General features: G+C 67.1%; 45 protein-coding genes and 2 pseudogenes (1 of these 47 running past the window's edge). 10 read left to right on the top strand and 37 right to left on the bottom strand.

Features of this window, described 5'->3' with window-relative positions:
- The 5 genes in view from ON04_RS08400 to ON04_RS08380 are tightly spaced (at most 11 nt apart) and all read right to left on the bottom strand, a layout consistent with a single transcriptional unit that may run on beyond the window.
- On the bottom strand, positions 1-827 hold the start of the coding sequence (locus ON04_RS08400; RefSeq protein WP_010541159.1) for an ATP-binding protein. It extends 1,213 nt beyond the left edge of the window; the window shows 827 of its 2,040 coding nt (coding positions 1-827); it begins with the start codon at positions 825-827; the stop codon falls past the left edge of the window.
- Positions 828-838: 11 nt separating this feature from the next.
- Entirely contained in the window at positions 839-2,437 is a 1,599-nt protein-coding gene (locus ON04_RS08395) for an acyl-CoA carboxylase subunit beta (RefSeq protein WP_010541158.1), read from the bottom strand.
- Complete coding sequence (locus ON04_RS08390; protein ID WP_010541157.1) at positions 2,434-3,612, bottom strand: acyl-CoA dehydrogenase family protein; 1,179 nt, start codon at positions 3,610-3,612, stop codon at positions 2,434-2,436. Before ON04_RS08390 ends, ON04_RS08395 begins: the two co-directional genes overlap by 4 nt.
- Positions 3,609-5,399, bottom strand: a complete 1,791-nt coding sequence (locus ON04_RS08385; RefSeq protein ID WP_010541156.1) for an acyclic terpene utilization AtuA family protein — start codon at positions 5,397-5,399, stop codon at positions 3,609-3,611. Before ON04_RS08385 ends, ON04_RS08390 begins: the two co-directional genes overlap by 4 nt.
- Complete coding sequence (locus ON04_RS08380) at positions 5,396-6,214, bottom strand: TIGR03084 family metal-binding protein (protein ID WP_010541155.1); 819 nt, start codon at positions 6,212-6,214, stop codon at positions 5,396-5,398. Before ON04_RS08380 ends, ON04_RS08385 begins: the two co-directional genes overlap by 4 nt.
- A 133-nt stretch (positions 6,215-6,347) precedes the next feature.
- Here ON04_RS08380 and ON04_RS08375 point away from each other — a divergent pair, with 133 nt between their 5' ends.
- The gene (locus ON04_RS08375) at positions 6,348-7,955 is read left to right on the top strand and encodes a class I adenylate-forming enzyme family protein (protein WP_010541154.1); all 1,608 of its coding nucleotides are present in this window, start codon (positions 6,348-6,350) and stop codon (positions 7,953-7,955) included.
- A 12-nt stretch (positions 7,956-7,967) separates the two neighbouring features.
- Here ON04_RS08375 and ON04_RS08370 read toward each other — a convergent pair whose 3' ends face one another.
- A complete protein-coding gene (locus ON04_RS08370) occupies positions 7,968-9,377 on the bottom strand; it encodes an acyclic terpene utilization AtuA family protein (protein WP_010541153.1) in 1,410 nt (469 codons plus the stop codon).
- A gap of 34 nt (positions 9,378-9,411) precedes the next feature.
- Positions 9,412-10,962 carry a succinate CoA transferase gene (locus ON04_RS08365; protein ID WP_029458070.1) on the bottom strand — a complete coding sequence of 517 codons (1,551 nt, stop codon included), beginning with the start codon at positions 10,960-10,962 and terminating at the stop codon, positions 9,412-9,414.
- 161 nt (positions 10,963-11,123) lie between these two features.
- Between ON04_RS08365 and ON04_RS08360 the strand changes: the two genes are divergently transcribed.
- Positions 11,124-11,630 carry a MarR family winged helix-turn-helix transcriptional regulator gene (locus tag ON04_RS08360; protein WP_010541151.1) on the top strand — a complete coding sequence of 169 codons (507 nt, stop codon included), beginning with the start codon at positions 11,124-11,126 and terminating at the stop codon, positions 11,628-11,630.
- 165 nt (positions 11,631-11,795) lie between these two features.
- Here ON04_RS08360 and ON04_RS08355 read toward each other — a convergent pair whose 3' ends face one another.
- From ON04_RS08355 to ON04_RS08335, 5 genes are all read right to left on the bottom strand, one after another.
- Positions 11,796-13,232 (bottom strand): MFS transporter, encoded by a 1,437-nt coding sequence (locus tag ON04_RS08355; RefSeq protein WP_010541150.1) that lies wholly within the window; start codon positions 13,230-13,232, stop codon positions 11,796-11,798.
- Positions 13,233-13,480: 248 nt separating this feature from the next.
- Positions 13,481-14,344, bottom strand: a complete 864-nt coding sequence (locus ON04_RS08350) for a LuxR C-terminal-related transcriptional regulator (RefSeq protein ID WP_010541149.1) — start codon at positions 14,342-14,344, stop codon at positions 13,481-13,483.
- Between the two features lie 22 nt (positions 14,345-14,366).
- Complete coding sequence (gene mmsB, locus ON04_RS08345) at positions 14,367-15,263, bottom strand: 3-hydroxyisobutyrate dehydrogenase (RefSeq protein WP_010541148.1); 897 nt, start codon at positions 15,261-15,263, stop codon at positions 14,367-14,369.
- Positions 15,264-15,266: 3 nt separating this feature from the next.
- A complete protein-coding gene (locus ON04_RS08340) occupies positions 15,267-16,430 on the bottom strand; it encodes an acyl-CoA dehydrogenase family protein (RefSeq protein WP_010541147.1) in 1,164 nt (387 codons plus the stop codon).
- A gap of 28 nt (positions 16,431-16,458) precedes the next feature.
- The gene (locus ON04_RS08335) at positions 16,459-17,985 is read right to left on the bottom strand and encodes a CoA-acylating methylmalonate-semialdehyde dehydrogenase (RefSeq protein WP_010541146.1); all 1,527 of its coding nucleotides are present in this window, start codon (positions 17,983-17,985) and stop codon (positions 16,459-16,461) included.
- Between the two features lie 207 nt (positions 17,986-18,192).
- Between ON04_RS08335 and ON04_RS08330 the strand changes: the two genes are divergently transcribed.
- The 4 genes and pseudogenes from ON04_RS08330 to ON04_RS08315 all read left to right on the top strand — a co-directional run bounded on the left by ON04_RS08330 (position 18,193) and on the right by ON04_RS08315 (position 21,541).
- Positions 18,193-19,920, top strand: coding sequence for an AMP-binding protein (locus ON04_RS08330; RefSeq protein ID WP_010541145.1), 1,728 nt, complete (start codon positions 18,193-18,195; stop codon positions 19,918-19,920).
- 56 nt (positions 19,921-19,976) lie between these two features.
- Positions 19,977-20,541 (top strand): annotated as a pseudogene (locus ON04_RS16200) (NAD-binding protein).
- Positions 20,538-20,857 (top strand): annotated as a pseudogene (locus ON04_RS15735) (carboxymuconolactone decarboxylase family protein). Before ON04_RS16200 ends, ON04_RS15735 begins: the two co-directional pseudogenes overlap by 4 nt.
- Before the next feature lie 24 nt (positions 20,858-20,881).
- Positions 20,882-21,541, top strand: coding sequence for a class I SAM-dependent methyltransferase (locus ON04_RS08315; RefSeq protein ID WP_010541143.1), 660 nt, complete (start codon positions 20,882-20,884; stop codon positions 21,539-21,541).
- 7 nt (positions 21,542-21,548) lie between these two features.
- On the opposite strand, the gene ON04_RS08310 is transcribed toward ON04_RS08315, so the two are convergent.
- Together ON04_RS08310 and ON04_RS08305 are read right to left on the bottom strand one after the other, a co-directional pair.
- Complete coding sequence (locus ON04_RS08310; RefSeq protein ID WP_010541142.1) at positions 21,549-23,567, bottom strand: vWA domain-containing protein; 2,019 nt, start codon at positions 23,565-23,567, stop codon at positions 21,549-21,551.
- Positions 23,568-23,609: 42 nt separating this feature from the next.
- On the bottom strand, positions 23,610-25,016 hold the full coding sequence (locus ON04_RS08305; RefSeq protein ID WP_033444180.1) for a sigma 54-interacting transcriptional regulator: 1,407 nt from the start codon (positions 25,014-25,016) through the stop codon (positions 23,610-23,612).
- Positions 25,017-25,062: 46 nt separating this feature from the next.
- Between ON04_RS08305 and ON04_RS08300 the strand changes: the two genes are divergently transcribed.
- Positions 25,063-25,485: a YccF domain-containing protein gene (locus ON04_RS08300; protein WP_010541140.1), complete on the top strand. Its 423-nt coding sequence runs from the start codon at positions 25,063-25,065 to the stop codon at positions 25,483-25,485.
- Here ON04_RS08300 and ON04_RS08295 read toward each other — a convergent pair.
- From ON04_RS08295 to rplJ, 23 genes are all read right to left on the bottom strand, one after another.
- Complete coding sequence (locus tag ON04_RS08295) at positions 25,476-25,931, bottom strand: carboxymuconolactone decarboxylase family protein (protein ID WP_010541139.1); 456 nt, start codon at positions 25,929-25,931, stop codon at positions 25,476-25,478. The genes ON04_RS08300 and ON04_RS08295 overlap by 10 nt on opposite strands.
- A gap of 1 nt (position 25,932) precedes the next feature.
- A complete protein-coding gene (locus ON04_RS08290) occupies positions 25,933-26,289 on the bottom strand; it encodes a GNAT family N-acetyltransferase (RefSeq protein WP_010541138.1) in 357 nt (118 codons plus the stop codon).
- Positions 26,289-27,326: a pirin family protein gene (locus ON04_RS08285; protein ID WP_010541137.1), complete on the bottom strand. Its 1,038-nt coding sequence runs from the start codon at positions 27,324-27,326 to the stop codon at positions 26,289-26,291. The genes ON04_RS08290 and ON04_RS08285 overlap by 1 nt, the downstream gene beginning before the upstream one ends.
- A gap of 13 nt (positions 27,327-27,339) precedes the next feature.
- Positions 27,340-28,245 carry an SDR family NAD(P)-dependent oxidoreductase gene (locus ON04_RS08280; RefSeq protein ID WP_010541136.1) on the bottom strand — a complete coding sequence of 302 codons (906 nt, stop codon included), beginning with the start codon at positions 28,243-28,245 and terminating at the stop codon, positions 27,340-27,342.
- Between the two features lie 66 nt (positions 28,246-28,311).
- Positions 28,312-29,169, bottom strand: a complete 858-nt coding sequence (locus tag ON04_RS08275) for an LLM class F420-dependent oxidoreductase (RefSeq protein WP_010541135.1) — start codon at positions 29,167-29,169, stop codon at positions 28,312-28,314.
- A gap of 76 nt (positions 29,170-29,245) precedes the next feature.
- Complete coding sequence (locus ON04_RS08270) at positions 29,246-30,370, bottom strand: hypothetical protein (protein WP_010541134.1); 1,125 nt, start codon at positions 30,368-30,370, stop codon at positions 29,246-29,248.
- Positions 30,371-30,382: 12 nt separating this feature from the next.
- Complete coding sequence (locus ON04_RS08265; RefSeq protein WP_010541133.1) at positions 30,383-31,102, bottom strand: class I SAM-dependent methyltransferase; 720 nt, start codon at positions 31,100-31,102, stop codon at positions 30,383-30,385.
- Entirely contained in the window at positions 31,096-32,472 is a 1,377-nt protein-coding gene (locus ON04_RS08260; protein WP_010541132.1) for a glycosyltransferase family 4 protein, read from the bottom strand. Before ON04_RS08260 ends, ON04_RS08265 begins: the two co-directional genes overlap by 7 nt.
- Positions 32,473-32,675: 203 nt before the next feature.
- On the bottom strand, positions 32,676-36,635 hold the full coding sequence (locus tag ON04_RS08255; RefSeq protein ID WP_010541131.1) for a DNA-directed RNA polymerase subunit beta': 3,960 nt from the start codon (positions 36,633-36,635) through the stop codon (positions 32,676-32,678).
- Between the two features lie 124 nt (positions 36,636-36,759).
- Complete coding sequence (rpoB, locus tag ON04_RS08250) at positions 36,760-40,266, bottom strand: DNA-directed RNA polymerase subunit beta (protein ID WP_029458067.1); 3,507 nt, start codon at positions 40,264-40,266, stop codon at positions 36,760-36,762.
- A gap of 416 nt (positions 40,267-40,682) precedes the next feature.
- On the bottom strand, positions 40,683-41,351 hold the full coding sequence (locus ON04_RS08245; protein ID WP_010541129.1) for a hypothetical protein: 669 nt from the start codon (positions 41,349-41,351) through the stop codon (positions 40,683-40,685).
- Positions 41,352-41,370: 19 nt separating this feature from the next.
- On the bottom strand, positions 41,371-42,081 hold the full coding sequence (locus ON04_RS08240) for a hypothetical protein (RefSeq protein WP_050815303.1): 711 nt from the start codon (positions 42,079-42,081) through the stop codon (positions 41,371-41,373).
- Between the two features lie 50 nt (positions 42,082-42,131).
- Positions 42,132-43,376, bottom strand: a complete 1,245-nt coding sequence (locus ON04_RS08235; protein WP_010541127.1) for an MCE family protein — start codon at positions 43,374-43,376, stop codon at positions 42,132-42,134.
- Positions 43,373-44,626, bottom strand: coding sequence for an MCE family protein (locus ON04_RS08230; RefSeq protein ID WP_010541126.1), 1,254 nt, complete (start codon positions 44,624-44,626; stop codon positions 43,373-43,375). Before ON04_RS08230 ends, ON04_RS08235 begins: the two co-directional genes overlap by 4 nt.
- The gene (locus tag ON04_RS08225) at positions 44,626-45,852 is read right to left on the bottom strand and encodes an MCE family protein (protein WP_010541125.1); all 1,227 of its coding nucleotides are present in this window, start codon (positions 45,850-45,852) and stop codon (positions 44,626-44,628) included. Before ON04_RS08225 ends, ON04_RS08230 begins: the two co-directional genes overlap by 1 nt.
- Positions 45,852-46,874 carry an MCE family protein gene (locus ON04_RS08220; protein WP_010541124.1) on the bottom strand — a complete coding sequence of 341 codons (1,023 nt, stop codon included), beginning with the start codon at positions 46,872-46,874 and terminating at the stop codon, positions 45,852-45,854. Before ON04_RS08220 ends, ON04_RS08225 begins: the two co-directional genes overlap by 1 nt.
- Positions 46,871-47,962: an MCE family protein gene (locus ON04_RS08215; protein ID WP_010541123.1), complete on the bottom strand. Its 1,092-nt coding sequence runs from the start codon at positions 47,960-47,962 to the stop codon at positions 46,871-46,873. The genes ON04_RS08220 and ON04_RS08215 overlap by 4 nt, the downstream gene beginning before the upstream one ends.
- The gene (locus ON04_RS08210; protein ID WP_010541122.1) at positions 47,959-49,395 is read right to left on the bottom strand and encodes an MCE family protein; all 1,437 of its coding nucleotides are present in this window, start codon (positions 49,393-49,395) and stop codon (positions 47,959-47,961) included. The genes ON04_RS08215 and ON04_RS08210 overlap by 4 nt, the downstream gene beginning before the upstream one ends.
- Positions 49,392-50,201, bottom strand: a complete 810-nt coding sequence (locus ON04_RS08205) for an MlaE family ABC transporter permease (RefSeq protein WP_420795337.1) — start codon at positions 50,199-50,201, stop codon at positions 49,392-49,394. The genes ON04_RS08210 and ON04_RS08205 overlap by 4 nt, the downstream gene beginning before the upstream one ends.
- 48 nt (positions 50,202-50,249) lie before the next feature.
- Positions 50,250-51,080 (bottom strand): MlaE family ABC transporter permease, encoded by an 831-nt coding sequence (locus ON04_RS08200; protein ID WP_010541120.1) that lies wholly within the window; start codon positions 51,078-51,080, stop codon positions 50,250-50,252.
- 28 nt (positions 51,081-51,108) lie between these two features.
- Positions 51,109-52,212 (bottom strand): ABC transporter ATP-binding protein, encoded by a 1,104-nt coding sequence (locus ON04_RS08195; protein WP_010541119.1) that lies wholly within the window; start codon positions 52,210-52,212, stop codon positions 51,109-51,111.
- Positions 52,213-52,403: 191 nt separating this feature from the next.
- Positions 52,404-52,790 carry a 50S ribosomal protein L7/L12 gene (gene rplL / locus ON04_RS08190; RefSeq protein ID WP_010541118.1) on the bottom strand — a complete coding sequence of 129 codons (387 nt, stop codon included), beginning with the start codon at positions 52,788-52,790 and terminating at the stop codon, positions 52,404-52,406.
- A gap of 60 nt (positions 52,791-52,850) precedes the next feature.
- Positions 52,851-53,363 (bottom strand): 50S ribosomal protein L10, encoded by a 513-nt coding sequence (rplJ, locus tag ON04_RS08185; RefSeq protein ID WP_010541117.1) that lies wholly within the window; start codon positions 53,361-53,363, stop codon positions 52,851-52,853.
- Between the two features lie 337 nt (positions 53,364-53,700).
- On the opposite strand from rplJ, the gene ON04_RS08180 reads away from it, so the two are divergent.
- The 3 genes from ON04_RS08180 (at position 53,701) to ON04_RS08170 (ending at position 57,543) form a co-directional block, all read left to right on the top strand.
- Positions 53,701-54,684, top strand: coding sequence for a diacylglycerol/lipid kinase family protein (locus ON04_RS08180; RefSeq protein WP_010541116.1), 984 nt, complete (start codon positions 53,701-53,703; stop codon positions 54,682-54,684).
- 249 nt (positions 54,685-54,933) lie between these two features.
- Positions 54,934-56,244, top strand: coding sequence for an oxygenase MpaB family protein (locus ON04_RS08175; protein WP_010541115.1), 1,311 nt, complete (start codon positions 54,934-54,936; stop codon positions 56,242-56,244).
- A gap of 120 nt (positions 56,245-56,364) precedes the next feature.
- Positions 56,365-57,543, top strand: a complete 1,179-nt coding sequence (locus ON04_RS08170) for a CaiB/BaiF CoA transferase family protein (RefSeq protein ID WP_010541114.1) — start codon at positions 56,365-56,367, stop codon at positions 57,541-57,543.
- The last annotated feature ends 128 nt before the right edge of the window (positions 57,544-57,671 follow it).

Here is a 57,671-nt window from a genome sequence, read left to right as displayed (position 1 = left end):
TCGGTCGCCAGGAATTCGACGGTGCCGGCGCCGGTGTACCCGATGGCGGCGGCGGCGTCGCGGGCCGCTGTGTAGAGCGCCTCCCGCATCCCCGGGGTCCGCTCGACGAGGGGGCTGGGCGCCTCCTCGATAACCTTCTGATGACGACGCTGGATGGAGCATTCGCGCTCCCCCACCGCCCACACGGTGCCGTACGAGTCCGCCATGATCTGGACCTCGATGTGCCGGCCCCGCTCGAGGTAGCGCTCGCAGAAGACCGCGTCGTCGCCGAAGGCCGACTTGGCCTCCCGCTTCGCCGCTGCGATCTCGTCCTGCAGCGAGTCCACCGTCCGGACCACCCGCATGCCGCGACCGCCGCCCCCGGCGGAGGCCTTGACCAGTACCGGGAGGATGTCCTCGGTGACGTCGGCGGGCTCGAGGTCGGTGAGCATCGGCACGCCCGCCGCGGCCATCATCTTCTTGGCCTCGATCTTCGAGCCCATGGCCTCGATCGCGGACACCGGTGGGCCGATCCACGTCAGGCCCGCGGCGATCACGTCGCGGGCGAACCCGGCGTTCTCGGACAGGAACCCGTATCCGGGGTGAATGGCGTCGGCGCCGGCGGCGCGGGCGGCCTCGATCACGAGGTCACCACGCAGGTAGGTCTCCGCCGGCGTGTTGCCGGGAAGACGCACGGCGGCATCGGCCTCGCGGACGTGCGGTGCGCTTGCGTCGGCGTCCGAGAAGACGGCGACCGTGGTCATCCCGAGCGAGCGGGCGGTGTGGTGGACACGCCGGGCGATCTCGCCACGGTTGGCCACCAGGATTGAAGTCAGTGGTGCGTTCATGGTTTCGTTCCTCACATCCGGAAGACGCCGAAGCGGTCGGTTCCGGCGACTTCTCCGGAGTGGATCGCGGACAGGCTGAGGCCCAGCACAGTCCGGGTGTCGCGGGGATCGATGACTCCGTCGTCGTAGAGCATTCCCGACAGGAACGCCGGCAGCGACTCCTTCTCTATCTGGTCGGCGATCGCGGTCTTGAGGCCGTCGATCGTCTCCTGGTCCATCTCCTGGCCGCGGGCTGCGGAGGCCGCGGAGGCGACGGAGGTCACCACGTCCGCGAGCTGCTGCGCGCCCATGACGGCGGACTTGGCACTGGGCCAGGTGTAGAGGAACCGCGGGTCGAACGCGCGACCACACATCCCGTAATGACCAGCGCCGTAGGAGGCTGCGGTGATGAGTGACAGGTGTGGGACCTCGGAGTTGGAGACGGCGTTGATCATCATCGCGCCGTGCTTGATGATGCCGCCGCGCTCGTACTCGGAGCCGACCATGTAACCGGTGGTGTTGTGCATGAACAGCAGTGGGGTGTCGTAGCGGTTGGCCAGTTCGATGAACTGGGTGGCCTTTTGTGCCTCCTCGCTGAAGAGCACGCCGCGGGCGTTGGCGATGATCCCCACGGGATAGCCGTGGATCTCGGCCCAGCCGGTGACCAGACTCCCACCGTAGAGGGGCTTGAACTCGTCGAAATCCGAGCCGTCGACGATCCGGGCGATGATCTCGCGCGGGTCGAAGGGGATCTTGAGGTCCTCCGGGACGATGCCGAGCAGGTCCTCGTCGTCGTAGAGCGGTTCGGGGACCTCGGCGCGGGGCGCGCGCCCCTTCTTGGACCAGTTGAGTCGGCGCACGATGCCTCGCGTGACGCGTGCGGCATCGGCCTCATCGACGGCGAGATGGTCCGCGAGACCGGAGACCCGTGCGTGCATGTCGGCGCCGCCGAGGGTCTCCTCGTCGGCGATCTCGCCGGTGGCGGCCTTGACCAGCGGCGGGCCGGCGAGGAATACCTTGGAGCGCTCCTCGATCATCACCACGTGGTCGCTCATGCCCGGGACGTAGGCGCCGCCGGCGGTCGAGTTGCCGTAGACCACCGCGATGGTCGGGATCCCAGCCTTGGACAGGCGGGTCAGGTCGCGGAAGAGCGCACCACCGGGGACGAAGACCTCTTTCTGCGTGGGCAGGTCCGCGCCGCCCGATTCCACGAGGCTGATCACCGGAAGCCGGTTCTTCATGGCGACGTCATTGAGGCGGAGGATCTTGCGCAGGGTCCACGGGTTGGAGGTGCCGCCCTTGACCGTGGGGTCGTTGGCGATGAGCAGGCATTCGACCCCCTCGACCACGCCTATCCCGGCCACCACGGAGGCGCCGGTCTGGAAGTCCGACCCCCATGCGGCGAGTGCGCACAGCTCGAGGAACGGGGACTCGCGGTCGAGGATCATGTCGATTCGTTCGCGGGCCGTGCCCTTACCGCGCTCGCGGTGGCGGGCGACCTTCCGCTCGCCGCCGCCGGCCAGCGCGGGTTCGAGGTCCGCGGCGAGCTGGTCGAGCTTGCCCTCCATGGCCTCTCTAGCGGCGCCGAAATCGGCGCCGGTGGTGTCCAGTGTGGAACGCAGGATGGTCATGCGGTGTACCCCAAACGTCGTCCGGCGAGGGTGGTCAGGATCTCGGTGGTGCCTCCGCCGATGCCGAGGAGTCGGACATCTCGGTACTGACGGCTTACTTCCGACTCGGCCATGAAGCCGAGTCCGCCGAAGAGTTGAACGGCCTGATTGGCAACCCATTCAGCGCATTCGACGGCGGTGTTTTTGGCAAAACAGACTTCGGCGATCGCGTCGTGTCCCGACACCGCCAGGTTCACACAGTGATGCGTGTAGGTGCGGGCGAGCTCGATGCGGCGGGCCATCTCGGTGACCGTGTTCTGCACCGCCTGCCGCGACAGCAGTGGTCGGCCGAAGGTCTCACGCTCACGCACCCAGTCGAGTGTGATGTCGAGGCAGCGCTGAGCATGGGAGTACCCCTGGCACGCCAGCGCCGCACGCTCGCTGACGAAGCCGATCGCGATCTGGGCGAATCCGTCGTTCTCCGCGCCGACGAGGTTCTCCACCGGCACGCGACAGTCTGTGAACGTGAGCTCGGCGGTGTCCGATGCGCGCCAGCCGAGTTTGTCGAGCGGGGCCGAGACGTGGAAACCGGGTGTGTCGGTCGGGATCACCAGGAGGCTGACCCCTGCGGCGCCCTTCAGGTCGTCTCCCCCGGTGCGCACCGCGGTGACGACGAAGTCGGCGCGGGTCGCGGAGGTGATGTACGTTTTGGCGCCGTTGACCACGAAGTGGTCCCCGTCGCGTCGGGCCGAGGTGGTCAGGTGCCCGACATCCGATCCCCCACCGGGCTCGGTGATGGCCAGCGAGCCGATCATCTCGCCGGCGAGGGTGGGCCTGACCCAGCGGTCGATCTGCTCCGGGGTGCCCGACTGGGCCAGGTGGGGGGTCGCGATTCCGCAGGTGAACAGCGACGCGAAGACACCGCCCGACACCCCGGCCTCGTGCAGTGCCTCGCACACCACCAGTGAGTCGATCGCGTTGCCGCCACCCCCACCGACCTCTTCGGGAAACGGAACCCCGAGCAGACCCAGCTCGCCTGCCTTGCGGTGCAGTTCACGCGGGATCGCGCCTGCGGCCTCCCACTCGTCCAGGTGGGGCAGGATTTCGCGCTCGGCAAAGCGGGCGGCGGTCTCACGCAGCGCGAGACGCTCGTCGGAGTACCAGGGGTCACCCGGTACATGGGGCGGAATCGTCACTGGTTCTCCTCGGGGGACGTCGCCGGTGCGGTGACGGGGGCTGAGAGGTGATCGGGTACATCGACGACGCGGGAACGAAGCCACTCGGCGAGCCCCTTGGCCTGTGGGTCCCAGCGGTAACCGTGAGCCACACCCTTACCGAGCAGGCCGTCGATGACGAAGTTCACCGCGCCCAGTTTCGGGAGTTCGTAGCGCTCGATAGGGAGTGCGGCCGTCTCGGGGAGCAGGCGGCGCAGTTCGTCCACGGTGAGGGTGCCGCGCATCCAGGAGTAGGCCTCCGCGTCTCCGGCCCACAGGCCGATATTGGCGGTCCCGCCTTTATCCCCCGAGCGGGCGCCGAGCACGTCGCCCAGGGGGCGACGGGTGGCGGGTCCGTCCACCGGGGTGAACTCCGGCAACGCTTCGCCGTTTGCGTCGAGACCGTCGGAGGCGTGCCCGTCGCCCATCTCCGCCATCGTGGCCGGGGGGTCGATGTCCACCCGGGTGCCGTCAGGCAGCACGGCGACGTGCGGCACGGTCTCCTGTGCGAGGTAGGCGGGAATGTAGACGCCGTAGGGAGCGCCGCGTCCGGGCGGGCCGCTGGGGGTGGCGCCCGGGTAACTGGAGAGGGTCATGGCCACTGCTGCATCCGAGAACGCGCGGCCCACGACGTCGGCGTCCGTGTCCCAGCCGACGATGGTGAGCATCGCGGTGGCGGCGGCCTGGGTGTCAGCGTCCGGGTGGTCGGTCCGCTGGAGACGGAACTGAAGCTCGGCTGGTTCGCGTTCCAGGCCGGCGCGGAACTGGCGCTCGACCAACGCGGCCTTGTCCTCGATGTCCAGGCCCGTGAGCAGGAAGGTGATCTCGTTTCGATAGCCACCGAGGCACGTGACGGACACCTTGGTGGTGGGCGGTGCGGTCTCGCCGCGGACGCCGTGGACCCGGACCCGGTCCGGCCCCTCCTGCTCGACGCGGGCGGTGTCGAGGCGCGTGACGACATCGGGTCCGCCATAGCGGGCGCCGGTGACTTCGTAGAGCAACTGAGAGGTGACGGTGCCGACCGTGACGGCGCCGCCGGTCCCGGGGTGTTTGGTGATGACCGAGGTGCCGTCGGAAAATATCTCCGCGATCGGAAAGCCCGGGGTGACGGGGTCGGGGATCTCTCCACGGTTGAAGAATGCGTAGTTGCCGCCGGTGGCCTGTGTCCCACATTCGATGATGTGCCCGGCAGCGGTGGCGCCGGCCAGTGCGTCGAGGTCGCCACGCCCCCAGCCGAAGTGACTGATGGCGGGCCCGACGATCACCGAGGCATCGGTGACCCGGCCGGTGACGACGACGTCAGCGCCCGCGTCCAGGCAGCGGGCGATGCCGAACGCCCCGAGATAGGCGTTGGCGGTCACAGGCAGTCCCGCATTAGCCGGGATATCGAGTTCGCCGACCCTGTCGATCAGGTCGTCTCCCTCGACGTGCGCGACCTTCGGCTCCAGCCCGTGCCGCGCGCCGAGCTCACGGATCGCGTCGGCCAGTCCGGCAGGGTTGAGACCACCGGCGTTGGCGACGATCTTGACCTTCTTCTCCAGCGCCAGGGCAAGGCAGTCCTCGAGCTGACGGAGGAACGTCTTGGCGTACCCGAGCTCGGGACTCTTCATCCGGTCGCGGCCGAGGATCAGCATGGTGAGCTCTGCCAGGTAGTCCCCGGTGAGGACGTCCAACTCGCCTCCCTCGAGCATCTCGCGCATGGCGGAGATCCGGTCACCGTAGAATCCGGACATATTTCCGACCCGCAGTGGGGTGCTGTTCACGGTCATGCTCGTGCTCCCTTCTCACGGCCGCCACCGGGGAGTCCGGCGAAGGCCTGGGCGATGCGTAGCCAGCCGAGCGCGTCGTCGCCGACCGCGTCGAGGGCGGTGTCGTCGAGGTGCACGCGCTGGGTGACCAGCAGGCAGAAGTCGAGGGCCGGGCCCGTGACGCGCTGGTCTGCGTCGGCCGGCCCGAACTCGATCAAGGTGCCGTCCGGGTGCGTGAGCGCGACCCGGACCTCGGACATGGGGGCCTCGAGCCCGTTCATCATGTAGGCGAACGCGCGGGTCTTCCACCCCAGGCGGGCGATGTGCGGGAGGGCTCCGACGAAGGCCGGGTCGGCGTCGACTGGCACGCCGAGTGCATCCGCGACGTCCACCCCGTGCGCCCAGGTCTCCATGATCCGGGCGGTGATCATGGACCCTGGCCGCATGGGAGGACCGAACCACGGGATCTTCTCCCCCGGATCGGCCTTTTTCAGTTCATCGCCGAGTTCGCCGCGGGCCAGGCGCCAGCGGGCCAGCACTTCCTCGCGACCGGTGGCGACGATCTCGGTGGCCCCCACGTCCACGAAGCCGGTGGGGTCCTCCATGGCCTTCTCGACGACAGCCTGGAATGCCCCGGCGTCGCGGATGGCCGTGAGGGACACCTCGTCTGTCCAGGCCAGGTGGGCGATCTGCATGGCGACGTCCCAGCCCTCGGCCGGTGTCTCGGTGTTCCAGCGATCGGCACCCGCGGTCTCGACGAGTTCGTCCACTCGGGCATTCAGCGCCACGAGGGCCGCGTGTGGGTCCTCCGTCGCGGAGGGCTGGGAGTTGGTCATGACGAGAACAATCCCACCCCGGCTCAAATAAAGCAAGCATGACTGCTTGCTTTATTTGGCCGCCCCTGGAAGTGTTAATGTCGGTGATCCCCGTCACTCCCGGCGTGGGACGCCCGACGCATCTGGAGACACCGTGCGACTAGATTTGACCGGGATCGATCCCGTCGACCACGCCCTGGCCCGCCGCTGCTCCGTGGGCGACATCCCCACCCGCGCGGCTGCCACCTTCTCGGGTCGGACCGCCGTCAGCGACGACACCGGATCGTGGACCTACGCCGAACTCGAGGCGGTCTCCAACCAGTTCGCCCACGGGCTGGTCGCGCACGGGATCGAGGAGGAGGAGCCGGTCGCGATCCTGTCGACGAACTGTCGCGAGTTCGTCGCCACCTACTTCGGGACGGCCAAGGCGGGAATGGTCTCACTGCCCATCAATCTCCTGGCCGGGCTGGACAACATCGCCCATGCCCTCACCGACTCCGGGACCCGCATCCTCGTGGTCCATAGCTCCCTCGCGGAATTGCTGATGGGGGCGGTCGCCGCCATTCCGGCGATCCGCACTGTCGTCGTCATCGGGGGCGTCCCCGACGGTCTCGAGGCCCCCGCCGACGGTCCCGCCGTGCTCGGCTGGGACGACCTGCTCGCCGGGGAGGATTCAAACCCGGACACGGTGATCGCCGACCGCCAGGTCGTTCAGTGCCTGTACTCCTCCGGCACCACGTCCCGCCCCAAGGGTGTGCTCACCTCCCACCTCGCGGTGACGATGGCCGGCCTTTCCAATGGCGCGGTCTTCGGCCTGGCGTGGGGGGCGCAGGCCTCGATCACAGTGCTCCCCCTCCCCCTGTTCCACACCGCCGCGCTTAACGGCGTTCTGGTCCCCGGGATCACCATGGGCGCCACAGTGCACCTGCTACCCGGGTTCGATCCGGTGACCTACGTCGACACCGTCGCGCGGGTACGCGCCACTCACCTGGTCGCACTGCCCCTGATGCTCGAGGCACTGGCCGAGGGGGCAGACCGGGGCCTCGACCTGTCCTCCGTCGAGGTCGCGCTCTACGCGATGGCACAGATGCCGGAGCAGGTGCGCCGTCGACTCGAGACCGCGATGCCCGACGCGAAGATCGTCCTGGGCTCCGGGATGAGCGAGTGCACCCCGGCGACCGTCATGCAATGGCCGGAACTGGGCTCCGACAAACCCGACTCCTGGGGTTACGCCACCCCTGTCGCGGAGAACCGCATCTGCGAGCCCGGCGGGGACGAGCTGCAGCCGCCAGACACCGACGGCGAGATCGCCTACCGCGGCCCGACCGTGATGGAGGGCTACTGGAACAACCCCGAAGCCAACTCCGGGGCTTTCGTGGGCGGGCACCTGCACTCCGGGGACCTGGGCCGGATCGATCCCGAAGGGGTGGTGTGGTTCACGGACCGGGTCAAGGACATCGTGAAGTCCGGCGGCGAGAACGTCTCCTCACTCCACGTGGAGCAGGTACTGCTGGACCACCCCCACGTCGCCGAGGTCGCGTGTGTGGGGCGCCCCGATCCCAAGTGGGGCGAGCTCGTGATCGCGGTGGTGGTGGCCGCCGACGGAGCGCCGGCCGGGGATGACCTCAGGGCCTCCGTGATGGAGTTCGGCGCCGAACGGCTCTCGCATTCACACCGGCCACGTGACGTGGTGGTGGTGGACGCCATCCCCCGCACCGCGACCGGGAAGATCCGCAAGGTCGAGCTCCGCGCGATGCACTGACCGGGCTCAGAGCTAGGGACCGAATTCGAGCAACTCGCCGGGGATCTCGAGGTCAGCAGCGGCCAGGTCGGCCCCCAGTCCGGGACGCAAGACCTCGCCCCGCGGCGGCCGGGCGACGAGGTTGACCGCCCGGAGATTGGGCAACAGATACCGCCGGACGTCCATGCCGTCCAGGCCCGGGATCAGTTCCCGGAACCGCTCGACGGTGAACTCCCCGGCCAGCCAGGCGAACGCCGAGTCGTCCCACGTCCACACCGCGATGTTGACCCCGCGGCCGACGACCCCGCGGCGCACGCCCGCCACCGACCCCAGCGCGGCGGTGACGGGCTCACCACCCGGAACGGATCTCGGGGCCCACGTGGCGGGCAGCTCACCCGGACCGATGGGCGCGGTCTCCACGGGCACCGGGACCCGGACGAGGGTGTCGTCGGGCAGGACGACAGAGTGCCCGGCGTCTTCCTGGGCCAGGGGTCGGGCGATGCGCGCGGGGCGCCGCCCGTCGCGGATCCCCCGGGTCATGGCGACCACCGCGACGACGGGGGGTGCCGCCTCACCGCGGGCGCCGCTGATGCGGACCCGGTCCGTGCCCTCCTGCGCCAAGCGGAGAGAGTCGAGCCGGAGGACCACGTCCGGGGCCGCGTACCGGATCCCGGCGACGCCATCGAGGAGTTGATCGGTAACGGTCCCGACCGTGACCGATCCGAAGGCGGACGGATGACGTGTGACGACCGCGCATCCGTCATCGGAGATCTCGGCGATCGGGTACCCGCCGCTGACCGGATCAGTCGTGCGGGTGACGTCGGTGGTGGAGTCCACGACCCCGGTCGCGCCGGGACCACCGGAGAGCACGTGCCCCACCGCGACAGATCCCGCCAGGGCGTCCAGGGCGGACGGCGTCCAGCCGTGGTGGGCCGCAGCGGCGCCCACGACGAGCGCCTCGCGACTGACACGCCCGGTGACGACGACGACGGCGCCGGCCGCCAGTGCCCTGGAGATTCCGAACGCACCATGACGCACGGTCGCCACGTCAGCCTCCCCGAGCCCCAGTTCGACCGCCCGGTCGGTGACGTCACCGGAGTCGACGCAGGCCACGTCGAGTTCCATGCCGGCCGCCCGAGCAGCCTCACGCAGTTCTGCGGCGAGTCCCCGGGGATCGAGGGCGCCCGCGTTGGTGACGATCCGCACTCCCCCTGCGCGGAGCGTGTCGAGGCACTCGCTGATCTGGACCAGCGCCGCGCCCTCGTAGCCCGGTCCGCCGGCCGCACGCTGCGCAGCGAGCTCGAGCATCGCCTCGTCGGACAGCATGTCGAGCGCGAGGACGTCCAGAGTCGCGGCGGCGAGGAACTCGGCTGTCGCCGTCGCACGGTCAGCCCGCGACGCGGAGACGTTGCCGATCCGCAGGGGGCTCTGTGTGCTCGTCATCAGTCCTCGGACTCCTTGTCGATCAGGGGGGCGCCTACCCCAGCATGCTCCCTGTCGCGGTGAGGCGAGTGTGGAAGGAGAAGGCGTCTTCGAGGATATGCGGAGTGTTGCCCGCGTCGGGACGCGACTCGGCGCGGTCGAGGTAGTCGTGCAGGAGGGGCCGGTAGGCGGGGTCGGCGCAGTGACCGACGACGAGACGCGCCCTCTTGCGCGGGCTGAGGCCGCGCAGGTCGGCAAGTCCGTGCTCGGTGACGATCACCTGGACGTCGTGCTCGGTGTGATCGACGTGCGGGACCATCGGCACGATCGCCGACACGGTCCCGTTCTTCGCGGTGGACGGGCTGAGGAACATCGATACGTACCCGTTGCGGGTGAAGTCACCCGACCCACCGATACCGTTCATGATCCGCGTTCCTCCCACATGGGTGGAATTGACGTTGCCGTACACGTCGGCCTCGAGCATGCCGTTCATCCCGATGACGCCGAGCCGCCGCACGATCTCGGGGTGGTTGCTGATCTCCTGCGGACGCAGCGTGATGTGTTCCCGGTACAGGTCGAAGTTGTCGACCAACTCTTCGAGCCCCGCCCGCGACAGGGCGAGCGCGGTCGCGGAAGCGTGCGCGACCTTGCCCTCGCGGATGAGGCCGAGCATGGAATCCTGGATGACCTCCGAGTAGCAGGTGAGGTCAGAGAAGGGGCCCGCCTCGAGACCTGCGAGCACCGCGTTGGCGACATTGCCGATCCCCGCCTGTAGCGGGAGCAGGCTGCCCGCGGGCATCCGGCCGCGCGAGACCTCGTGCTCGAAGAACTCCACCACGTGACCGGCGATGGACTGGCTGACGATGTCCGGGGCGGTGAGTGCGCTCTCGGAGTCTTTCGCGCAGGTCGGCACCACGGCGATCACCTTGGCCGGGTCCACCTCCAGATGACTCTGCCCGATCCGGTCGTCCGGACGGGTGAGCATGATCGGACGACGATCCGGGGGCAGCGCGGTGCCGTAGTAGACATCGTGCATACCCTCCACGCCGATCGGGACCCACGAGTTCACCTCGAGGATCACCTTGTCCGCAACCTCGAGCCACGTTTTGTTGTTGCCCACCGACATTGACGGGACCAGTTTGCCGTCCTCTGTCACGGCCGCCACCTCGACGACGGCGACGTCCACGTTCCCGTAGTAGCCCTCCCACACCTGCTGGGCTACGTGCGACAGGTGGATGTCGACGTAATCCATGCGGCCGGTGTTGATCGCGCGACGTGCCGTGGGCTCGCTCTGGTACGGCATGCGCAGTGCGATGCCGTCCACCTCGGCGAGCGCCGCCTCGGTTTCGTTGGCCACCGATGCCCCGGTGAGGAGGTTGACGTTGAAGTCACCGCCGCGCGCTCGCACCGTGCGAATCCGCTCCGCGAGCGCGGGAGCGAAGGCCTTCGGGGTACCGGCGCTGGCGAACCCACTGATCGCAACGGTATCTCCGTGAGCGATCCGCGAGACCGCGGAGGCCGCGTCGGTGATTAGACCCTGGAAATGCGGGTGGCGGATTCGTGACGGGTCGTACGCGGTTCCCGGGGAGTGGACGGCGGTGCTCATGATCCGGAGCCTATCGCCGGCACCCACGTAGTCCCGCCTCGCGAACACCCGGCCACCCCTCATGTGGTGAGCCCGACGATCCCGCAGGTCTACCGGGTGAGCGGGGCCCGGGCGGATAGACTCATGAGACCCTTCCCCGTCGCGCCACCCAGGAGTGAGCCTTGCCCCGCAGGACCGCCCCGATCCCCGACCGCATCGACCAGGCGCGCGTCAACTGGGAGCGCGAAGGCTGGATCGACGCCGCCCAGGGGATGACGGTGGTGACCTCCGTGATGCGCGCCCACCAGATTCTGCTGGCCCGCGTCGAGCAGACCCTGCGCCCGTGGAACCTGTCCTTCCCCCGCTACGAACTGTTGCGACTGCTGGCCTTCTCGCGCTCCGGGGCGTTGCCGATCACCAAGGCCTCCGAGCGCCTCCAGGTGCACGTCACCAGCGTGACCAGTGCCATGAAGCGCCTGCTCGACGCCGGCCTGGTGGAGCGTCGGCCGCACCCGACAGACGGTCGCACGACCCTGGTGGAGATCACCGCCGAGGGCCGCCGGGTGGTGGCCGAGGCGACCACCGCGCTCAACACCGGCGTGTTCGCCGATCCGGGGATGGAGCAGGACGAGCAAGTGGCGCTCATCGAGGCCATCGCGTCGCTGCGCCGGTCCGCCGGCGACTTTTGACGGAGCACCCCTCCAGCGGCGCATGTCTGCGTCGCGGCAGCGTCGTGGGTGCCCGCGTGAACCAACACAACACCGCGCCCGGCCCCCTCTCGGGTGGGGCCGGGCGCGGCTGCTCTGAGGGCGGATACCGTCAGGACCTCGATCCGCGGTGGCCGCAGGAACGGGTCACGGCACCTCGGTGGCGAGGACGCGGTCCTCGGTGATCTGCGCGTCCGCGTGCATCACGTTCTTGCTCGACTCGCTCATGGCCACCACACACAACATGGACATGGCAGACAGCAGCGAGAGCATGATTCCGACCCCGAGGGTGTTGCCCGCGGCGACCATCGCGGCGGCGGCGAGAGGCGGCAGTGCGCCACCGAGGATGCCGGCGAGGTTGTAGCCGAGGCCGGCACCGGTATAGCGGTACCGGGCCTGGAACAGCTCAGGAAGCAGGGCGCCGGCCGGACCGTAGGCGATGCCGAAGATGACCAGGGTGACCAGGAGGACAACCGCGAAGGCGATCGGCGACCCGGTATCCAGGATCGGGAACACGAACAGGGCCCAGACCATGGCCAGCGCGACCGAGGTGCCGATGACCTTCTTGCGACCGATCCGGTCCGAGTACATGGCCGAGATGGCGATTGCTCCGCCGAAGACCAGGGCGGCGACCATGCCCATGCCGAGGACGAACGGACGCGAGTGGTCGAGGTTCTTGGTGGCGTAGTTCGTCAGGAACGAGGTGCCCATGTAGAACAGGGAGAACAACGAGGTGAGTGCGCCACCGGCGATGAGGATCTCCCGCCACTGATACCGGACCGCATCTGCAAAGGGCAGGGTCTTCTTGACCACGACCCCGGTCTCCGCTCGGGCCTGGTCCTGCTTGAAGACGGGAGTCTCCTCGATGGAGATACGGATCCACAGTCCGACCAGCACGAGCACGGCGGAGAGCAGGAACGGGATGCGCCAGCCGTACTGCATGAACGGACTGTTGGCGTCGGCACCGTCACCGGCGATCAGCGAGAACAGCAGGAAGGTTCCGGAGGAGAGGAAGAACGCGAAGGCGACGCCGAGCTGCGGCCACATTCCCATCATCCCGCGCTTGCCTACGGGCGCGTACTCGGCCGTGAGCAGTGTCGCGCCCGCCCACTCGCCACCTACGGCGAAGCCCTGGAAGAAGCGACACGCGACGAGCAGGATCGGCGCCATGATGCCGATGCCGTTCTCGAATGCCCCGAACGCGCCGGTCTCGTAGCCTGGGAGGAGGCCGATGAACACCGTGGCGACGCCCATGATCATCAGCGTCCAGACCAGCGCGCGCTTCCGGCCGATCCGGTCCCCGAAGTGGCCGAACACACCGGCGCCGACCGGACGGGCGAAGAACGCCACGGCGAAGGTCGCGAACGACGACAGCGTCGCCGTGGCCGGATCCTGCCCCGGGAAGAACAGGGTCGGGAAAACCAGGGCGGCCGCCGTGCCGTAGATGAAGAAGTCGTACCACTCGATGGTCGTGCCGATCGAGGACGCGGCGGCGACCTTGGCGAGGGAGGTCTTCTGCTGGACCGGGGGGAGGTTCGGCGACTGCGGCGCCGAATCACCGGCCGGGAGGTTTGTGGTTGTCACGACAACTCCAGTGTTATGAGGGGCGCCGGGCAGGTGCTCGCCGGCATGGTCGTCAGCTCTCGACGCAGGTACGTCGATCAGTCGCAAAGGTATGTGACCGTCACCACACCCGGTACACCCGAAAGTGGATGGGGGGTGATCCGTGCCACACCGGGGTCACGGCTACCTACAGAAGAGACGGGCGCCCCCGCTCCCGCCACTGGGGCGGAACACGGGGGCGCCCGTCTCGATATTCGATGCTGGTCGACTTAAGGCAGGACTCCGAGGAGACGAGCGCGTGCGACGGACTCCATCCGCGAATGCGTGTTGAGTTTGGTGCCGATATTGCGCAGGTAGGCCTTGATCGTCTCGGGTGAGAGCGACAACCGCGCCCCCACCTCGGCATTGGAGCAGCCGAGGGCGACCTGCGCCAGGACGTCGATCTCCCGGGGAGAAAGCACTGATTTGGCCGGCACCGGAAGGTCGCCGACGCCCGGGGACCGCCCGACGCCCGCCAGCTGCGAGCCAGCCGCCAGCAGTCGCTCCCGTAGCGATGGGTCGCCCAGTTCGGCGGCGATGGCCCGCAGTTCGCCGTGTAGGACGCGGAGCTGCTCCCTGTCCGTGGTCTCCAGACCCACACTGCTCTCGGCGACTGCCAGGTCCGCCATCCGCAATCTCCGGTCCACCTCGTCGCGTACCCGGAACTCCGAGGACAACTCGGCGGCGACCGACGTGAATGTGCGTGTGACCTGGTCACCGAGCTGGGTCACGACGCGGGCGGATCCGTACAGGACCGTCCGCGCCACCCCTGAGACCATCACCGGAACCGAGATGATCGCCCGGAGTCCCTCACGCTCCACCGCCTGGGCATAGTCCCGGGTGATGTTGGAACAGTCCTCATAGTCACGCACCGTGGCGGGGCGCCCGGACATCATCACGTGCCCACCGAGGCCACGGCCCTTAGCCACCGCCAGCCCGCGCATCGCATTGGTGCGCGCCCCTATGAAACGGGTGAGCTGCGCCGTCTCTCCGTCGGCTTCACCGGCAAACACGATGGGCAGCCCGGATTCCTGCCGGACCCTGCGAAGGGCCCCCAGCACGGCATCCGCGTCGTTGGGGCGGAGGGTGGACATGATTCTCCCGAGACTGGAAGGGTCAGCTCTGCGAGGACTCGCGGATGCTGGTGATGATCGCGCTGAAATCCTTGGCGCCATTCTCCTGCGCGAACTCGTCGTACAGGGCGGCCGCCGCCGCACCCAGGGGTGCGACCGTGCCGGTGCTCTCCAGGGCCGCCAATGCGAGCCCGAGATCCTTGTTCATGAGAGCCGTGGCGAAACCCGGGGCGAAGTCATTATTGGCCGGAGACGTGGGCACCGGGCCCGGAACCGGGCAATTGGTGTGCAGCGCCCAGCTGTTACCGGTGGCTCCCGTGATCACGTCGTACAGCGCCTGATGCTCCAGACCGAGTTTCTCGGCCAGGACGAAGGCTTCGCCGATCACGATCTGGTGCACCGCCAGGACCATGTTGTTGCACACCTTGGCGGTCTGACCGGCGCCCGCGTCGCCGCAGTGGATCACCTTGCCCGCCATGGGCTGCAGGACCGGCTCGGCGGCCGCGAAAGCCTCCGGCTCGCCCCCGACCATAAAGGCCAGTGTTCCGGCCGTGGCGCCCTTGACCCCGCCCGAGACGGGCGCGTCGACCTGGCGCATCCCCGCCTCAACGGCCTTGGCGTGCACCGCCCGGGCGTCGTCGACCGAAATGGTCGAGGAGTCGATGAACAGCGTCCCCTTGGCTGCCTCCCCCAGCACGTCCTCGTAGGTCGACGTGACGAGAGCACCGTTCGGCAACATCGTGATGACGACCGACGATCCCCGAACGGCCTCGGCGGGCGACGCGCACACGGTGACACCCGCGGTCCGAGCGGCTTCCTGCGCTGCCTCGACCGGATCGAACCCGCGCACCACGTGCCCGGCCGCGATCAGGTTGGCAGCCATCGGACCACCCATATTGCCGAGACCGAGGAACGCCACGGTCAGGGATTCGTTGCTCATGTCCTACGCTCCCAGTCCGCGCGCGGCGACGGCACGGCCGACGACAACGCGCATGATCTCATTCGTCCCCTCCAGGATGCGGTGCACCCGGAGGTCTCGCACGATCTTCTCGATTCCGTACTCGGATAGATATCCGTAACCACCGAACAGCTGCAGCGCCCGGTCGGCGATATCGAAGCACCGGTCGGTCACGAACAGCTTGGCCATGGCGCACAGTTCGACGTGGTCCGGCTCCTTGGCGTCCAGCGCCGCGGCGGCGCGCCACAGCATGAGTCGGCTGGCCTCCAGCTCCGTGGCCATCTCCGCCAAAGTGAACCGGATGGTCGGCTCGTCGATGAGCGCGCCGCCGAACGCCTCACGGTCCCGCAGATGGGCCACTGCCTGCGCGTAGGCCTGCTGGGCCCCGCCCAACGAACAGGCCGCGATGTTGATCCGGCCACCGTTGAGTCCCCGCATGGCGATGGTGAATCCGAGACCCTCACCGCCGGAGTCCGCGCCACCGATCAGATTGGCGGCCGGCACGCGGACACCCTCCATGATCACCTGCGCGGTGGGCTGGGCGTTCCAGCCCATCTTCCGCTCGTCCGGCCCGAAGCTCAGACCTTCGGATCCGGCCGGGACGATGAACGTCGAGATGCCCTTGGCCCCCGAATCACCGGTCCGTGCCATCACCACGTAGACGTCCGACTGTCCGCCACCGGAGATGAACTGCTTGGTGCCGGTGAGTACGTACTCGTCCCCCTCCCGCACCGCCTTGGTCCGCAGTGCCGCCGCATCAGACCCCGCCCCGGGCTCCGTGAGGCAGTAGCTGGCGAAGAGCTCCATCGACGCGAGCTTCGGGATCCACTCCTGCCGCTGCTCGTCGGTGCCGAACTCGTCGATCATCCACACGCACATGTTGTGGATCGACAGGTATGCCGCAACCGACGGGCAGCCGCGGGCCAACTGCTCGAAGATGCGCACGCCGTCCAGACGACGCATCCCGCTGCCTCCGACCTCGTCGGAAACGTAGATGGCTCCCATGCCCATCTCGGCGGCCTCGCGCAGGACGTCCTTCGGGAAGTGGTGGGTCTCGTCCCACTCCTGCGCCTTCGGACCGATCCGCTTGTCCGAGAACTCGCGGGCGGTGTCGACGATGACCTTGTCGTCGTCATCAAGGGTGAACATGGTTGTTCCTCTCCTACAGTGAGCGGCGTCAGTCCATGGTGGGGATGACGAACTCGGCGCCATCCTTGATGCCCGAGGGCCAGCGCTGGGTGACCGTCTTGACCTTGGAGTAGAACTTGATCCCCTCCGGGCCGTGCTGGTTCAGGTCGCCGAAGCCGGACTTCTTCCAGCCGCCGAACGTGTGGTACGCGATCGGGACCGGAATCGGGACGTTGATGCCGACCATGCCCACCTCGACGCGGGAGACGAACTCGCGAGCCGCGTCGCCGTCGCGGGTGAAGATCGCCACGCCGTTGCCGTACTCGTGGTCGTTCGGCAGGCGCAGGGCGTCCTCGAAATCGGCGGCACGCACGATGGTCAGCACCGGGCCGAAGATCTCGTCCGTGTAGACGCTCATGTCAGTGGTGACGTTGTCCATCAGTGTGGGTCCGACGTAGTAGCCCTCGGAGATGTCCTCACCGTTGAACTCGCCCGTGTACGCGCCGACGCCACGTCCATCGATGAGGATGTCCGCGCCGGCTTTCTCGCCCTGGTCGATGTAGTCGAGCACTCGGGCCTTGGACTCCGGGGTCACTAGCGGGCCGTAATCCGACTGCGGGTCGTGGCTGTGGCCGACCTTGAGTGCCTTGACCTTCGGGATCAGCTTCTCGAGCAGCGCCTCGGCGGTGCCCTCGCCCACGGGGACAGCGACCGAGATGGCCATGCAGCGTTCGCCGGCCGAACCGAAACCAGCTCCGAGCAGGGCGTCCGCGACCTGGTCCAGGTCGGCGTCCGGCATGATGATCGCGTGGTTCTTGGCGCCACCGAAGCACTGGGCGCGCTTGCCCGTGCGGGCGGCGTTCTCGTAGATGTACTGCGCGATCGGCGTCGAGCCGACAAAGCCGACGGCCTTGATGGTGTCGTTGTTCAGGATCGCATCGACCGACTCCTTGTCGCCGTGGACGACCTGGAACACACCGTCCGGCAGACCGGCCTCGGTGAAGAGTTCGGCCAGGCGCACCGGCACGGACGGGTCCCGCTCGGACGGCTTGAGCACGAACGCGTTGCCACAAGCGAGCGCCGGACCGGCCTTCCACAGCGGGATCATGGCGGGGAAGTTGAACGGCGTGATGCCTGCGACCACACCTAGGGGCTGGCGCATGGAGTAGACGTCGACTCCGGTACCGGCGTTCTCGGTGAACTCACCCTTGAGCAGGTGTGGAGCGCCGATCGAGAACTCGATCACCTCGAGGCCGCGCTGGACGTCGCCGCGTGCATCCGGGGTGGTCTTCCCGTGCTCGATCGCGAGCAACTCGGCCAGCTCGTCCATGTTCTGGTTGACCAGGTCGACGAACCGCATGAGCACGCGGGCGCGCTTCTGCGGGTTCAGTGCCGCCCACCCCTTCTGGGCGACGGCGGCCTTGGCGATCACGTCGTCGACCTCGGCGGTCGACGCCAGCGGCACCACGGCCTGGGCCTTGCCGGTGCTCGGATTGAGCACCTCATGCGTGCGTCCGCCCGTGGCAGCGACCCGCTTTCCGTTGATGTAGTGCTCGATCTGCCTGAGGTCCGACATGGATGTCCCTTCGTCAGTGGGGCCGCGTGCACCGAATGGCCGCGCACCCTCTCCCGTGATACCGATCACCCTATACTTGCATCTCCTAGTAATCCAGGGACGACCGCCGGACCGGCCGGCGCCTATCCCCTTTCGGGTGTACCGCGGACGGGTTGACCACACATACTGTGAGCCAACTCACTTCAGGACCCGTCGACAGGAGCATCCATGTCCCCGCTCTCCACCGAGGCCACCACCCGGTTCCGTACCGCCCGCGACTTCCTGCAGGCCCACGCGGATGACTACGACGTCGCCCGGGCCGACTTCGCGTGGCCCGAGCTGGACGAATGGAACTGGGCGCTCAACTGGTTTGACGTCCAGGCCGAGGGCAACAACGACCCGGCACTGTGGATCGTCGAGGAGAGCGACGCCGCCGATGGCGGGCCCCCCACCGAGGCCAAGTACTCGTTCGACGAGATGCGCGTCCGCTCCGACCGAACAGCCAACTGGCTGCGGGACTCGGGGGTCGGGCCCGGCGACCGGATCCTGCTCATGCTGGCTAACCAGGTCGAGCTCTGGGACGTGATGCTCGCCGTGATCAAGCTCGGCGCGGTGGTCATCCCGGCCACCACGCTGCTGGCCGAGGGCGATCTTCGTGACCGCATCTCCCGCGGCGGCATCAAGCACGTGATCGCCCGCTCCGAACTGGCCGACCGCTTCGCGTCCATCCCCGGCGACTATCAGCGCATCTCGGTGGGCGGCGCACCGGACGACTGGACTGGTATCGCCGGCGCAATGAACGCCTCACCCGACTTCTCGCCGAGCCACACCACGCGGGCCGACGACACGCTGCTGCTCTACTTCACCTCCGGGACCACCAGCAAACCCAAGCTCGTCGAGCACACGCACGCCTCTTACCCCGCGGGTCACCTGTCGACCATGTACTGGATCGGTCTGCAGCCGGGCGACATCCACCTCAACGTGTCCTCCCCCGGCTGGGCCAAGCACGCCTGGTCCAACGTGTTCACACCATGGATCGCCGGCTCCTGCGTGTTCATCTACAACTACTCACGCTTCGACGCGACCGCGATGATGCGCGAGATGGACCGTTGCGGCGTGACAAGTCTCTGCTGCCCACCCACCGTGTGGCGCATGCTCATCCAGGCGGACCTGGGACAGTTGCGAACGCCTCCACGTCTGGCCGTGGGCGCCGGCGAGCCCCTCAACCCTGAGGTGATCGACCGGGTCCGTAGCGCCTGGGGCGTGACGATCCGCGACGGGTTCGGCCAGACCGAGACCACCGTGCAGATCGCCAATACCCCCGGCCAGCCGATCAAAGACGGGTCGATGGGCCGGCCGTGCCCCGGCTTCGACGTGGCGCTGGTCGACCCCGCCACCGGGGAGGAGGTGCTCGGCGACGGCGCCGAGGGCGAGATCTGCCTCCGCCTGGACCCCCGCCCCCTCGGCCTGATGGTCGGTTACCACGGAGACCCAGAACGGACGGACGCCGCGTATGCGGACGGTTTCTATCACACAGGCGATGTGGGCGCCCGGGACTCGGACGGCTACATCACCTACATCGGCCGCACCGACGATGTGTTCAAGTCCTCGGACTACCGGATCTCACCGTTCGAGCTGGAGTCGGTTCTGCTGGAGCACCCGGCGGTGGCCGAGGCGGCGGTCGTCCCCTCACCCGACCCGATGCGACTGTCGGTCCCCAAGGCGTTTGTGGTGCTGGCCGGCGGCTGGGCACCGACCGAGGACACAGCCCGGGAAATCTTCGAGTACTCGCGCACCCACCTGGCCGGGTACAAGCGCATCCGCCGCCTGCAGTTCACGGACCTACCCAAGACCATCTCGGGCAAAATCCGGCGGGTCGAACTGCGCCGGGGCGAGTCCGATAACGGCCCGTCCGTCGACTTCCCCGGCGAGTTCCGCGAAGAAGCCGTGCGCTGACCTCACAAGTCAGAGCGACCTCCCCCGGCCCCGTCGGCTTCATCGGCCTGGGCAACATGGGCGCACCCATTGCCCGGCGGCTACTGGCCTGGCCCGGTGGGCTGGCGGTGTGCGACGTACGCACCGACGCCACCGAGCCGTTCGTGGCCGAGGGCGCGACCGCCGCAGCCCGTCCACGCCGGCGAGGTGGGCGCGGGCACGCGGATGAAGCTGGCCCGCAACCTGCTGCACTTCATCTCCTTCGCCGCCACCGCGGAGGCCTCACGCCTTGCCGAGGCCGCGGGCCTCGACATCGCCAAGCTGGGACGGGTGGTCCGCCACACCGACGCCATCACCGGAGGCGCCGGAGCCGTGATGTTGCGCGAGACCACCGCACCGATCCCCGAGAACGACTTCTGGCACGGCGTGTTCACCCACGTCCGCGGTCTCGGCGAGAAAGACTTGTCGCTGGCTCTGGGACTGGTTGACCGGATGGGCGTGGACCTGCCGCTCGGCACCCTCGCGCTACGCGACCTGGGCGCCGGCTTCGGCGTGGGGCCGGGTGAGATCGCGCTGCGAGCCGGCGCGGGTACAGGCGCGCACGACACGAGTAACACCGACGACGACGAGGAGATGCGATGAGTGACGCCGCAGAGACCGGGATGAGCCGGGAGCGCGCACACGGGCTGGCGATGATGACCGAGGCCTACGGCTTCGAGATGTCCGACGGGCCGGGTGACTACTTCGCGGAGACGGCGGACCATCTGTTCGGCAGGACGTGGCCGACATCCAGGTGGGCGCCGCACTGGGCAACGGTGAGCTGACGCCGGAGGAACTGGAAGAGATCGTGCTGTTCCTCTGCTACTACGCAGGGTGGCCGAACGGCACCAAACTGGGCAACGTGGTGGGCCCGCACGTGGCGCGCGCCCGCAAGACCGCCCGCCGCGCCGAGAGCTGAGAGGTGCCTACTAGGTTGGTGCCCATGACCGCACCCGAGATGACCCCCGCGCTGCTCGCCGCGGCGCTCGCCGCCCCCGGCTTCATGCCCCTCGAAGAGGGCCACACCCTGTATGAAATCGCCTGCGAGTACCTGGGCGACGGGGTGGGCGTCGAGATCGGCACCTACTGCGGTCGGTCGACGGTGTTCCTGGGTGCTGCTGCCCGCGTGACCGGCGGCAGCATCGTGACCGTGGACCATCACCGGGGCTCCGAGGAGCACCAGCCCGGTTGGGAATACCACGACTCCGACCTCGTGGACCCGCACACCGGCCGCCTGGAGACCCTCGGCGCGTTCCGGCACACCATCTGGGACGCCGGGCTCGACGACGTGGTGACCGCGGCAGTGGGCACCTCCCGCCAGGTCGCCCGCGTATGGGGTAAGCCCGCCTCGTTCGTCTTCATCGACGGGGGCCACTCATCCGAGGCCGCGCAGGCAGACTACGAGGGCTGGGCCCCGTGGGTGGAGGTCGGCGGCGCACTGCTCATCCACGACGTCTTCCCCAACCCCGAGGACGGCGGCCGTCCGCCATACGAGATCTACTGCCGGGCCCTCGATTCGGGCCAGTTCACCGAGGTCCGGGCCGTGGACTCGCTCCGGGTCCTGCGGCGCGATTCCGGCGAGGTCGGGGCAGCTCTGCCCTGATCCAGGGTCACACGGCCCACCGGCCGAGGGCGCTCCACGGGTCGCCCGCTCCCGGCCGTCCGCGCCTGGTGTCGAGGAACCTGCCCACCACGGCAGCCCCGAGGTCGTCGACGTCGGGCGCCACAACCGTGCCACCGGCCCGGCGTGCGAGCGCATCGAGGAACCGTGACAGCCCTGGATCCTCGCCCAGCCGGAAGATGGTCGTGCTGGCTCCCGAGCGGGCCACCCGGTCCAGTTCGTCGACGGTGGTGCGGAGCGTTTCCGGGTCCGGCGGATACGCGAACCACGGCTCGCCTCCACCGAGCAGGTGTGCGGTGGGTTCACCGTCGGTGACGATGAGCAGGACCGGCTGCATCGTCGGATGCTCCCGGAAGAACCGTCCCGCCAGAAGCAACGCGTGATGCAGGTTCGTGCCCGCCTCGTAGCGGGCGTCCAGCGACAGCAGGTTCTCGATCGTGCGCGTCTGTGCGAGCCTGCCGAACGAGATCAGCTGCAAAGTGTCCTGCCGGAACCGCGTGCTGATCAGGTGATGGAGCGCCAGTGCCGTGCGCTTCATCGGCACCCAGCGACCCTCCATCGCCATGGAGAACGACGTGTCCACCAGCAGTGCCACGGCAGCCTGCGTTCGCGCCTCCGTCTCGCGGACCTCGATGTCCTCGGGCATCAGCCGGATCCCGGTGTCGGATATACCGCCCTCGGCCGCGATCCGGGTGAGCGCGTTGCTGACGGTCCGTGGCACATCCCACGACTCCACATCCCCGAATTCCCACGCCCGGCTCGCGCCCGACTGTTCGCCCGCCGCCCCGGACATCCGCGTCTCCCGCGCACCGGCGCGCCCGGAAAGCCTGCGGGCGGCGTCCCGCAGCAATGACCCGCCGAGCTTGCGCACCGCCGCCGGAGACAGCCTGAGGTCGCCGTCGGGTCGCCTACTGAGGTACCCGGACTCGCGCATCTGCTGCTCCAACCGGGCCAGGGTCCGCACGGAGACCGCCGCCTCCCGTCCGAGGTGGCGAGACACCGCCTCCAGATCGAGTTCGGACAGGGGCGAGCCGTCGCCCCGGGAGAGCTGCTCCGCGAGCCGGTCCAGGTCGCCAAGTTCGGCCATCGCGGCCGCCCCCTCCGACATGCCGAGGCCCTCCTCACCCTCGAACTCCTCGGATCCGTCCCAGTCCTCACCTGGTCGCAGGGTCTGCAACAGTCCGTCGAGCCTGTCGAGGTGCTGCATGAGCTCGGGCGAGCCGAAGGCCTGCTGGGACAGGGCCATCAGTTCTTCTCTTTGCTCCGGGGACAGCGAGCGCATCATGCGCTGCGCGGCGGCTGATCGTTTGGCCAGGGTGTCGATCAGTTCCTGGATGCTCTCGGGCTGTTCGGGGAAGGCGTCGCCGTGCTTGTCCGTGAAGCGGTCAAAGTCCTCGGGGGTGTCCTCGCCGCGGGCGTGCTTGTCCAGAAGGTCGGTGAGGTCGCCGAGCATCTCCGACACAGCGGCCCTGTCGGCATCAGTGGCGCCGGCCAGCGCCTTCTTCATCCCATCGAACCGCGCGTCCAGCGCCTCTGCGCCGAGGAGGTCCTGAATCCGCCGGTACGCCTCGCGCGCCTCGGTGGAGGCCCAGTCGTAGTCTGCTAGCTCCCCCACGGCGGCGGCTGGCGACTCCGGGAGATTCTCGATGGTCATCTCCCGCAGCGTGCGGTCCATCGGATCCATCTGGGTGTCGCGGGCGAGTTGCCCGCGCTCGGCGAGCAGTGCCTGCTCCAGGAGCGTGGACACCTCGTCGAGCGTGCCCCCCAGACGGTTCCTCTCCAGCAGTTCCCGGCGTCGCCGCTGAACACGACCCGCGAGTTCGTCCAGCCCGGTCTGGTCCCGGCCACCGCGTCGCAGAAATTCGCGCATCGATTGCTCGGCCGAGTACCCGTCCATCACTCCCGAGGAGACTGCGTCCAGGGCCTCGGACAGATCGAGGGGAGGCGCCAGCGGGTCGGGGCCGCCGACGTACCGCCCGTAGCGGGCCCCGCGTTCTGGTCGCGGCATCTCGCATCTCCTGCTCCCCGGTGGCTCGTCGCCGCCGGTGTCTCAGCCGTAGACGGCCTCGCCGTCGCCGGTCTCCTTGGACAGTCGCCGGGAGAGGTACAGCCCCTCTAACGCCAGTTCGATAGCGCCGGCACGGTGCCCGGCGTCGGTGGCCCCGGCCCTGGCGGCGATCTCGTCGTACAGGCCCGGTTCGCGGAGCTCGGGGAGCGCCGCAAGGAACTCGGCAGCCGTCACGTCGGCGCCGGTGGTGAGCGTGACTGTGCCGTCAAAGACCTCGACGAGCGGCGCCAGGTCGAGGCCTCGGAACAGGCCGCGCACCACGTCTACGGTGGCGAGGCGGAGCAGATATTGCAGAATCTCGGCCTCGCGACCCTCTTCACCGGGTTCGAACTCGATCTTGCCGCGGAGCACATCGACTGCAGCCTCCACGTCGACGAGCCGGGCCACCGACTCCCCCGGCCCGTCGGCCCCACGCACGGCTGCCCGTCGCCGGGCGGCGGCCGCGATGGTCTCCGCCGCAGCGATGGCCACGCGGGCCGAGACACCGGACGCCTGGTTGACTGAGTCCGAGGTACGCAGTTCACGGGTGAAGCGGGCGAGCAGTTCCATCAGCGCATCGGGTACCTGCGCCGCCAGGTCTGCCTCCTGCCGCACGACCTCGATCTCGTCAGACAATTCGAGGGGATAGTGCGTGCGGATCTCGGCGCCGAAGCGGTCCTTGAGCGGGGTGATGATTCGACCGCGGTTGGTGTAGTCCTCCGGGTTCGCCGAGGCGACCACCAGTAGGTCCAGCGGCAGACGCAGGACGTAGCCGCGGATCTGCACGTCCCGTTCCTCCATGACGTTGAGCAGGGCCACCTGGATGCGTTCGGCCAGATCCGGCAGCTCGTTGAGCGCCACGATGCCGCGGTTGGCGCGCGGGATCAATCCGTAGTGGATGGTCTCCGGATCGCCCAGTCTGCGTCCCTCCGCGACCCGCATCGGGTCCACGTCGCCAATCATGTCGGCCACGGAAGTGTCCGGGGTGGAGAGTTTCTCGACGTAGCGTTCACTGCGATGCCGCCATTCCACGGCCAGCGCGTCGCCTTCAGAGGCGATCCTCCGTCTGGTGGGCTCGGTGATCGGGGCGAGCGGGTCCTCCCACAGCTCGGTTCCGGCCACGACGGGCGACCATTCGTCGAGCAGTCCCACCAGGGTCCGCAGCAGGCGCGTCTTACCCTGACCGCGTTCGCCGAGCAGCACGATGTCGTGTCCGGCGATGATCGCGCGCTCCACCTGCGGGATGACCGTGGACCCGAAACCGTGCATACCTGGCCAGGGGTCGCGCCCGGCGGCGAGAAGCGCGAGAAGGTTCTCGCGCAGTTCCTCGCGCAGGGTGCGGCTGGTGTATCCGGCGGCGCGCAGCTCGCCGAGAGTCCTGGGGGTCGGCTTGTCGCTCACACCGCCCACCGTAGCCGCGCTGCGCCGGTCGTGCCCGCTGACCTACAGTGACGGGATGCGCGCAGTCCTGACATTGGTCTTGAACATCATCTGGTTGCTGACCGCCGGGCTGTGGCTCTTCGTCGGTTATGTGGTGGCCGGAATCCTGGCGTTCATCTTCATCATCACGATTCCGTTCGGTGTCGCGAGCTTCCGCCTCGCCGGCTACGTGCTGTGGCCGTTCGGACGCGAAGTTGTCTATCGGGGTCAGACGGGCGGCGCCGGCACCGTTGCCAACGTGGTGTGGTTCCTCATCGCTGGACTGTGGCTCGCGCTCGGCCACATCAGTTCGGCGCTCGTCCAGGCGGCCACCATAATCGGCCTGCCGCTGGCCTGGGCCAACCTCAAGCTGATCCCGGTGACGTGCTTCCCCTTCGGCAAAGAGATCGTGCGCTCTGGCCGCTCGTCGATGGTGCCGGTAACCGGGCGTCAGTCCTGAATACGGGGCTGGTGTCCGCTGGCGATCGACACCCTATTGAACGAGTTGATGAGAACTATCGTCCACTCCAGCGACGCGACCTGATCCTTGGTGAAGTGCTCGGCTGCCGCGTCCAGGGCGGCCACTCGCTCGTCCACGTCGTCGAGTCGGGTCAGCGTCTCCGCCAGACGGAGCGCGGCGCGCTCGGGGTCGCCGAAGTTATGAAGATCCCGCCAGGCGGGCAGGAGGTCGAGTTTACCCGCGGGGACCCCGGCTTCGCGCGCGGCCGGGACGTGGGTGGCAAGGCACGCCGCGCAGCCGTTGATCTGTGAAACCCGGACGTTGACCAGTTCGAGCAGCGCCTCATCGAGTCCGGCCTCCGTGGAGGCCTCGCGAGAGGCGACCGCGGTGCGCACTAACTGCTTGTAGACGTCGCGCTGGATGCGATCGAGTTGGGGGACAGCCATGTCAGGCGCCCTGCTCGCGCAGCCAGGCCAGGTCGTCACGCGAAGGTGTGCGGTAGGTACCTGCGAACTCCTCGGCGTTCTTGTCCAGGAATCCGCTGACCATGGAGCAAACCGGGACGATTGTCAGCCCCTCCGCGCGAGTGGCCTCAACCGCGCCCCGCACGAGTGCGGTGCCCATGCCCCGCCCACCGAACTCCTCGTCAACAACAGTGTGATGGAAGATCCGGTCGCCGTCGCGCTGGCGGAAGTGGGCGTGCCCGGCCACCTCGCCGGACGCGTCCCGGATCTCGAAGGCGTCGTCCGAACCTGAGCGTTCGACGGCGACTGAGGCGCCGGTCTTGTCGGTGTATCCGGTCATCAGAGGTTTCCTTCAGTCGATCGGGCCCGCGCATCGGGGTTGATGCGGGGCTTGAGAGTGGTGTTGGGCAGTCTTGGGGCGGGCAGCCGGGTGAGCCCCTGCGGGTCATGCCCGATGTAACCGTCGACTCGTCCGAATCGGTCGGCCCCGGCCTCCCACTCCTGGCGGTATCTGGCGATCTCGTCATGCGTGCGCCCGATGAAGTTCCACCACATGATGATCTCGTCCTCGAACGGGGTTCCACCGATCAGGACGGTGCGACCCGGGGTGGTGCCGGTATTGCGGAGGGTCAACGAACTTTCTCCGACGCCCGTGTAACCGAGCTGGGTCGGTTCAACTGTCACCCCCTCGAGCGTGATATCGCCTGCGTCTACCAGGAGGCCGTGTTCGAAATCGGGGTCCACATCCAGCGTCAGTTCGGCACCGGGGTCCAGGCGAATTTCCGCACCGAGGAGAGGGGTGAAGGTACAGACCGACGACGACGAGCCCAGAAGCGTCCCCATGAACACCAGCGCGGATCCACCGGGGAACGTCACGGGGTCGGGCACGTAATGGTCGAATCGTCGACCACTGGACTCCCTGTGCGCGTCGGGGAGGGCGGTCCAGAGCTGCACCCCGTGCAGCGTGGTGGTGTCCTGGGTCGATACTTCGGTGTGGCAGATTCCCGCACCAGAGGTCATGAGGTTGACCTCGCCTGGACGCACGACGGCGTGGGTGTCCCCGGAGTCGTGGTGGGTCACGTTCCCCTCGAACAACCAGCTCACGGTTTGTAGTCCGGTGTGTGGGTGGGAGGGAACGTCCATCCCACCACTGACAGAGACGTCATTCGGCCCGTAGTGGTCGACAAAGCACCAGGCTCCGATGAGCGAGCGCTGCCGCTGGGGCAGGGTCCGCCTGACGGTCATGGCCCGGGGCCCGCCGAGCGGGACATCACGCGAGGTGATGATCTCGACCGCGGCACCGCCCGGCCGGGGACCATTAGGTGCTCCGCCTGCTTCGCATTCGATCTCGTCAGGGTGCGGATCCAGGTTGCTCATGCCGTCTCCTCGCTCATTCGACGACCTCACTCATGCCCGCCTGGGCCTCCATGGACTCGCGTTCCATCTCACGCGTCTTGGCATCGATCCGACCACCCAGCGCCAACGCGAGTGCCTTGTCCACCAGCGGCACCGGCAGGTGGTCGAGGAGTCGGCGACCCAGGTTCCAACGGACGGCGTAGCGGTGACGGGGGCGGGCGGTGGTTCCGGCGGTCCACACCGCCTGCGCGAGGACCGCCGGGTCAGAGGCCGCGTCGTCCTCCCCCGCAGCCATCTCCCCCATCACCTCGGCCATCGCCGCGAACACTGAACCGCGAACGGTGGATTCCTGGAATCGACGACGAATCGAGGCGGTCATTCCGGTGCGGAACGGGCCCGGCTGCACCACGACGACGTCCATGCCGAGGAACATCAGCTCGCGCCGTAGTGCGTCCCCGTAGGCCTCGATCGCGTGCTTACTCATCGCGTAGGCGCCGTTCATAGGCATACCGTGCTGCGGGCCGGTCTCAGAACTGATGAGCACAACCCGCCCGCCGCTTTCGCGCAACAGGTCGAACAGGGCGTGGACGGTGCGGACGGTGCCCATGACGTTGACGTCCAACACCTTCTGCACCCGCTCGGGGTCAGTCTCACCAAGCGGGCCGATGCCTAGGATTCCGGCGAAGGTGATCACAGTGTCAAGGCGACCCAGGTCGCTACGCACGCGATCCGCGAGGCCGGTCATCGCGGCGGCGTCGGTGACATCCGCGGCGAGCGGCGTGATGTTGGTTCCTCCGGCTGGAGCCTTCAGGTCAACAGCGACGACTCGCCAACCCCGAGCCGCGTAGAGGGAGGCGGTTGCGGCGCCGAGCCCACCGCCAGCTCCCGTAATGACCACGACCGGTGCGACAACTGGGGCGGAGGAACCGTTGTTGTCCATAGCCTCATCGTACCGACGACCACCGACACGATTCCGGTGATGAACCACTCCGGTCACCTGAGAACGTCAGGCGATCGCGTCCAGTCCGAGCTTGCCCGCTAGACGCTCAATGTAGGCGAGCACCTCGTCCTCGGCGCGGTCCGGCGTGCCGTACACCAGCTCGTGGACGCCGAGCTCTCGGTACGCGTCGATCTTCTCCGGGATCGGCTTGCCGTCGAGAACCACGATGTACGGCTCACCCTCACGTCCGGCCTCCGCCCACAGCTCACGGAGCTTTCGCACACTGCCGGAGATGTCGTCAGAGATCGGGGTCGTCATCCAGCCGTCGGCGCTGCGGCAGATCCACTTGAGGTTCTTCTCGTTCCCCGCCGCCCCGACGAGCGTGAGCGGGCCGGGCTTCCGGACGGTTTTGGGCCACGCCCAGCTGGGACCGAAGTCGACGAACTCACCGTGGTACTCGGCTTTGTCGTGGGTCCACAGCTCCCGCATCGCTTCGAGATACTCGCGGAGCATGGTGCGACGTCGCTTCGGCGGGACGTTGTGGTCGGCCATCTCGTCGAGATTCCAGCCGTATCCCACCCCTAGAACGGTGCGCCCGTCCGAGAGGTGGTCCACCGAAGCGATGGTCTTGGCCAGCGTGATGGGATCGCTCTCGACCGGGATTGAGACCGCGGTGCCGAGGCGGATCGTCGAGGTGACGGCGGCGGCAGCCCCCAACGCGACCCACGGGTCGAGAGTCCGCGAGTACCGCTCATCGGGCAGTTCCGCGCCCCCGGTCCCGGGGTGGGCCGCCTCCCGCCGGACCGGGATGTGGGTGTGCTCCGGCACGTAGAACGCCGAGAAGCCGGCGTTCTCGGCGGCGACCGCGGCCGTGGTCGGGCGAATTCCCCGATCACTGCTGAACAGTGTCAGTCCGAACTCCATACGTTCTACCTCATGCGCGTCCGGCGCGACGACTGACACCTGATCAGACAGGTGTCCAGCCGTGGCTTCCGGAAGACTAACGCACAACGCCTGCCGGTAGGCACACCTCGTCCGGAGCGCATTCTGCGGGATCTCCAGGCTGGGACCGCAGGAGTTCCATGGTGTGGTCGGACACGTAGCGGAAGATCTGGTTACCCGGCGTGGTGCGCGAGAGCGCGTCTGCGGCCAGCAGCATGACCGCCGCAGTCCAGGTGCTCAGCTCGACGGGCCACCGCTTGCCGTCCGCGAAGACCAGACCGGTCCAGTAGGAACCGTCGTCGTCGCGCAGATGCTGCATGTTGGTGAATTGCTCGAGCGCCAGATCATGCATGCCGGCCGCCTCCAGGGCGAGCACCAACTCACACGTCTCGGCGCCGGTGACCCAGGGTCGGTGATCGACGCACCGGATACCCAGTCCTTCAACCACGAAATCGTCCCACCGTGAGTCGATTCGCTGGCGCGCCTGGTCCCCCACCATCACGCCCGCCAGCACCGGGTAGTACCAGTCCATCGAGAACTCTGTTTTGGGGGTGAACAGTTCTGGGTGTGCGCGCAGTGCGTGCCCGAGCCTGTCCGCGGCGTGGGCCCATTCCGCTCCGTCTTCCCCGAGCGCCTCCGCGATCACCACGCCACACCGCAGCGAGTGATGGATACTCGACGACCCGGTGATCAGGGCCTCATCACAGTAGCCGCGTTCACTCGAGCCCCACCACATCTGCCCCGCAGGGCCCTGGTGTGCCAGGACGAGGTCCAGCGCCCGGCGTACCGTGGGCCACATCGACTCGAGAAACCCGGGCGTCGCCGAAACCATGTGGTGATGCCACACGCCCACCGCGATGTAGGCGCAGAAATTGGAGTCGGTATCCGAGTCCACGATTTCGCCGTCCTGCCACTTGACGGGCCAGGATCCGTCCGCGCGCTGACTGTCCCGCAGGAAGCCGTAGGCCTTCTCCGCAGCCTCCCACTGGCCTGCGACCGACAGGCCCATCGCGGACTCCACGTGGTCCCAGGGATCGGTATGGCCCCCGGTGAACCATGGGATCTCGCCGTTCGGCTTCTGCACCGAGGCGATCCACTCACCGGTCGCACGCGCGGCCTCCGCGTCGAGGACGCCCGGGACGCTGGGGACGGGACGGGGACGGACGACGCCGTTAACACTCATCTGCACGGACGATCAGGCCTCCACGGGCTTACGCAGATAGAACACGATGGACTTCCCCATCACAGGGTTGAGGAGCTTTTCCGCGGTCCGCGTGACCCACGGCCCCTTCATCAGGTCCCACACCAGCAGCTTGTGGTACGCCTTCGGGAGCGGGTGGTCGTCGTTCTCGGTACCCACGGCGCACTTGAGCCACCAGTAGGGCGCGTGCAGTGCGTGTGCGAAACCGGTGCCTGTGACCTCCAGGCCGGCCGCGCGGAGCTTGTAGCTCAGCTCCTCGGCCGTGTAGATGCGGCAGTGCCCGCCCGGGTTCGAGTGATACGCGTCTGAGAGTTTCCAGCAGAGCTTCTCCGGCCATTCGCGAGGCACGGTGACCGCGGCAACGCCGCCCGGCTTGAGGATGCGCACGAGTTCAGCGATCGCCTTGGTGTCCTCGGGGACGTGCTCGAGCACCTCGGAGATCAGGACGAGGTCGAAGGTGGCGTCGTCGTACGGCATCGCCAGCGCATCGCCGGTCACCGCTTCGCCCTTCGACTCCGGCAGTCCGTGCCCCTCGGCTTCCATAGCACCGATCATGTCCGCGACCTGCTGCATTTCTTCAGCGTTCTGATCGAACGCTGTCACATCGGCTCCGCGCCGGTAGAGCTCGAAGGTGTGGCGGCCGAGACCTGCTCCCACATCGATGGCTCGCATGCCGGGGGTGACCCCCAGACGGTCAAAGTCAGCGGTCAACATGCGGCGTCCTCCTGTTTGCGGATGTCATACTCTCCGGAACCCCCCGGAAGCACCTCGGACACGTCGTCGGTGACGTGCTCGTCTAGCTCGGCCTGATCCGGTCCGAGAACCGGTCCGTCCGTTAATTCTGGTGGTCTCTCGCCGCGAACACGTGCGATCGCCGCCTCGTAGACCTCGGCGGTCCTGCGGGCCACCGCGGCCCAGCTGTAACGCTCCATGACGCGGGCTCGTCCCCCCTCGGACAGCCTGCGCCGCTCCGCCGGGTCGGCCAGGAGCGCACTGATCTCGTGGGCGAGCCCGTCGATGTCGCCCGGCTCGACCAGGCGGGCCGCGATGTCATCGGTGCCCACGACCTCAGGCAAGGCCCCCGCACGGGAGGCGATGAGCGCGCATCCACTGGACATGGCCTCCACCGCCGGTAGGGAGAATCCCTCGTACATGCTGGGCACCACCGAGATCTCGGCGCTGCCGACCAGCTCGGCGAGCTCGTCGTCGTCGACCCCCGACACCAACTCCACGGCGTCACGCAGTTTCAACGAGTCCAGCAGCTTGGCGGCCTCACCCTTGGGCTTGAGCTTGGAGACCAGGGTCAGCCGCACGCCGGGGTGCTCCTCACGGACCTTGGCGAGGGCACGAAGCAGAATCGGCACACCCTTGAGCGGCTGGTCCGCGCTGGCCACACACACCAGTCGGCCCGGCTCACGCTCACGGCGATTATGAAATCGGTCGGTGTCCACGCCCAGCGGAATGGTCACGATCCGGTCCGGGTCGACGCCGAAGTCGGTGGCGATGTCTACGGCGGAGTTGGACGAGACCGTGATGATCTCGTGCAGTCGACGCGAGACCCGCTTCTGCATACCGAGAAAGCCGAACCAGCGCCACGTGGTGATCTTCTTGTGGAGAGGAGCCTCTTTTAACGCCAGTTCGCGGTCTCGCGTGATCGGGTGATGGACAGTGGCGACCACGGGGAAGCCTGCCTTCTCCAGGTCGAGCAGGCCGGTGCCCAGACATTGGTTGTCGTGCACCACATCGAAATCTGCGAGTCGGGAACTCAGTGTCCGTGCCGCGCGCTTGCTGAAGGTCCGGGGCTCGGGGAACCCGGCGGTCCACATAGTGACCACCTCGAGCACGTCGATCCCATCGCGGATCTCCCGGGGGTGCGGGGTGCGGAACGGATCGGCGTCGTTATACAGGTCGAGGCTCGGGATCCTCGTCAGGCTGGGGCCCGGATCGAGCTCCGGATACGGCTGACCGGAGAACACCTCGACGGTGTGCCCGAGGGCCGCCAGTTCACGGCTCAGGTGCCGGACGTAGACGCCCTGGCCACCGCCGTGTGGCTTGCTCCTATACGAGAGCAGTGCGATCCGCACGTCCGATCGCCTCCTTTCCGGTCATCGGCCCCCACCTGCTGTGATGTTCGCAGCAGCCGAGGGCACATCGCGCAAGTCTAGAACACGTTCTCCTGTGGTCAGAACACGGCCGGGTGAACGCACCGGACCCCCGGCACACGTGGTGCTCGGGGGTCCGGTGTCGTCCACTGTCCGCGGCCGGTGACCGGCGACGGGAACCGTGCTCAGTAGCCCAGGTCGTCCAGGCGGACGGAGGCGCCGGTGGCGTCTCCGAAGCCGTCCTCGGGGCCATAGAAGCCGTCGCCGTAATCCGGGATGGAGTAGGCGGCTGCGCGTGCCTCCTCGGTGGGCTCGACCGTCGAGTTGCGGTAGCGGTTGATACCGGTACCCGCCGGGATGAGCTTACCGATGATCACGTTCTCCTTGAGGCCCACGAGCTTGTCCGACCGCTTGTTGATGGCGGCGTCGGTCAGGACGCGGGTGGTCTCCTGGAAGGAGGCGGCCGAGAGCCACGAGTCCGTGGCGAGCGAGGCCTTGGTAATGCCCATAAGGACCGGTCGCGCGGAGGCCGGCGAACCGCCCTCGGTGAGCACCCGGCGGTTCTCCGCCGTGAGCTCTGCCCGCTCGACCAGCGCACCGGGCAGGAACTCGGTGGCGTTGGACTCGTTGATGGCCACGCGACGCATCATCTGACGAACGATGACCTCGAGGTGCTTGTCGTGAATCGACACGCCCTGCGCGCGGTAGACCTTCTGCACCTCGTCGACGAGGAACTTCTGCACACCGTTCGGACCGAGGATGGCCAGCACCTCGTGCGGGTCCGCGGGCCCCTCAAGGAGTGCCTGACCACGCTCAAGGTGATCACCGTCGGCGATGGGCCGCGAGGAGCCGTCGTCCAGCTCGATGTGCGCGAGCCCCTGACGCTTGGACAGCTTCTCGTACACGATCTCGTCCGCGCCGTTGTCCGGCACGACCGTGATGGTGTAGAAGCGCTCCTCCTCCTCGATCCGGATCCGGCCGGCCTCCTCGGAGATCGGGGCCTTGCCCTTGGGCACGCGGGCCTCGAACAGCTCCTGCACACGCGGGAGACCACCGGTGATGTCGTCACCGACGCCACCCTGGTGGAACGTACGCATCGTGAGCTGGGTACCCGGCTCACCGATCGACTGTGCAGCGACAATGCCCACGGCCTCACCGATGTCCACCAGCAGGCCGGTCGCCATGGAGCGGCCGTAGCAGGTAGCACACACGCCGGTGCCGGTGGTGCAGGTCAGGACCGAGCGGACCTTGACGTTCTCCACGCCCGCGGCGATGAGCGCCTCGATCGTGGGGTCGCCCAGGTCGGTGCCGGCGGCCACGATGACCGTGCCGTCAGCATCGACCGCGTCCTCGGCGAGCGTACGGGCGAACGTCGAGGTCTCGACGTGCTCGTCACGCTCCAGAACTCCGGTGGACTTACCGTGCGCATCCATAATCGGACGGGCGATGACCGTGTCGACACCCTTATTGGTGGCGCAGTCGGTCTCGCGCACGATGACGTCCTGCGAAACGTCCACCAGACGCCGGGTCAGGTAGCCCGAGTCAGCGGTACGCAGGGCGGTATCGGCCAGACCCTTACGGGCACCGTGCGTGTTCATGAAGTACTCGAGCACCGTCAGGCCCTCGCGGAACGAGGACTTGATGGGCTGCGGGATGAACTCGCCGTTCGGTCGGGTGACCAGACCCTTCATACCGGCGAGTGCACGGATCTGGGTCATGTTGCCCGCCGCGCCCGACTTGACGATCGTCGGGATCGGGTTGGTGTCCGGGTAGTTGGCCTCCATGGCCTGACCGATCTCGTCGGTGGCCTCCTGCCACAACTTGACCAGGTCCGACTTGCGCTCCTCGTCGGTGATCTTGCCCAGGTCGTACTGCGACTCCAGGCGGGCTGCCTTGGCGTCGTACCCGGCGAGGATCTCCTTCTTGGCCGGCGGGACGAGCACGTCGGACATCGCGATGGTGACTCCCGAGCGGGTGGCCCAGTAGAAACCGGTGTCCTTGAGCTTGTCCACCGTCTGCGCCACGACGATCATCGGGTAGCGCTCGGCCAGGTCGTTGATGATGACGGCCTGACGCTTCTTCGGCATCTGCTCGTTGACGAACGGGTAGTCCGCCGGGAGCAGCTCATTGAACATCACGCGGCCGAGCGTGGTCACGGTCAGCCACTCCTGGCCGGGGGTCCAGCCATCGGGGAACTGCTCCGCCTCGATCTCGGCGGACGGACGCTGATGCGTCAGACGCATCTGCACCGGAGCGTGGATGTCGAGCACGCCCAGGTCGACGGCCATGATGGCCTCGGCCGGGGTCGAGTAGACGCCGGTGGCCGGCGTGTCCTCGGTCGCGGGGACGTACGAACCGGTGATTCCCTCGTCCAGACGGGTGAGGTAGTACAAGCCCGTGACCATGTCCAGTCGGGGCATGGCCAGCGGACGGCCCGATGCCGGCGACAGGATGTTGTTCGAGGCGAGCATGAGGATGCGGGCCTCGGCCTGTGCCTCCGCGGACAGCGGCAGGTGCACAGCCATCTGGTCGCCGTCGAAGTCGGCGTTGAACGCCTCACACACGAGCGGGTGCAGCTGGATCGCCTTACCCTCGACGAGCTGCGGCTCGAATGCCTGAATGCCCAGGCGGTGCAGGGTCGGTGCACGGTTGAGCATCACCGGGTGCTCGGCGATGACCTCTTCCAGGACGTCCCACACCTGGTCACGCTGACGCTCGACCATGCGCTTGGCGGATTTGATGTTCTGCGCGTGGTTGAGATCCACCAGACGCTTCATCACGAACGGCTTGAACAGCTCGAGCGCCATGAGCTTGGGCAGACCACACTGGTGCAGCTGCAGCTGCGGGCCCACGACGATCACCGAACGGCCCGAGTAGTCGACGCGCTTACCCAGCAGGTTCTGACGGAACCGACCCTGCTTACCCTTGAGGAGGTCAGACAGCGACTTGAGCGGGCGGTTACCCGGCCCGGTCACCGGTCGGCCACGACGACCGTTGTCGAACAGTGCGTCGACGGACTCCTGCAACATCCGCTTCTCGTTATTGACGATGATCTCGGGAGCACCGAGATCCATCAGTCGCTTGAGACGGTTGTTGCGGTTGATGACGCGCCGGTAAAGGTCGTTCAGGTCCGAGGTGGCGAAGCGTCCACCGTCGAGCTGGACCATTGGACGAAGCTCCGGCGGGATCACCGGAACGGCACCCAGCACCATCGCGGCCGGGTGGTTGCCCGACTGCAGGAACGCGGAGACCACCTTGAGACGCTTGAGGGCACGGATCTTCTTCTGACCCTTGCCGCTACGGATGATCTCCCGCAGCGACTCGGCCTCGACCTCGAGGTCGAAGTTCTCCAGCAACGACTGGATGGCCTCGGCGCCCATGCCGCCCTCGAAGTACTCGCCGAAGCGGTCGTCGAGCTCGCGGTAGATGCCCTCGTCCACGATGATCTGGTTGACGTCGAGCTTGGTGAAGGTGGTCCAGATCTCGTCAAGGCGGTCCAGCTCACGCTGGGCCGACTCGCGGATCTTCTTCATCTCCTTCTCGCCGCCGTCCTTCACCTTGCGGCGCTGGTCTGCCTTGGCGCCCTCGGCCTCGAGCTCGGCCAGATCGGCCTCGAGCTTCTTGGCACGTGCCTCGATGTCGGAGTCGCGCTCGTCCTCGATGATCTTGCGCTCCTCGACGACCTGGGCCTCGAGGGTGCTGAGTTCGTTGTGACGGAGCTCGGTGTCGACGCTCGTGATCACATAAGCGGCGAAGTAGATGATCTTGTCGAGATCTTTGGGCGCCAAATCCAGCAGGTAGCCCAGTCGCGACGGAACACCCTTGAAGTACCAGATGTGCGTGACGGGTGCGGCCAGCTCGATGTGGCCCATCCGCTCACGACGCACCTTCGCGCGGGTCACCTCGACGCCACAGCGCTCACAGATGATGCCCTTGAAGCGCACACGCTTGTACTTACCGCAGTAGCACTCCCAGTCCCGAGTGGGGCCGAAGATCTTTTCGCAGAACAGGCCCTCCTTCTCCGGCTTGAGGGTGCGGTAGTTGATGGTCTCCGGCTTCTTGACCTCGCCGTAGGACCAATTACGGATGTCTTCGGCCGTCGCGAGGCTGATGACCAGCTCGTCGAAGTAGTTGACGTCCTGCACGTAGGCGTCCTTTCCCAAGTGGGATGATGGCGGGCCCCTCGCGGGGTGGGGCCGGTATGGGGCCCGCCGTGGTGGAACTCAAACTGTCGGGTGCGGGGATCGGGCGGCGGCGCCGCCCTCCCGCCTACTGGGCCAGCTCGTCGGCCGTCGAGGACTCGTCGCGGGAAAGGTTGATCCCGAGGTTCGCCGCGGTCCGGTCGAGGTCGTCGTCATCGCCCTCGCCGAGCGAGACGGCCTGGCCGTCGCTCGAGAGGACCTCGACGTTGAGACACAGCGACTGGAGCTCCTTGAGAAGAACCTTGAAGGACTCCGGAATACCGGGCTCCGGGATGTTCTCTCCCTTGACGATCGCCTCGTAGACCTTCACACGGCCCACGACGTCGTCGGACTTGATCGTGAGCAACTCCTGCAGCGTGTACGCCGCACCGTAGGCCTGCATGGCCCAGCACTCCATCTCACCGAAGCGCTGGCCACCGAACTGGGCCTTACCGCCGAGCGGCTGCTGGGTGATCATCGAGTACGGACCCGTCGACCGCGCGTGGATCTTGTCGTCCACGAGGTGATGGAGCTTCAGGATGTACATGTAGCCGACCGCGACCGGGTACGGGAACGGCTCACCCGAACGACCGTCGATCAGGGTCGCCTTGCCGTCGCCCTTGACCATCCGCTCACCATCACGGTTCGGGAGGGTGTGATCGAGAAGGCCGGTGATCTCCGTGTCCGCGGCGCCGTCGAAGACGGGCGTGGCGGTGTTGGTGCCGGCCTCGACGCGGTGGAGCTCCTCCGGCAGCTTGGCCGCCCAGTCGGGCAGGGAACCGTCTCCCTCACGCGGAACTTCCCAGCCCGCCTTGGCCAACCAGCCGAGGTGGGTCTCCATGATCTGACCGATGTTCATACGACGAGGGACACCGTGGGTGTTGAGAATGATGTCCACCGGCGTGCCGTCGGGCATGAAGGGCATGTCCTCAGCGGCGAGAATCTTGCCGATGACGCCCTTGTTGCCGTGGCGACCGGCGAGCTTGTCGCCGTCCTGGATCTTGCGCTTCTGCGCCACGTACACGCGGACCAACTCGTTGACGCCGGGGGGCAGGTCGTCGTCGTCATCGCGCGAGAACACGCGGACGCCGATCACCTTTCCGGACTCACCGTGCGGAACCTTGAGCGAGGTGTCGCGCACCTCGCGCGCCTTCTCACCGAAGATGGCGCGCAAGAGGCGCTCCTCCGGGGTCAGCTCGGTCTCACCCTTGGGCGTGACCTTGCCGACGAGCACGTCGCCGTCGCGGACCTCGGCGCCGATGCGCACGATGCCGCGGTCGTCGAGGTCAGCGAGGACCTCTTCGGAGACGTTGGGGATATCGCGCGTGATCTCCTCGGCGCCCAACTTGGTGTCGCGGGCATCGATCTCGTGCTCCTCGATGTGGATGGACGTGAGCACGTCCTCCTCCACCAGTCGCTGCGAGAGGATGATCGCGTCCTCGTAGTTGTGGCCCTCCCACGGCATGATCGCCACGAGCAGGTTCTTGCCGAGAGCCATCTCACCGTTCTCGGTGCACGGGCCGTCGGCGAGAACCTGACCGGCCTCGACACGCATGCCCTCGTCCACGATCGGACGCTGGTTCGAGCATGTGCCCTGGTTCGAGCGTGCGAACTTGGACAACCGGTAGGTCTGACGACCGCCGTCGTCGTCCATCACCGTGATGAAGTCGGCGGAAACCTCCTCCACCATTCCGGCGGAGGTGTTGACGACCACGTCGCCCGCGTCGACCGCGGCGCGCAACTCCATTCCGGTGCCGACGAGCGGCGACTCGGACCGGAGCAGCGGCACCGACTGACGCTGCATGTTCGCGCCCATCAGGGCACGGTTGGCGTCGTCATGCTCGAGGAACGGGATCATCGCGGTGGCCACGGAGACCATCTGACGCGGCGAGACGTCCATGAAGTCGACGTCGCCCGGCTCGACCATCTCGACATCGCCGTGCTTCTTGCGCACGAGGATGCGGTCCTCGACGAAGCGGTTGTCCGCGCCGATCTCCGAGTTGGCCTGCGCCACGACGTGGCGGTCCTCCTCGTCGGCCGTCAGGTAGTCCACCTCATCGGTGACGAGTCCATCGACGACGCGCCGGTACGGCGTCTCGATGAAGCCGAACGGGTTGACCCGCGCGTACACCGAGAGCGAACCGATCAGACCGATGTTCGGCCCCTCGGGTGTCTCGATCGGACACATCCGACCGTAGTGCGAGGCGTGGACGTCGCGGACCTCGAGGCCGGCGCGCTCACGCGACAGACCTCCGGGGCCGAGCGCCGACAGGCGACGCTTGTGAGTCAGGCCCGAAAGCGGGTTGTTCTGGTCCATGAACTGCGACATCTGGGACGTTCCGAAGAACTCCTTGAGCGCAGCCGTGATAGGCCGGATGTTGATCAGCGACTGCGGGGTGATCGCCTCGGAGTCTTGCGTGGTCATGCGTTCGCGGACGACGCGCTCCATGCGGGACAGTCCGACGCGAACCTGGTTCTGGATGAGCTCACCGACGGTACGCAGACGACGGTTACCGAAGTGATCGATATCGTCGACCTCGACCGGCACCTCACGGCCACCCTCGACCTGCATCGACTCATCGCTGGCGTGGAGACGGACGAGGTACTCGATGGTGGCGGCGATGTCTTCACGCGTCAGCGTGGTTGTCGCGTCGCCCTCGGGGTCGGGCAGCCCGAGCTTGCGGTTGACCTTGTAGCGGCCCACGCGGGCCAGGTCGTAACGCTTCTCCTTGAAAAACAGGTTCTCGAGGAGTGCCTCGGCCGACTCGCGGGTGGGCGGCTCGCCCGGACGCAACTTGCGGTAGATCTCGAGCAGCGCCTGGTCCGTGTCCTCGACGGTGTCCTTCTCGAGGGTGGACATCATGATCTCGGAGAAGCCGTAGCGCTCCTTGATCTCCGTGGTGGTCCAACCGAGCGCCTTGAGCAACACGGTGACGGACTGGCGGCGCTTGCGGTCGATACGCACGCCGACGGTGTCGCGCTTGTCGACGTCGAACTCCAGCCACGCGCCGCGCGACGGGATGACCTTGACGGAGTGGACGTCCTTTTCCGTCGACTTGTCACGTGAGCGGTCGAAGTAGACACCGGGCGACCGGACGAGCTGCGAGACCACGACACGCTCGGTCCCGTTGATGATGAACGTGCCCTTATCGGTCATCATGGGGAAATCACCCATGAAGACGGTCTGGGACTTGATCTCACCGGTTTCCGTGTTCTCGAACTCGGCGGTGACGAAGAGCGGCGCCTCGTAGGTGCGGTCCTTCTCACGGCAGTCCTCAAGGGACGCCTTGACCTCTTCGAAGTAGGGCTCCGAGAACGAGAGCGACATTGAACCGGAGAAGTCCTCGATCGGGGAGATCTCCTTGAGGATGGACTCCAGGCCTCCCTCGAGGTTCGTGGTGCCGCGCGAGGCGGCCCTCTCTTGCCACTCCTCCGAACCGATGAACCACTCGAACGACTCCGTCTGGAGGTCGAGCAGCCCTGGCACCGGCAACGGCTCAGAGAGTTTCGCGAACGAAACTCTCCGGGGCGCACCGGGAACAGTGGAGACTGACGTGGTCTGGCGGGAGACTGCCAAGATGGGTCCTTCCAGCACCTCACGTGATCACCACGGGCGGTGACCACAGATGTATCTGCGAGCGGTCCGCCGACGGGTATCCACCCGGGTCCGCCGTGTGATTGAGGGCTCGCATAACACCCGGTCAAACCGGGGACGAGCCGTCAAAGACGATCGGGGGGCAAATAGCAGCCAGCGCAACGACTTAATCTAGCGGATGGCGGCGCGGAAGTCCAGCCCTCAACGGGGCGGTCCCCGGAGGCTGTAGTTATTTGATGCGATGTCCGTCTCTGCGCTGGTTGCCCTCGTGGCTTCCGCCACCATCGGCCCCCGGTCGGGACTTCGCACCCGGGCTCGTGAATCCTGCCCGACGCACCTAAAGGGTGACGTGTGAAAGCCCGTTCGTCAAGGATCCGGCGCGGTCGGTCTCGGTATCGACCGTCGCGCGGCGCCTCTCAGGCGGGCAGGTCCGGGATCTTAGAGAGCTTCCACACCCCGTCGATGCGTTCCATGCCCACGAGGTAGGTTCCACTAGTGCTGCCCGCGGCCGTGTCGTCCCGAGTGATGGAAACGTCCTGGACCAGCAACACTTCCGCATGGTCGCCCTCCAACATGGACAGGCCCACCTCGCGAACCTGCGCGTCGACCGTGGTGGCCGATTGCTCATAACTCACGCTCAACGCCGGCCAGTTCTTGTCCAACTCGTCCACGAGGTTCTCCGTGAGGAACTCGCCCAGGGAGTCGTGGTATTCGTCGAGCCGGGTGTGATCTATCGCCACCAGTCGCTGCACACCGGTCGTCGCGGCCGAGAGCACCGCGTCGGTCGTCTGCGTGTCGACGAACGCCTGGTTGGCCGGTTCGCTCTCGGGAACCAGTGTGAGCGCCGCGCCGGCGACGCCCGCCACCAGACCGATCGCAATGGCGGCGTAGGCCGCAATACGGCCGTTGCGACGACGAGGCTCCCGGACGTCGGAACGGCGGTCGGCGTTGTCATCGCCTGCTCCGACGTCGAATTCCGTCCAGTCCGGGGACGTCGACTCCGTACGAGCCGCCCCTGCGTGACCGGCCAGACGCCGACGGGCAGGCGCAGTGGCAGACTTCTGGTTCCTCTTGATGGGTGGCATCAGCTGCTCCGGCCCTTTCTTATCGTCCTGCGGAGGTGGTCGGCGCGGTGGTGCCGTCCGATTTCTCCGCGTCCGTTCCGGCGGCCTCGCTGGACTTCCCGGCCCGCGCGCCCACACCGTTCCCTACGGTCCCCCCTGCGCCCGGCAGTTCGAGATCCTGCACGGATTGGCTGGACTGACCGACCGGCACCGTGACGCCCACCTGGTTCACGGCGTCGGCTTTCCACCGACCGTCCTCTAGGGTCAGGTCCACACGCATAGCCTGGCGACCGGTGATGTCCTCCTGCCCCTCGCGCTCCGAATGTGCGGTGAACACCACGAGGACGGCAGCGTCACCGGCGTCGAGATCGAGCGATTCCACCGCGACGTTGGACACCGTGGCCGTGGTTACCGCCTTCTGCTCGAGCACACGGGTGCGCACGTCCTCAGCCCACTGCTTCTGCTCGGTCAGGAAATCCCCCGTCGACGACTCCTCCAGCATCGCCAGCGAGTCGTCAACGCTCCGGTGATCGAAGCTGAAGGCGTTCTCGACGACGGTTCGGGCCGCATCGGAGGCCGCATCCCGATCCTGCGCGATCTCCTGTCCGGACGGTTCGCTGACGTACCGGACCACTGAGACGGCCATGACCGCTAGACCGGCCACCAGAACCACCGCGGCCACGATGATCAACCACGCCGGGACACTGCCGTCCGCGCGGCCCGTGGCCCCGCGCATTTCCTGCGAACTCATGGCGGCGACGGTACCGGAAGGACGGCTGGCCGGATCTTCGCCGGGCGCAGTCACCGCGGGATCAGCCCCTGGAGGACCGCCAGCTGCTCGGCGGCCACGGACAGGTTGAGACGGTCCGGGTCGATCTTGGGCTTGGAATCCCAAGGCTGCGGAATGTCGGGATGCGCGTACTCGACTCGTTCAGCTCCACGAACCGCTGTGGGGCTGCCGAACGGCACCGTGCACCTCGCGTCATAGTTCGGCGGGAAATTCTGTTCCTGCGGGTCGAACGAGGGATCCTGGGCCTTCATCTGCTCGATGATCCGCTGGGTGCCCTCATATCCCTGCGTACACGGGGTCGGATTGTCCATCTCCAACACGAGACCGAAGTGGATGGTCCCGTCTCCCGGGGCCACCGACAGTCCGCCGGCTGCGAGCGCCGGCAGCAGTTGCAGCAGCACCCTGAACGACGGCGCCAACGGGTCGACCGTCTTCATGGTGGTGGACAGGTTCCCCACCGTCCGTGTCAGCGGCTCGCCCGAGTTCTCCACCAGACGACGGGTCTCGTCGGCGAACTCCGGGGCGGTATCGATGAGCCTCTCCAGATCCGAGTCGGAATCCCGCAGCGCCTCGGTGACGGTGCGGAGGTCGCGAGAGAAGTTGATGATCTCACCGGACTGGTCGGCCTGGGTGTCGAGCACCGTCGCACCGTCGCGGATCAGTGCCTGCAGCTGGGGCATCGTACGAGTGCCCTCGTCCGAGAGACGAACCAGTGAATCGGAAAGTCGCTGGAGCTGCGGGCCGCGCCCCTCGAAGGCCTTACCGAGCTCGTCGACCGTCACCTCGAGGTCGTCGAGGGGAACCGATCGTGCGAGTCCGTCGACCGATTTCAGGAGGTCCTCAACGCGGACCGGTAGTGCTTCCCGTCCCGCCGAGACCACGTTACCCTCCTCCAGGTACGGCTCGGTGTCGGTGTTGGGGCGCAGATCCACGTACTGCTCGCCGATCGCGGATCGGTTGGCGACCACGGCTCTGGTGTCGGCGGGGATCTCCGGGGCGCTCGAATCGAGGTTCAGTTCCACTCGGACTCCGCTCTCGGTGAGCGAGAGTTCGCCCACGCGACCGACCGGGGTACCGCGATAGTTGACGGCGGCGTTGGTGAACACACCGCCGGTGTCTGGCAGGTCCAGATAGACCTTGTATTGGCCGATACCCAACAGCGACGGCAGGCGGACGTAGGCCCCGCCAACGTAGGTGATCCCCACCGCCGCGATCACGCAGAAGGCGATGAGCTGAGCTCTGAGGGTTTTGCTCATCGGTATCCGGGCTCCCCTGGTTCAGGCAGGTAATTCTCGGAAAACTCCGAGGTACCCGGCGCGGGCTTGGGCACGACCGCCCTGTCCATCACGGGTGGGATGGGCAACAACGGCAGGACAATCGTCGTCCGCCGGTCCGGGCCGTTGTCGCCTTCCCACGGGTTGCCCGGGTCCGAGGCATAGGGTCCGCTCGTGGTGGTGGGCCGGACCGGGACGGGGTCGCCCTGGTTCGCCCCCAGGTTACGAAGCGTCTCGGAGATCGTCGCGTCGACCGAGAGAAATACGTTTGCCGAGCCGCCGACCGTGGAGGTGATGGACGCGTCAGGGAACGGGAAGGTCGGTACGAAGCCAGCCAGCTGGATGAGTTCCGGTGTGGACTCTCCGAGATACTGCAGAACCGGGCGTAGTGCCCGCAGATCCGCGATCAGATCCTCGCGGCTGGTGAGCAGAATGTCCGAGCCCACTTCTCCGAGCGCGTCGACCTTCCTTAGCAGCTCCACCAGCTGAGGTCGCTGTTCCTCAAGGACCGCCACGCCGGCGGGAAGCTCGTCCAGGGCGGCCTGGATCTGCTCGCGCTGGTTGTTGGCACGGGTGGTCATGAGGTTCACGCCGTCGAGTGCCGTGGTGATGCTGTCCCGCTGACGGTTGAGCCCGCTGATGAGGTCGTCCGCCGATCGTAGGGTCTCGGTCAGTCCCTCCTCACGGCCGTCGGTCAGCTTGCGCAACTCACCGACGATGGGTTGCAGCTGGTCCACTCCCCCGCCGTTGAGCAACAGCGACAACGCCCCGAGTACCTGCTCGATGTCGGTGGCGGTGCGGGTGCTGGACGTGCGGATCACATCGCCGTCCGCCAGCTCGCCGACCTCCGGCTCATCTTCCGGTGGCGTCAACTGGACGAACTTCTCACCGAGAAGGTTGGTCTGCTGGATGGAGGCCTCGGCGTTCGCTGGCAGGTCGATCTCGTCGTTGAGGACGATGTCGACCTGCGCGGTCCACCTGTCATCCGCGAGCGAGATCCCAGTGACACGTCCGGCGTCGAGGCCGTTGACCTTCACGGTCGACTGCAGGACCAGGTCCAGGACGTCGTCGAACTGGATCGACAGGTTCATCGGGTCGTCGCCCACGTCGGCACCACCGGGGAGCGTGTAATCCTCCAGGTTCATGGAACATCCTGACAGCAGGACCGTGACGAGGGCGACCGCGCCCAGACCCCGACTCATACGGCCGACCGCAATGGTGGTGCGTTTCATCATCGGCCCCCTTCCGACGCGGGTGTCATGGGCCAGCCGTAGTTACCCTGGACGGTCCCCGGCACCGGGATGGACTGCTTCATCTCGCCCGCCAGGATCCCCAGCGGCAGGTCCGGGTAGGCGTCGCGAATCTCCTGGTTCCTCTGCGGAGCGAGCGCCTCACACGCCTGGATATCGGCGCGGCGCAGATTATCGAGTTCCTGAAACATCTCGTTGCCCGGGTTGAGACGGCCCAGCCGCATGAGTTGACACAGCGTTCCGGCCGGGTCCTGCTTTTCCGGGATGTTGGCGCGCATGGACAAGCTTCCCGACTCGGCGTCGTAGGCGCTGATGAGATTCGACAGCGCAAGCGGAGCGGTCTTGAGGATCTCCTCGAGATCACCGCGCTGGTCAGCAGTGATCTGACTTATCGTCACCAGGTGGTCGGCACTACTGCGGATCACGTCCTGGTTGTCCCGGATCAGCCGCGCGACGTCGGCCAGCGCGTAACTCAACTCCGACAGCGCGCCCTGTAGATCCTCACGTTGTCCCGCGACCGTGCTGTTGAAGGTCGCCATCTGGGAATTGAACTCCCGAACCTGGGAATCGTTCTCCGCGAGCATCGTGACGAACGACTGCAGGTTGATCACCGTTTCGCTGATGTCCTGACTGGAGTCGGCCAGCGTCGTGGCGGCCTTGGACAGCTCGTCGATCGAGCGGCCGAGCGCTGCGCCGTTGCCTCCGAGGTCCTCGGCGGACGCGCTGACGAATCGGTCCAGAGCGCCGTCCTTGTTGGCCCCTTCGGGCCCGAGCGCCTCGGTGAGGTCCTTGACGGACGCGTAGAGCTTGTCGACCTCGACCGGGGTGGCGGTCCGCTCGAGCGGGATGTGCGCACCCGACTCCATGGTCGGCCCACCCGAGTACGCGGGCACCAACTGAACGGTGCGGTCCGGGATGACCGAGGGGGTCACCTGGACGGCCTTCGCATCGGCGGGGATCTGAACCCCGCGACGAACGTGGAGGCGGACCTCCACGGTGTCGCCCATCGGGGTCACTTCATCGACCGAGCCCACGGTGACACCGAGGATGCGCACATCAGTCCCCTCGGAGACACCGACCGCGGACGGGAATGTCGCGGTCACGGTGGTGCGTCCGAGTCGGGTGACGGCCAGGTAGGTGACCGCGACGATCACCACGATGACGACGAGGAGCAATGCTACGAGCCAGTACGGCAGCTTCTTGTGCATCAGTTGACCCCACTCAGTCGGGCGGGGGCGCGAGCACCGGGGTAGAACGGCGGCTCAGGCGCACCCGGCGGGAGGAGGTTGGTGACGACCGAATCGAACCACCGCCCCGTACCCAGCATGTTGGCGTACAGCCGGTAGAAGGGGGCGAGATTATGGATGGACTTCTTCAGATCCTCCTCGTGATCGGTGAGGATCCGAAGTGTCGAGTCGAGACTGTCGAGGGTCGGTCCGAACTTCGCCTCGTTGTCAGCGACCAGGCGTCGGAGTTCGATCGACAGTCCCCGAGTGGAGGCCAGCACCAGTTTCAGACTTTCGGACCGTTGATTGAGTTCGCCGAGCAGCTGTCCGGTTCCGACGATGAGCCGCCGGAAGTCGTCGTTGCGTTCGGCAAGGATCTCGGAGCTCGTCCGGGTGGCAGCGAGGAGCTGACGGAGCTCTTCGTCCCGGCTGGAGATCGTCTGGGACAGGCGTGCCACGCCATCGATCGCGCCGCGGAACTCATCAGGTGAGGCCTGCATGGCACCGGTGAGGCTTTCCAGGCTCGCCGCGAGCTTCTGGTCGTCGATCTCGTCAAGGGTCTCGGCGGCTGAGGAGAACGCGGTGACCACGTCATACGGAGCCACCGTCCGCTCCAGAGGAATGGGGTCCGAGCGATCCAACTCCTCGGTCCCCGCCGGGCTCAGAGCCAGATACTTCTGACCGAGAACGGTCTTGATCTGAATGCTCGCGCGGGTGTAGTTGCCGAGCCAGGCGTCGTTGGCGCGAAAGCCCACGACCACCTTGTCGCCATCGAGTTCCACGTCGGTCACGACCCCGACCTTGACGCCCGCGATCCGCACCTCGTTGCCGTCCGTGAGTCCCGCGGCCTCGGAGAAGTGGGCCTCGTACTTAGGTCCCGCGCCAACGAACGGCAGGGAATCGAGCATGAATGATCCGGCGGTCAGCGCCAGGATCACGATCACCCCTACGACGCCGACGGTGGCGTTGCCGAACCGGGGTTCCCCCGGCTTTCGCTTACTCATGGAATTCCCCCTGCGTGGCACCGAGGCGCGGCGTTGGTGTACAGCGGGTGGTTGACGGTCGGCCCACCGTTGGGCAAAAGGTTCGGCACGTCGTTGCCCTGCCCATGGACGATGTCGGCACCGCACAGATAGAACTGGAACCAGGATCCGAAAGAGCCCATACGGATCAGGTTGTCAGTCTTTATCGGCATTTTGTGCAGGACCTCGCTGAGGACGTCCTCGTTGCTCACGACATTGTCGGTGACCACCCTGAGGTGGTCGAGCGACTCGGTGACGCTGGGTCTGGTCGCGCTGACGACGTTCTCCGCGGACGAGGTGAGGTCCGCCATCGAGTCCAGGGAGCTGCCTATCGCGTCGCGTTCCTGTGCGAGCCCCTCGACGAGTTGCCGGGTGGTCACGACGAGTTGCTGGAACTGAAGGTCCCGTTCGTTGATCGTCTCCAGTACCGCGGTGAGATTGTCGATGACCTCCCCGATCACCTGGTCGCGGTCGGCCAGGTGATTGGTCAGTTGTCCTGTCTGCTGGACCAGGCTGGTGACAGTGCCCCCTTCCCCCTGCAGAACCTTGACCAGGGAGTCGGCGAGCGCATTGACGTCCGCCGGTTGGAGCGTGGTGAAAAGCGGCCGGAAACCGTTGAAGAGGGCGGTGAGATCAACCGCAGGCGACGTCTTCGCCATGGGGATGGTGGCCCCCTCGGGCAACGTCGCACCCTGTGTACCGGTGGTCCGGGCGACGTTCATGTACCGCTGACCGATCATGTTACGGAAGCGCAGGGTGAGGTGGACGTTATCCGGGAGGGTCCGGTCCCCCGCGAGGGTGAAGTTGACCTTCGCCCGGTCTCGCTCGTAGATCTCGAAGTCGGAAACGTGCCCCACCACGACACCCGCGATGCGGACGTCATCTCCCTTCTCCAACATGGTCACGTCGGAGAAGATCGCTGAATATTCGGTCCCGTCCTCCCGAGAACCTCCCCGGATCGTGGTGGCCAAAACGGTGCTGAGCAGACCGGTCACGACGATGAAGATGGCGAGCTTGATGAACGATCCGAGTAGGCGGCCCCGGAACAGTGCCTTGAGTCTGGGACTCACTTGAAGACCACCTCCGTCCCGCGGAGCGCGGGGGCGCCTATCGCGCCGACCCAGCTCGGGATCTCGTCAGAATCACGCGCTGTGGCGACGCCGTAGACGGTTCTGATTGTCTCTGTTTCGAACGGCGAACCCGCGTACTCCATTGCCATGATGTCCGCGTCCCGGCCTGCGGTAACCGTGGAGGGGAACGGCATGTTCGGCTGCTCCGGTACCGCCCGGCCGGGAGCAGCGGGAATCGATCCACGGGTACGCAGCGCGGGCACTGGTCCGTCCTCCAGCAACGGGTTGGGCAACGTGGGCACGAACTCCGGCCCGGGATTGCGCGACGGCGTCTGGAAGGAGCCATCCGCGATGGCGCCCCCCGGCGCTGCGGGGAAGTTCGTTGACCCCTGGGCGGGTTCGTAACACCGTGGACCCCGGGTGTCGAAGAAGCGGGGCTCGTCCTGGTTGGGCACGTAACGTCCCTTCGGGTTGACGACCTCGATCGTCACCCGGATTCCCGGGTTCGGGGTTCCCACGCCCAGGATGTCGTCGGAGCGTCTCAACGCCTCCATGAACAATTGAACGGTGCACGGCAGCGCAGGGGTGTACTCCGCCAGGTACTGCAGCGAGGTCTGTGAGTCGGCCGCGAGGGCGATGAGGTCGTCCCTGTTGGTGGCGAGGAACCCCGTGGCCACGTCGGTGCCGGCACTGAGGCGCTGCAGTCCGTCCGCGATGTCGGAACGACGCTGGATGACGGTGTCGCCGGTGGTCCGGAGCGCGTCGAGGGCGTGGATGAGATCCGGAAGCGCCTCCGAGTATGTCTGGGAGAACGTCGCCAGGTCCTCCAGACCAGCTTCCAGAGCCGGCATCTCCTGGGTGATGCCGTCGAAGACCTCGCCGATGTCCACCAGGCTGGCGCCGATGTCGTCACCGCGACCTGCCAGGGCCTGGTTGATTGCGCCCAGCGTTCCCGCCAACTTCTCCGGCGGGACCGCTTCGAGAACCGGGAGCAACCCGTCAAGAACCCTGCCTAGCTCGATCGCGTTCCCGCGGGTGTCCTGATCGATGGTCGCCCCGGGTTCCATGGTTCCAACGGGCGTATCGGGGAATCCGAGATCTACGTACCGTTCGCCGAACAATGTCTTGGGGAGAAGACGACCGCTGACATTCCTCGGGAGTTGATCCATGAACTTGGGATCGAACTCCATGTTGACCTGGACGCGGTCGCCATCGGGTTCGACCCCAGAGACACGTCCGACCAGAACGCCGCGTGCCTTGACGTCGGCGTCGTTGGGCAGCGCGAAGGCCATGTTATCGGTGTACATGGTGATGGGATCGGAGGCCGTGAACGCGCGGTTGTAGATCGCGACGGTAGTACCCACGAACGCCACGACGATGGCGATGAACAGCGCAGCCAGAAGTCGCTTTTTGCCATTCGACAGTTCGTTCATCCCGCTACCCGCACAGTCGTGGTGGTGCCCCAGAGCGCGAGTCCGACGAAAAAGTTGAGGATGGCGACCACGACGATGGTCGTACGCACCGCGCGGCCCACGGCCACGCCGACGCCTGCCGGGCCGCCCGAAGCGGTGAATCCGTAGAAACAATGAATCATCACGAGGACGAACGCGAAGATGATGACCTTGACGAAGGAATAGATGACGTCTTCAGGTGGCAGGAACAGGTGGAAGTAATGATCGAACGAGCCGGTCGACTGCCCCTGCAGCATCGTGTTGACGCCCCGGGTCGCCAGATAGGACGCGAGGAGCCCTACGACGTAGAGCGGGATCACCGCGATGAAGCCGGCGATAATCCGGGTGGTGACGAGGTAGGGGACGCTCGGGATCGCCATTACCTCGAGCGCGTCGATCTCCTCGGAGATCCGCATCGCGCCGAGCTGGGCGGTGAAGCCACAACCCACTGTGGCGGACAGCGCGAGCGACGCCACGACAGGCGCGACCTCCCGAGTGTTGACATAGGCGGACAGGAAGCCGGTGAGGACCGAACTCCCGATCTGGTCGAGTGCGGCGTACCCCTGCAGCCCGACGACCACGCCGGTGAAGCCACTCATCATGACGATGACGCCGATGGTTCCGCCCAGGACCGCTAACACGCCGACACCGAAGGTGACCTCGGCGATCAGTCGGAGCACCTCGTGCCGGTAGTGGACCAGCGTCTGCGGGATCCACCGGATAGCACGTAGGTGGAACGCGAGTTGGTCACCCAGGGAATCGAACGACGACACGGGGCCTCGGACCATCGCCCGCAACCGAGCTCTGGTGGGTCCGATATCGGTGTGGATAGCCATCTACGACCCCTTCGGCGGAACGATCTGCAGGTACATCGCCGTGAGGATGAGATTTGCGAAGAACAGCAGGAGGAAGGTCAGGACCACGCCGAGGTTGACCGCGTCGCCGACACCCTTGGGGCCACCCTTGGGGTTCATGCCACAGTACGACGCGACGACCCCGGCGATGAGTCCGAATATGAGCGCCTTGAACGAGGACATGATGAAGTCCGGGAGCTGTGCCAGCGCTCCGAACGACATGAGGTAGGCGCCCGGCGTTCCGCCCTGCAGCAGGATGTTGAACACGTAGCCGCCAGCGATGCCGACGATCGACACGAGTCCGTTGAGTAGGACGGCGACGAGCATCATGCCCAGTACCCGGGGCACGACCAGCCGCTGCACGGGATCGATCCCCAGGACCCGCATGGCATCGAGTTCCTCGCGGATGGAACGCGCTCCGAGGTCAGCGGCCACCGCGGAGCCCGCGGCCCCCGCGATGAGAAGCGAGGTCACGAGAGGCGCACCCTGTTGCACTACCGCCAGCACGCCGGTCGCACCCGTGTACGCCTCGGCACCGAGTTGCTGGACGAGCGAACCGGTCTGCATGGCGACGACCGCGCCGAACGGGATCGCGACCAGCGCTGACGGCAGAATCGTCACCGACGCGATGAACCATGACTGTTCGATGAACTCGCGGAACTGGAACGGCCTCCGGAAGATCCCGCGTAGGACCTCGAGAAACAGCCTGAATACCTTGCCCGCCCCGCCCACGGCAGTCCGGAACCCGCCGCCGACATCAGCCGCTGATACTCCGGTACTGCCTTGGGCCTGCTGGGTCTCACCCTCCGCCATCAGCACTTCTCCCCGACTCCGCCGCCCGTCAGTTCTCGGCGGAACCGTAGTGGTCGTCAACACCGGAGGCGCCGGTGCTCTCCTCGGCGCCAGCCGACGCCGCGACCCCTGCGGGAGCAGCGGCCGTAGCCGCGCCGTTGCCCTTTCCACGTGCGGCCCACTCGTCGCGGATCGCCTGCTGCGCGCCCTCGGGCAGGGTGTCGAGCATCTCGGCCACACGCTGCTCGCGCCGGGCCTCACCCTTGCGTTCGGGGCCGCCCGGAGTCGGCTGCATCTGCGGCGGCACACCCGTGACCTCGTCATCGCCCGGGGAGCCGTCGTTGTGGCCGGCATCCGCCTGCGCCTGTTCCTCCCGCATCTGAGCGTCGTCCTTCTCCTCGGACATCCCGATCGGGCCCAGCTTGGATCCACGCAGGAACTGACGGACCGAGGGTTCCTCGCTGGTGAGCAGCACCTCACGCGGGCCGAACATGACGAGCTTCTTGCGGTAGAGCATCCCCAGGTTGTCGGGCACCGTCCGAGCCAGGTTGATGTTGTGCGTGACGATGAGGATCGTGGCGTCGATCTGCGCGTTGATGTCGATGAGCAACTGCGCGAGGTAGGTGGTGCGGACCGGGTCCAGTCCGGAGTCCGGCTCGTCGACCAGAATGATCTCGGGGTCGAGCACGAGAGCGCGGGCGAGGCCTGCACGTTTACGCATGCCGCCCGAGATCTCGCCCGGGAGCTTGCCCTCGGCGCCCGTGAGGCCGGTCAATTCGAGCTTCTCCATGACGATGCCGCGGATCTCGGACTCCGACTTGCGGGTGTGCTCGCGGAGCGGGAACGCCACGTTGTCGTACAGGTCCATGGAGCCGAACAGTGCCCCGTCCTGGAACAGGACGCCGAAGAGCTTGCGGATCTCGTAGAGCTCCTTGGCGGTGCACTGGAGGATATCGGTGCCATCGATGTAGATGCTGCCGCGCTCGGGACGCAGCAGGCCGATCAGTGACTTGAGGAAAACCGACTTGCCCGTACCCGACGGGCCCAGCAGCGCACTCACCTCTCCCTCCGGGAGCGTGAACGTGACGTCCTCCCAGATCTTCTGGGACCCGAAGGATTTTGTCAGACCCTCGACTGATACCTCGACACCCATGACACCACTCCTCACTGCAGCCATCATCTGTGGCCACGGTCACTGTAAACTACCGCTCCCCGCTCGTGTTTCGTTACATACCCGTAAGAGAAGCATCAGCGTGTTCGTCCCGGGCGGCGCAGGAGGGGAAATGCCCCAGGGGCGGCCCGGCAGATGCCGGGCCGCCCCTGGGGGAACGCTGGAGCGTCAGATCACTTGAGGGTGACCTTCGCGCCGGCCTCCTCGAGCTTGGTCTTGGCGGCCTCTGCGGCCTCCTTGTCGACCTTCTCGACGATCGCCTTGGGGGCGGACTCGACGAGGTCCTTGGCCTCCTTGAGGCCCAGGCCCGACACGAGCTCGCGCACGACCTTGATCACGCCGATCTTCTTGTCGCCGGCCGACTCGAGGACGACGTCGAACTCGTCCTGCTCGGCGGCGGCCTCGCCACCGGCAGCCGGGGCACCGGCGGCGGCGACGGCGACCGGAGCGGCCGCGCTGACGTCGAAGGTCTCCTCGAACAGCTTCACGAACTCGGAGAGCTCGAGAAGGGTCATCTCCTTGAAGACGTCAAGCAGTTCATCGTTGCTGAGCTTCGCCATGGCAAAGTCCTTTCTCTGTGCCCCGGCGCCGTCTGGCGGCCCGGATGCGTGTGGGGTGTGTCAGTTCTTCTGGTCCTGGAGGGCACCGAACAGGCGCGCCAGCTGCGAGGCATGTGCGGTGAACATGCCAGCTGCGGCGGACTGCTTGCCCTTGATGGCGCCGGCCATCTTCGCGAGCAGGACCTCGCGGGACTCGAGGTCGGCGAGCTTCTCCAAGTCGGTGGCGGACAGCGACGCGCCATCCATGACACCGCCCTTGATGACGAGCGCCTTGTTGTCCTTGGCGAAGGTCTTGAGCGCCTTAGCGGCGTCGACGACCTCACCGGTGACGAACGCGATGGCGGTGGGGCCGGACAGGAAGTCGTCGAGACCCTCGACGCCGGCTTCCTCTGCCGCACGCTTAACCAGAGTGTTCTTGGCCACGGTGTACGTGGCGTTCTCACCCAGCGCCTTGCGCAGTTCGGTGACCTGCGGCACGGAGAGTCCGCGGTACTCGGTGACCACGGCGGTCGCGGAGTTCTGGAAGTGTTCCTTGATCTCTTCGACGGCCTGGACCTTTGCGGGCTTTGCCATGTTTCGCCTCCTTTCTGCTTCTTCTCTTCCGAGAGAAACACGAACGCCCCGCGCACAGAAGGCACGGGGCGCGGAGGAGGCGGGTACGAAACCCACTACTGTCCGACGCTGACCGATGTTCTCCTGCGCGGGCCGTCCGGGCGCTCCCGGACCCTTCGACCACTCCCGGCGGGAGCGGCGACCTGCGGTCTTCGGTGAAACTTGATCGGGAGTCCGGCTGGACTGACCGCCGGACGTTCAAACTTCCCCCCAAGGTTATAGGGATCCCCGCGTATGGGCCAAATCGATGCGGAAGCGGCGAATGGCGGCCCCGTCGCGTTTCTGACACATTGATGCAGTGTCTGCTGCCTCGTCTCGTGTCGCCGTCGTCTACAACCCGACCAAGGTCGGTGTGGATGAGGTTCGTCGTCGTTCCACCGCGATGGCCGCGCGTCACGGGTGGACCGATCCGACCTTCTTCGAGACCACAGAGAACGACCCTGGCACAGGCCAGGCTGTGGAGGCGGCGACGCAGGGCGTGGGATTGGTGATCGCCTGTGGCGGCGACGGCACCGTGAGGTCGGTCGCGCAGGGGTTGCTCGGCACCTCGGTGCCCATGGGCGTGGTCCCGCTCGGCACCGGAAACCTCCTGGCCCGCAACCTCGACATCCCCCTCGACGACGTTGACCGCGCCTTGCGTGTGGCGATGAGCGGCCGCAGTCGTTCAATCGATCTCGGCGAGGTCCGGTTCACCGACGGCGAGGGCACCTCCCACGAAGACGTATTCCTGGTGATGCTCGGCGCCGGGATGGACGCCGACATGATCGCCGGTACAAACGACGGCCTCAAGGCCCGGGTGGGCTGGTTCGCTTACGTGGGGGCATTCGCTTCCACCCTGTTGCGTGGCCACCGGATCAAGGTCGAGTACTGGCTCGACGAGGGGCCACGGGTCCAGACCCGTGCGCGGACCCTCCTGGTGGCCAACTGCGGGATGCTGCAGGGCGGGATGGTCCTCCTGCCGGACGCGGTGATCGACGACGGACTTCTCGACGTGATGGCTTTGCGCGCCAAGGGTGCGGTCGGCTGGGCGCGTGCGGGGGCCGTGCTCGCCGGCCACACGGTCCGACACCGCATCAACACGCTGAGGAGGAAGCCCCAGCCTGGGCAGGAGAAGGAGAACCACGAGACGCGGCCGGTGGATTTCCGACAGGGTGCGTCCGTGACCGCCCGAATTCTCGAGAAGCCTGCCTCGTTCCAGATCGACGGCGAGGACTGCGGGTCCGTGACCGATTTCAGCGCCCGTATCAAGCGACGAGGACTTACTGTGCGGGTCGCACACTAGCCCGCACTCCCCCGGTCGGCTCACGTGTGCGCGGCCTCGTCGTCGTCGTCATTGCCGCGCCGGCCCAATCATGGCTAGCGCGCCAGCCGCGACCTCCCAGACAGCCCGGGCCACCCTTTGCTCTACCAGCACTTCCGCCGACGCATACCCCCGGATAGTGTGACGAGCAGGCCCCTCACTCAGGGGGATCGACCTCAGCCACGGCCCCGTACCCGGACGCAGCGAGCAGCCGCACGAGGAAGGACGGTCATGAATCGCACCGACCCCGAATCCGTGACCGCCGACGTGGGCACTGACGTCGATCGCCCCGCGGTGCCCGAGGGCGTGCGCTGCCCCACCAGGTTCGCCTACTGGGAGGGCAAAGAGAACCCCACTTTTCGCAGACTGCGCTCCGCGGTGTTGCGCCTGACCGGGTTCGACCTACTGCCGACCGATGAGCGGGCTGCCGATCTGTGCGCGGACCTGTTCGAGGGCGATCCGGTGGCGGAACGATTTGTCGACGACGTCTACCACGGCGAGACCGGGCCCCGGCAGACCCGCATGATGCTGAACTCGGCGCTGACCCATGGCATCGACTCGCTGGATAATGCGCCCGAATCCATGCGAGCGTTGTTTGCCGAGTTCGAGGCGGTCCCGGACTGGGTGGACCCCGAGCTCATCGAGCAAGGCGCCAGAATTTGGCGCCGCTGGGGCACCGTGTTGTTCAGTTTCGCCGGTGCCGAGACCCTCGAGATCTACACCGAGTCGGCCGTCGCCACTCCGCTCTCGCTCGCGGGTGGGTATGCCGGCGACAACGCCCTGCGCCGGTTCCTCGAGACCTGCAGGTTCTGGATCGACGTCTCCGAACCGGGCGCACTGCTACGACCGGGTTCGCCGGCCCGCGCCACCGCTATGAAGGTCCGGGTCATGCACGTCTCGGTCCGATCACGGGTGGCGTCCCACCCTGAGTGGGACATCGAGAAGTGGGGCCTACCCATCAGCCAGACCTACATGGTTCTCACGCTCATCGCCGGCTCGGTGACCCCCGGACTCGGACTCTGGGTCCTCGGATACCAGACCAGCCTGCGGGAGATCCGCGCGCTGGTCCATTTCCAGAAGTACATGGGCTACCTGCTCGGCGTACGCCTGCGGTGGTACCCGGACACGATCGGCGACAGCATCCGCATGCTCGTGATGGCCGGCCTGTCCCGTTCCCACGACTCCGGAGAGCACGGTCGGGAACTCATCGAGTCCTATCCTCGGGCCTTCGCCCCGCGGGACGGCCACACCGGGCTGCAGCGGCTACGGGAGCACTACAACTACCGCATCAACGGCGTGTATACCGCGATGTTCATGGCCCCGTGGACCCGACGGCGATACCGCATGCCCCCAGCCCTGCCGTGGGCCCTGGTGCCGGTGGTCCGCTTCCCGCTCATCACCGCCATCGAGCTCGCCCGCCGCGTTCCCCCTGTCGGTCGACTCCACGAACGCCTCATGTGCTGGCACCGCGAGAACTGGTACCGGGCACAGATGGCCGGTCGCCGGGCCGAATTCGACGCGTCGAGCGCCCTGCGTCGTTGATCTCGCCTTCCGCCTAGGGTTGGAGGAGTACGCGCGTAGCGCCCTGGGCGGGCGCGGGATGAGGGGGTACAGGTGGAGTCGTCATCCGGGCGGAGCGAGCGCAGCGGTGCGCTTGACGGAATGATCGTGCTGGAGTTGGGCACCCTCATCGCAGGCCCGTTCGCCGGCCGCCTGCTCGGCGACATGGGTGCCAGGGTGATCAAGATCGAGGACCCTGGCCGCCCCGACCCTCTCCGCACATGGGGTCAGGGCGAACGCAACGGCCGCCGCCACTTCTGGACCGTCCACGCGCGCAACAAGGAATCCGTCACGCTCGACCTGCGCCTAGACGCCGGCGCGGCCATCTTCCGTGACCTGGTCACCCGCGCAGACGTGATTGTGGAGAACTTCCGTCCGGGCACGCTCGAGAAGTGGGGTCTGGGCCCGGACGATCTGCACGCGCTCAATCCCGGTCTGGTGATTGGTCGAGTCTCCGGATACGGCCAGACCGGTCCACAGGCCGGCCGCGCCGGGTACGCCTCGGTCGCCGAGGGCGTGTCCGGGCTGCGTCACCTCAACGGCTTTGCCGATCGCCCGCCGCCACGGATGGCCCTGTCTATTGGAGACACCCTCGGCGGCATGTTCGCCGTGCAAGGGATTCTCGCGGCACTGCTCGCCCGCACCACGACCGGCCTCGGCCAGGTGGTCGATGTGGCGCTGACCGAATCATGTCTTGCCGTGCAGGAGTCGGTGATCCCAGACTATGACGCGGCGGGGGTCGTGCGCGGCCCCTCCGGCACCCGGCTGGAGGGCATCGCGCCGTCGAATCTGTATCGCGCCTCCGATGGGCTCTGGGTGATCATCGCCGCGAACCAGGACACCGTTTTCCGGCGCCTGTGCGCAGCGATGAGTCGGCCCGAACTGGCCGATGACAGCCGCTTCGCCAACCACTCCGTGCGCGGGACCAACCAGGACGAGATCGACGCGATCATCGGCGAGTGGGCCGCCGAGCACACTGCAGACCAGATTCGCGAGACCCTTGACCGCGCAGGCGTGGTGGTGGGCCCGGTCAACACCGTGGCTGACGTGGTGCGCGACGAGCAGTTCCTCGCCCGGGGCATGCTGGTGCCGCACACGGTGCCCGGTGTCGACGACACCGTGCTCGGCCCCGGCGTAGTGCCTGTCCTCGCTGACACCCCCGGCGGAGTTCGGCGCGGCGGGGCGCCGGAGCCCGGGTTCGACAACGCAACCGTCTACGGCGGGCTCTTGGGGATGGACGAGGCGCACTTGGCGGACTTGGCTGCCCGCGGCGTCATCTGACCCCAGCCGAGCCTGCCCGTCCGCTTCAGTCGCGCCGCTCGCCCCAGGCAGCCGCGCCGCTCGCCCCCGGCAGCCGCGCCGCTCGCCCCCGGCAGCCGCGCCGCTCGCCCCCGGCAGCCGCGCCGCTC

Origin of the sequence: Dietzia alimentaria 72, from assembly GCF_000226215.1 — a bacterium.
Classification (GTDB): domain Bacteria; phylum Actinomycetota; class Actinomycetes; order Mycobacteriales; family Mycobacteriaceae; genus Dietzia; species Dietzia alimentaria.
The sequence above is the reverse complement of the archived record's forward strand: the minus strand, read 5'-3'. Positions and strand labels throughout refer to the sequence as shown.

Coding starts and splice junctions, on each gene's coding strand:
- ON04_RS08395 (WP_010541158.1), bottom strand. CDS start 2,437: ATGACCATCCTGCGTTCCACACTGGACACCACCGGCGCCGATTTCGGC.
- ON04_RS08385 (WP_010541156.1), bottom strand. CDS start 5,399: ATGACCGTGAACAGCACCCCACTGCGGGTCGGAAATATGTCCGGATTC.
- ON04_RS08380 (WP_010541155.1), bottom strand. CDS start 6,214: ATGACCAACTCCCAGCCCTCCGCGACGGAGGACCCACACGCGGCCCTC.
- ON04_RS08370 (WP_010541153.1), bottom strand. CDS start 9,377: ATGACGAGCACACAGAGCCCCCTGCGGATCGGCAACGTCTCCGCGTCG.
- ON04_RS08365 (WP_029458070.1), bottom strand. CDS start 10,962: ATGAGCACCGCCGTCCACTCCCCGGGAACCGCGTACGACCCGTCACGA.
- ON04_RS08350 (WP_010541149.1), bottom strand. CDS start 14,344: ATGTCCACCCTCCGCCCCAACGACGCGGATGCCGTGCTGGGGGCCCTT.
- mmsB (WP_010541148.1), bottom strand. CDS start 15,263: ATGAGCAACGAATCCCTGACCGTGGCGTTCCTCGGTCTCGGCAATATG.
- ON04_RS08340 (WP_010541147.1), bottom strand. CDS start 16,430: ATGTTCACCCTTGATGACGACGACAAGGTCATCGTCGACACCGCCCGC.
- ON04_RS08335 (WP_010541146.1), bottom strand. CDS start 17,985: ATGTCGGACCTCAGGCAGATCGAGCACTACATCAACGGAAAGCGGGTC.
- ON04_RS08330 (WP_010541145.1), top strand. CDS start 18,193: ATGTCCCCGCTCTCCACCGAGGCCACCACCCGGTTCCGTACCGCCCGC.
- ON04_RS08315 (WP_010541143.1), top strand. CDS start 20,882: ATGACCGCACCCGAGATGACCCCCGCGCTGCTCGCCGCGGCGCTCGCC.
- ON04_RS08310 (WP_010541142.1), bottom strand. CDS start 23,567: ATGCCGCGACCAGAACGCGGGGCCCGCTACGGGCGGTACGTCGGCGGC.
- ON04_RS08300 (WP_010541140.1), top strand. CDS start 25,063: ATGCGCGCAGTCCTGACATTGGTCTTGAACATCATCTGGTTGCTGACC.
- ON04_RS08295 (WP_010541139.1), bottom strand. CDS start 25,931: ATGGCTGTCCCCCAACTCGATCGCATCCAGCGCGACGTCTACAAGCAG.
- ON04_RS08290 (WP_010541138.1), bottom strand. CDS start 26,289: ATGACCGGATACACCGACAAGACCGGCGCCTCAGTCGCCGTCGAACGC.
- ON04_RS08285 (WP_010541137.1), bottom strand. CDS start 27,326: ATGAGCAACCTGGATCCGCACCCTGACGAGATCGAATGCGAAGCAGGC.
- ON04_RS08280 (WP_010541136.1), bottom strand. CDS start 28,245: ATGGACAACAACGGTTCCTCCGCCCCAGTTGTCGCACCGGTCGTGGTC.
- ON04_RS08275 (WP_010541135.1), bottom strand. CDS start 29,169: ATGGAGTTCGGACTGACACTGTTCAGCAGTGATCGGGGAATTCGCCCG.
- ON04_RS08270 (WP_010541134.1), bottom strand. CDS start 30,370: ATGAGTGTTAACGGCGTCGTCCGTCCCCGTCCCGTCCCCAGCGTCCCG.
- ON04_RS08265 (WP_010541133.1), bottom strand. CDS start 31,102: ATGTTGACCGCTGACTTTGACCGTCTGGGGGTCACCCCCGGCATGCGA.
- ON04_RS08245 (WP_010541129.1), bottom strand. CDS start 41,351: ATGCCACCCATCAAGAGGAACCAGAAGTCTGCCACTGCGCCTGCCCGT.
- ON04_RS08240 (WP_050815303.1), bottom strand. CDS start 42,081: ATGAGTTCGCAGGAAATGCGCGGGGCCACGGGCCGCGCGGACGGCAGT.
- ON04_RS08235 (WP_010541127.1), bottom strand. CDS start 43,376: ATGAGCAAAACCCTCAGAGCTCAGCTCATCGCCTTCTGCGTGATCGCG.
- ON04_RS08230 (WP_010541126.1), bottom strand. CDS start 44,626: ATGAAACGCACCACCATTGCGGTCGGCCGTATGAGTCGGGGTCTGGGC.
- ON04_RS08225 (WP_010541125.1), bottom strand. CDS start 45,852: ATGCACAAGAAGCTGCCGTACTGGCTCGTAGCATTGCTCCTCGTCGTC.
- ON04_RS08220 (WP_010541124.1), bottom strand. CDS start 46,874: ATGAGTAAGCGAAAGCCGGGGGAACCCCGGTTCGGCAACGCCACCGTC.
- ON04_RS08210 (WP_010541122.1), bottom strand. CDS start 49,395: ATGAACGAACTGTCGAATGGCAAAAAGCGACTTCTGGCTGCGCTGTTC.
- ON04_RS08205 (WP_420795337.1), bottom strand. CDS start 50,201: ATGGTCCGAGGCCCCGTGTCGTCGTTCGATTCCCTGGGTGACCAACTC.
- ON04_RS08200 (WP_010541120.1), bottom strand. CDS start 51,080: ATGGCGGAGGGTGAGACCCAGCAGGCCCAAGGCAGTACCGGAGTATCA.
- ON04_RS08195 (WP_010541119.1), bottom strand. CDS start 52,212: ATGGGTGTCGAGGTATCAGTCGAGGGTCTGACAAAATCCTTCGGGTCC.
- rplL (WP_010541118.1), bottom strand. CDS start 52,790: ATGGCGAAGCTCAGCAACGATGAACTGCTTGACGTCTTCAAGGAGATG.
- rplJ (WP_010541117.1), bottom strand. CDS start 53,363: ATGGCAAAGCCCGCAAAGGTCCAGGCCGTCGAAGAGATCAAGGAACAC.
- ON04_RS08175 (WP_010541115.1), top strand. CDS start 54,934: ATGAATCGCACCGACCCCGAATCCGTGACCGCCGACGTGGGCACTGAC.
- ON04_RS08170 (WP_010541114.1), top strand. CDS start 56,365: ATGATCGTGCTGGAGTTGGGCACCCTCATCGCAGGCCCGTTCGCCGGC.